The sequence below is a fragment of the Vibrio sp. 1F263 genome (genome assembly GCF_041439035.1).
In the GTDB taxonomy this organism is placed as follows: domain Bacteria; phylum Pseudomonadota; class Gammaproteobacteria; order Enterobacterales; family Vibrionaceae; genus Vibrio; species Vibrio tasmaniensis_A.
In genome coordinates this window covers 173,015-217,707 of the sequence record NZ_JBGONI010000005.1, presented here as the reverse complement: position 1 = coordinate 217,707, position 44,693 = coordinate 173,015, and the positions used below count along the sequence as shown (strand labels likewise).

At 43.1% G+C, this 44,693-nt stretch carries 42 protein-coding genes and 2 pseudogenes; 19 read left to right on the top strand and 25 right to left on the bottom strand.

Annotation, left to right across the window (positions count from 1 at the left end; genetic code table 11):
- Window positions 1-157 precede the first annotated feature (157 nt).
- Entirely contained in the window at window positions 158-859 is a 702-nt protein-coding gene (locus ACED25_RS05610) for a biotin/lipoate A/B protein ligase family protein (protein ID WP_371694837.1), read from the bottom strand.
- A gap of 123 nt (window positions 860-982) precedes the next feature.
- Entirely contained in the window at window positions 983-1,804 is an 822-nt protein-coding gene (locus tag ACED25_RS05605; protein WP_371694836.1) for a DUF2971 domain-containing protein, read from the bottom strand.
- A gap of 123 nt (window positions 1,805-1,927) precedes the next feature.
- On the opposite strand from ACED25_RS05605, the pseudogene ACED25_RS05600 reads away from it, so the two are divergent.
- The 4 genes and pseudogenes from ACED25_RS05600 to ACED25_RS05585 all read left to right on the top strand — a co-directional run.
- Window positions 1,928-2,125: pseudogene (locus tag ACED25_RS05600) on the top strand (IS110 family transposase); the annotation flags it as partial.
- Window positions 2,126-2,261: 136 nt separating this feature from the next.
- On the top strand, window positions 2,262-3,161 hold the full coding sequence (locus ACED25_RS05595) for a homocysteine S-methyltransferase family protein (RefSeq protein WP_371694835.1): 900 nt from the start codon (window positions 2,262-2,264) through the stop codon (window positions 3,159-3,161).
- Between the two features lie 113 nt (window positions 3,162-3,274).
- Window positions 3,275-4,285, top strand: coding sequence for a Gfo/Idh/MocA family protein (locus ACED25_RS05590; RefSeq protein WP_371694834.1), 1,011 nt, complete (start codon window positions 3,275-3,277; stop codon window positions 4,283-4,285).
- 10 nt (window positions 4,286-4,295) lie between these two features.
- Window positions 4,296-5,804: an SgrR family transcriptional regulator gene (locus ACED25_RS05585; protein WP_371694833.1), complete on the top strand. Its 1,509-nt coding sequence runs from the start codon at window positions 4,296-4,298 to the stop codon at window positions 5,802-5,804.
- A gap of 75 nt (window positions 5,805-5,879) precedes the next feature.
- Here the strand turns inward: ACED25_RS05585 and ACED25_RS05580 are convergent, their stop codons facing one another.
- The 4 genes from ACED25_RS05580 to ACED25_RS05565 form a co-directional block, all read right to left on the bottom strand.
- Complete coding sequence (locus tag ACED25_RS05580; RefSeq protein WP_371694832.1) at window positions 5,880-6,935, bottom strand: alcohol dehydrogenase family protein; 1,056 nt, start codon at window positions 6,933-6,935, stop codon at window positions 5,880-5,882.
- Window positions 6,932-7,450, bottom strand: coding sequence for a TetR/AcrR family transcriptional regulator (locus ACED25_RS05575; RefSeq protein ID WP_371694831.1), 519 nt, complete (start codon window positions 7,448-7,450; stop codon window positions 6,932-6,934). The genes ACED25_RS05580 and ACED25_RS05575 overlap by 4 nt, the downstream gene beginning before the upstream one ends.
- A gap of 173 nt (window positions 7,451-7,623) precedes the next feature.
- Window positions 7,624-9,078, bottom strand: coding sequence for a glutathione synthase (locus tag ACED25_RS05570; protein WP_371694830.1), 1,455 nt, complete (start codon window positions 9,076-9,078; stop codon window positions 7,624-7,626).
- A gap of 135 nt (window positions 9,079-9,213) precedes the next feature.
- Window positions 9,214-10,149: a LysR substrate-binding domain-containing protein gene (locus ACED25_RS05565; RefSeq protein WP_371694829.1), complete on the bottom strand. Its 936-nt coding sequence runs from the start codon at window positions 10,147-10,149 to the stop codon at window positions 9,214-9,216.
- A 120-nt stretch (window positions 10,150-10,269) separates the two neighbouring features.
- Between ACED25_RS05565 and add the strand changes: the two genes are divergently transcribed.
- Entirely contained in the window at window positions 10,270-11,268 is a 999-nt protein-coding gene (gene add / locus ACED25_RS05560; RefSeq protein ID WP_371694828.1) for an adenosine deaminase, read from the top strand.
- A 330-nt stretch (window positions 11,269-11,598) separates the two neighbouring features.
- Window positions 11,599-12,174, top strand: a complete 576-nt coding sequence (locus tag ACED25_RS05555) for a sugar O-acetyltransferase (RefSeq protein ID WP_371694827.1) — start codon at window positions 11,599-11,601, stop codon at window positions 12,172-12,174.
- A 99-nt stretch (window positions 12,175-12,273) separates the two neighbouring features.
- On the opposite strand, the gene ACED25_RS05550 is transcribed toward ACED25_RS05555, so the two are convergent.
- The 7 genes from ACED25_RS05550 to ACED25_RS05520 form a co-directional block, all read right to left on the bottom strand.
- Entirely contained in the window at window positions 12,274-13,113 is an 840-nt protein-coding gene (locus ACED25_RS05550) for a hypothetical protein (protein WP_371694826.1), read from the bottom strand.
- A gap of 56 nt (window positions 13,114-13,169) precedes the next feature.
- Window positions 13,170-13,793, bottom strand: coding sequence for an HAD family hydrolase (locus ACED25_RS05545; protein WP_371694825.1), 624 nt, complete (start codon window positions 13,791-13,793; stop codon window positions 13,170-13,172).
- 229 nt (window positions 13,794-14,022) lie between these two features.
- The gene (locus tag ACED25_RS05540) at window positions 14,023-15,447 is read right to left on the bottom strand and encodes an aspartate kinase (protein ID WP_371694824.1); all 1,425 of its coding nucleotides are present in this window, start codon (window positions 15,445-15,447) and stop codon (window positions 14,023-14,025) included.
- A gap of 79 nt (window positions 15,448-15,526) precedes the next feature.
- Window positions 15,527-15,913, bottom strand: a complete 387-nt coding sequence (locus tag ACED25_RS05535) for an ectoine synthase (protein WP_009845969.1) — start codon at window positions 15,911-15,913, stop codon at window positions 15,527-15,529.
- 13 nt (window positions 15,914-15,926) lie between these two features.
- Window positions 15,927-17,192 (bottom strand): diaminobutyrate--2-oxoglutarate transaminase, encoded by a 1,266-nt coding sequence (gene ectB, locus ACED25_RS05530; protein WP_009845970.1) that lies wholly within the window; start codon window positions 17,190-17,192, stop codon window positions 15,927-15,929.
- A 35-nt stretch (window positions 17,193-17,227) separates the two neighbouring features.
- A complete protein-coding gene (gene ectA, locus ACED25_RS05525) occupies window positions 17,228-17,761 on the bottom strand; it encodes a diaminobutyrate acetyltransferase (protein WP_009845971.1) in 534 nt (177 codons plus the stop codon).
- Between the two features lie 468 nt (window positions 17,762-18,229).
- Window positions 18,230-18,490 (bottom strand): DUF5062 family protein, encoded by a 261-nt coding sequence (locus tag ACED25_RS05520; protein WP_009845972.1) that lies wholly within the window; start codon window positions 18,488-18,490, stop codon window positions 18,230-18,232.
- Between the two features lie 383 nt (window positions 18,491-18,873).
- Here ACED25_RS05520 and ACED25_RS05515 point away from each other — a divergent pair, with 383 nt between their 5' ends.
- On the top strand, window positions 18,874-19,089 hold the full coding sequence (locus ACED25_RS05515; protein WP_041473012.1) for a hypothetical protein: 216 nt from the start codon (window positions 18,874-18,876) through the stop codon (window positions 19,087-19,089).
- Between the two features lie 176 nt (window positions 19,090-19,265).
- Here ACED25_RS05515 and ACED25_RS05510 read toward each other — a convergent pair whose 3' ends face one another.
- The 9 genes from ACED25_RS05510 to ACED25_RS05470 form a co-directional block, all read right to left on the bottom strand.
- Entirely contained in the window at window positions 19,266-19,922 is a 657-nt protein-coding gene (locus tag ACED25_RS05510) for a Qnr family pentapeptide repeat protein (protein ID WP_012600074.1), read from the bottom strand.
- 442 nt (window positions 19,923-20,364) lie between these two features.
- Complete coding sequence (locus tag ACED25_RS05505; protein ID WP_009845974.1) at window positions 20,365-20,847, bottom strand: MarR family winged helix-turn-helix transcriptional regulator; 483 nt, start codon at window positions 20,845-20,847, stop codon at window positions 20,365-20,367.
- A gap of 363 nt (window positions 20,848-21,210) precedes the next feature.
- Complete coding sequence (choV, locus tag ACED25_RS05500) at window positions 21,211-22,425, bottom strand: choline ABC transporter ATP-binding protein (RefSeq protein WP_135381153.1); 1,215 nt, start codon at window positions 22,423-22,425, stop codon at window positions 21,211-21,213.
- Window positions 22,426-22,427: 2 nt separating this feature from the next.
- The gene (choW, locus tag ACED25_RS05495; RefSeq protein ID WP_371694823.1) at window positions 22,428-23,270 is read right to left on the bottom strand and encodes a choline ABC transporter permease subunit; all 843 of its coding nucleotides are present in this window, start codon (window positions 23,268-23,270) and stop codon (window positions 22,428-22,430) included.
- A 107-nt stretch (window positions 23,271-23,377) separates the two neighbouring features.
- Window positions 23,378-24,349, bottom strand: a complete 972-nt coding sequence (locus tag ACED25_RS05490) for a choline ABC transporter substrate-binding protein (protein ID WP_371694822.1) — start codon at window positions 24,347-24,349, stop codon at window positions 23,378-23,380.
- 164 nt (window positions 24,350-24,513) lie between these two features.
- Window positions 24,514-26,241, bottom strand: coding sequence for a choline dehydrogenase (gene betA / locus ACED25_RS05485; protein WP_371694821.1), 1,728 nt, complete (start codon window positions 26,239-26,241; stop codon window positions 24,514-24,516).
- A gap of 72 nt (window positions 26,242-26,313) precedes the next feature.
- Window positions 26,314-27,774 carry a betaine-aldehyde dehydrogenase gene (gene betB / locus ACED25_RS05480; RefSeq protein WP_371694820.1) on the bottom strand — a complete coding sequence of 487 codons (1,461 nt, stop codon included), beginning with the start codon at window positions 27,772-27,774 and terminating at the stop codon, window positions 26,314-26,316.
- A gap of 116 nt (window positions 27,775-27,890) precedes the next feature.
- On the bottom strand, window positions 27,891-28,493 hold the full coding sequence (gene betI / locus ACED25_RS05475; RefSeq protein WP_371694819.1) for a transcriptional regulator BetI: 603 nt from the start codon (window positions 28,491-28,493) through the stop codon (window positions 27,891-27,893).
- Between the two features lie 425 nt (window positions 28,494-28,918).
- Window positions 28,919-30,022 carry an alpha/beta hydrolase gene (locus ACED25_RS05470; protein WP_371694818.1) on the bottom strand — a complete coding sequence of 368 codons (1,104 nt, stop codon included), beginning with the start codon at window positions 30,020-30,022 and terminating at the stop codon, window positions 28,919-28,921.
- Window positions 30,023-30,303: 281 nt separating this feature from the next.
- Between ACED25_RS05470 and ACED25_RS05465 the strand changes: the two genes are divergently transcribed.
- The 9 genes and pseudogenes from ACED25_RS05465 (at window position 30,304) to ACED25_RS05425 (ending at window position 38,457) form a co-directional block, all read left to right on the top strand.
- Window positions 30,304-31,008 (top strand): response regulator, encoded by a 705-nt coding sequence (locus ACED25_RS05465; RefSeq protein ID WP_371694817.1) that lies wholly within the window; start codon window positions 30,304-30,306, stop codon window positions 31,006-31,008.
- Window positions 31,009-31,044: 36 nt separating this feature from the next.
- A complete protein-coding gene (locus ACED25_RS05460; RefSeq protein WP_371694816.1) occupies window positions 31,045-32,364 on the top strand; it encodes an ATP-binding protein in 1,320 nt (439 codons plus the stop codon).
- Between the two features lie 123 nt (window positions 32,365-32,487).
- Window positions 32,488-32,784: a Bor family protein gene (locus ACED25_RS05455; RefSeq protein ID WP_017097222.1), complete on the top strand. Its 297-nt coding sequence runs from the start codon at window positions 32,488-32,490 to the stop codon at window positions 32,782-32,784.
- A 618-nt stretch (window positions 32,785-33,402) separates the two neighbouring features.
- The gene (locus ACED25_RS05450; RefSeq protein ID WP_369809720.1) at window positions 33,403-33,972 is read left to right on the top strand and encodes a porin family protein; all 570 of its coding nucleotides are present in this window, start codon (window positions 33,403-33,405) and stop codon (window positions 33,970-33,972) included.
- A gap of 231 nt (window positions 33,973-34,203) precedes the next feature.
- Window positions 34,204-35,826 (top strand): phosphoethanolamine transferase, encoded by a 1,623-nt coding sequence (locus ACED25_RS05445; protein ID WP_009845988.1) that lies wholly within the window; start codon window positions 34,204-34,206, stop codon window positions 35,824-35,826.
- Between the two features lie 326 nt (window positions 35,827-36,152).
- Window positions 36,153-37,088, top strand: a complete 936-nt coding sequence (locus tag ACED25_RS05440; protein WP_371694815.1) for a CorA family divalent cation transporter — start codon at window positions 36,153-36,155, stop codon at window positions 37,086-37,088.
- Window positions 37,088-37,633, top strand: coding sequence for a mechanosensitive ion channel family protein (locus ACED25_RS05435; protein WP_009845990.1), 546 nt, complete (start codon window positions 37,088-37,090; stop codon window positions 37,631-37,633). Before ACED25_RS05440 ends, ACED25_RS05435 begins: the two co-directional genes overlap by 1 nt.
- Window positions 37,627-37,710 (top strand): annotated as a pseudogene (locus tag ACED25_RS05430) (AraC family transcriptional regulator); the annotation flags it as partial. The gene ACED25_RS05435 and the pseudogene ACED25_RS05430, both read left to right, overlap by 7 nt.
- A gap of 114 nt (window positions 37,711-37,824) precedes the next feature.
- Window positions 37,825-38,457: a triacylglycerol lipase gene (locus tag ACED25_RS05425; RefSeq protein WP_009845991.1), complete on the top strand. Its 633-nt coding sequence runs from the start codon at window positions 37,825-37,827 to the stop codon at window positions 38,455-38,457.
- A gap of 150 nt (window positions 38,458-38,607) precedes the next feature.
- On the opposite strand, the gene ACED25_RS05420 is transcribed toward ACED25_RS05425, so the two are convergent.
- On the bottom strand, window positions 38,608-39,582 hold the full coding sequence (locus tag ACED25_RS05420) for an arginine deiminase-related protein (protein ID WP_371694814.1): 975 nt from the start codon (window positions 39,580-39,582) through the stop codon (window positions 38,608-38,610).
- A 566-nt stretch (window positions 39,583-40,148) separates the two neighbouring features.
- Between ACED25_RS05420 and ACED25_RS05415 the strand changes: the two genes are divergently transcribed.
- Together ACED25_RS05415 and ACED25_RS05410 are read left to right on the top strand one after the other, a co-directional pair.
- Complete coding sequence (locus tag ACED25_RS05415; protein WP_017102251.1) at window positions 40,149-41,999, top strand: ABC transporter ATP-binding protein; 1,851 nt, start codon at window positions 40,149-40,151, stop codon at window positions 41,997-41,999.
- Window positions 42,000-42,296: 297 nt separating this feature from the next.
- A complete protein-coding gene (locus tag ACED25_RS05410) occupies window positions 42,297-43,001 on the top strand; it encodes a DUF445 family protein (RefSeq protein WP_371694813.1) in 705 nt (234 codons plus the stop codon).
- Window positions 43,002-43,110: 109 nt separating this feature from the next.
- On the opposite strand, the gene ACED25_RS05405 is transcribed toward ACED25_RS05410, so the two are convergent.
- Entirely contained in the window at window positions 43,111-43,599 is a 489-nt protein-coding gene (locus ACED25_RS05405; protein ID WP_009845995.1) for an Lrp/AsnC family transcriptional regulator, read from the bottom strand.
- 279 nt (window positions 43,600-43,878) lie between these two features.
- Between ACED25_RS05405 and ACED25_RS05400 the strand changes: the two genes are divergently transcribed.
- Window positions 43,879-44,049, top strand: a complete 171-nt coding sequence (locus tag ACED25_RS05400) for a hypothetical protein (RefSeq protein WP_009845996.1) — start codon at window positions 43,879-43,881, stop codon at window positions 44,047-44,049.
- A 62-nt stretch (window positions 44,050-44,111) separates the two neighbouring features.
- Here ACED25_RS05400 and ACED25_RS05395 read toward each other — a convergent pair whose 3' ends face one another.
- Window positions 44,112-44,282: a hypothetical protein gene (locus ACED25_RS05395; RefSeq protein ID WP_017097212.1), complete on the bottom strand. Its 171-nt coding sequence runs from the start codon at window positions 44,280-44,282 to the stop codon at window positions 44,112-44,114.
- Window positions 44,283-44,693: the final 411 nt, after the last annotated feature.

Here is a 44,693-nt window from a genome sequence, read left to right as displayed (position 1 = left end):
TACCTTGGAACTTCAAACACTGACAAGTCGCCCCGTGGGTTCATGGGGCGGATACAGTTGTCAGATGTGGTTACGACAGAACTCCAGCAATTGTTTAGATAGAATTGAAATGGTTCATCCACCCGACAAGTTAACAGGTGTTAGCGAAAGGAAGGCATTACGCATACTTGATGAAAGCTTGGCTTAACCGCTGAAAGAGTGAGTCTACGTTGGGAAGGCTCGTCAAATGCGCGGACAAGGGAGTATGAACCTGCGCATCCACTACGGTTGGATTCCCGCAAACTTGATTATAAAAATGCACTGGCGCAACGATGTTCTCTAAGTCGGCATCTAACAAGATACAAGCTTGCGAAAGTACAATTTGGCCGCCCCCTTTTTTAAGCAATACGCGCTGCGCAGTACCCACTATTTTTTGTTTATTGATATTGAGGTTGTAGTCACCGTCACAATAAGAACCGGGGGTTGCGTGTACATCCACATCGATGCCCAGTTCCTTAAAAAACAGGGTTAATACATCGCATAAATGTCGATACGCTTTTTGGATGTTGTAGGCTTCATCACGAGGCCAATGATAAATGTGCGATAGGTTAATGATCCCCGGTAGTTGAGGAACGGGAGCGCCACCTGTTTTTCGTGAGGTGAGCTGCCAGCCTTGTGCCGTAAGTTGCTTTCTAGACTCTAGTGTCACAGGCCACTTTTTACCCGCAGGCAAAACGAGTGTCGGCGTTTTTGCTTGCCAAAGCATTAAGGCTTGCACAATCTCACCCGCCTGTATTTGCTGCAATAGCTCATCTTCTTTTTCAAACGCACGATCAACATCAATGTGCGGGTAACGTACGAGTTTATTCGTTAACTTCAATGCACTTTTCCTCTACAGATTGTGGTGACCTACCATTTAACGTTCTGCAATGGTTGATGACATATGGGACTATGTGAGATGAAAACAGCGCCAAAAGTTAGTTATTGGCGGCATAGTCGTTTGTTATGCAACATTATCAACAATTTCAATGTTGAAAGTATTCGGAATGAGCCGAGCCGTCTTTATTTTTGCATTTGGATACTTAGACTTAGCAATAGACAACACTAACTCCCTGTGCCGCTTAGACATTTTGTCACCTAATACGATTTCCTCTAACGTTTCCGGTGAGTAACCATATGAATTAACGCTAGAATCCAGCGTCATAATGCGCATTTCATTCTCGTATTTCCATGCACTAGACTTTGTTGCAATTGTTTCTGTCACCGTTTGTATGTAATTTTGTTTATTCTCATTAATCCACATATCAGAACGTAAATATTCAGACACACTAAGTTTATTCGGCTGATCTTGATAAATAATCCTAATGCCTCTCATTCGTTGGTTTGAAGCCTCGTTGATATCTTTTTGTAACCCATCATTATTAAAAACCAAACAGAACCCACGAAGCCCTTGTGCATAATGAGACCACATTAAATTTTCATATATTGGGTCTGTGCTTTGATCTCTTTGAGAAAGACAAAGAAACTTTGATTCATGGACAACTTTAGTCAAAATCCCTAAATCAAACCGCAAACCTTGCAATATCAGTAGTTTCTCATCTGTCATATTTGGGTCTAATCCTAGTACCTCACACAACTCGACAAACTTATTGTCTTTTGGGTCGATTTTCATCGTCCAATTTACGTTAGCTCGCCACAGTTCATAATCAGATTCATCTAAGGATTCGTCTAGAATTAGTGTTCCCTCAAAAGGATCGTTAAAATCCTCTTTCGATGAAAACCATAGCTCCCCATTTGCTAAAGAGGACAAGCTATTTGTATCCACTTCTCGAAACTTATAAAGTCTATATATGCTCAATTTTTACCTCTATTGCATAACGAATAGCATGGATTCCCCCTCCCGAGGATCTGCCACACTTATGTGGTACTTAAATGCATCGGAGGCACCATGTCTGATTATTCTTATTTCTGCAGTATCGACCTAGCTAAAAACCACTTTAGTCTTCATGCCGTAGACCAAAATGGTAAAGTCTTACTTCATAAGTCGGTAACTCGCTCTAAACTGCTGACTACAATAGCAAATATGCCACTCATGCGTATAGATATTGATGCGTGTGGTGGTACACATTATTGGGAAAGGGTAATCTAAATTATGCCGTGGCTATCTCCAAAACAGTCCGACACCTTTTCTCGATAACTCAGGGGCTTGATGGCTTCTGTCTGACAAGGTTGTCTGATATGGTGGCGGCAGAACTTCAGCAATTGTTTAGATAGTATTGAATATGAAAACACTAACCATACTTGATGGCGGCATGGGCCGAGAACTCAAAGAAATTGGCGCGCCATTTTCTCAACCGCTTTGGAGTGCTCAAGCGCTGATTGAAGCACCCGAATTTGTTAGCCAAGCGCATCAAAATTTTGTCGATGCAGGTGCTGAAATCCTGATCACCAATAGCTACGCGTGTGTACCTTTTCACTTGGGTGAAGAGCTCTTTGAACAACGAGGCTTTGAACTCGCAGCACTATCTGGCGAACTGGCTAAAGCAGTTGCTGACAATGCTCCTCACACCGTGAAAGTGGCGGGCGCGATTCCACCGCCATTTGGCAGCTACCGACCAGATTTGTTTAAGGTAGAAGAGGCAGCGCCAATCATTCAAACCCTTTACGATGCGCAAGACCAAAACATCAACCTTTGGATAGCAGAAACCATCTGTAGCCTGCAAGAATTCGAATCCATTCATGCGATTCTTAAGCAGTCAGATAAACCTTGTTACTACGCATTCAGTTTGGAAGACACCAAGGGCGATTGTGCCAATATTCGTTCTGGCGAAAGCGTAACATCCGCGATCAAACTTGCCTGCCAATCAAACGCGACAGGCATAATGTTTAACTGCTCAGTGCCTGAAGTGATGGATCAAGCCATTATCGATGCTAAGAAAGTGATTGGTGAGCTAGGTAGTGATTTAGAAATTGGTGTCTACGCCAATAACTTTGCACCTATCAGCAGCGAACATGAAGCTAATGATATGCTTCAAGAGATACGTGAACTGGATGGCCAAGGTTATTTAGTTTACGCAAAACGCTGGCACGCGCTGGGAGCGAATATTATCGGTGGTTGCTGCGGTATTGGACCAAAACACATTCAAGCCCTAGCCGATTGGAAACGCCACACACAGAGCTGATCCAGATCTTCAACTAGAATAAAATAAATAGAGAACAGGTTGAGAAATCTGTTCTCTATTTGTATGTGGCGTCTCTGAGTACACTGATACAAAACAACGATTTGGAGCAACTGATGAGCGACACGCAACGTAAAATTAAATGGGGTATCGCTGGGCTAGGCAATATCGCCAATCGATTCGCAACAGCTGTAATCGAGCACTGTCTGCATGGTGAATTGTATGCCGTTGCCGCAAGAGATCACTCACGCGCAGCGACGTTCGCCAATAAGTTTGGTTGCGACAAGGCTTATGGGTCTTATGAAGCCATGGCGAATGACCCTAGTGTTGAAGCGGTTTACATCGCTACGGTTCATCCTTATCACAAGCCTTTAGCTGAACTGTTTCTAAGCCATAAAAAACACGTATTGGTCGAGAAGCCCGCTTTCACCAATCTTGATGATTGGCTGGAGATGAAAGCTCTCGCAAATCAAAATGGTGTGATGTTGCTAGAAGCGATGAAAACCGTGGTGTTTCCCGCGTATCGTGAGCTTCAATCATTCTTGGTCTATAACAACATTCAGATAGATTCAATCGAAGCCAGCTTTGGTAACCATCATGACTATGAGCCGGGCTTATTTATCTTCAATCCGGATTTGTCAGGCGGAGCAACGCTTGATGTTGGGGTCTATGGGCTTTGGTTCTTTTACGATCTGTGCAGAACACTGGGGGTGACCCCTTCAGAACCTCAGGTAGAGATGTCGTGTCTGTATGAGGGCGCGAATGTCGATACCGATGCGTGCTTTACATTCTCTGGTGATATGAACGGTAAGATATCGGCATCAACCGTGCAAAATCTTCCCCGGTCAGCACATTTGAGTGGGCCAGATACCAAGATCACCATTCACGAAAAATGGTGGAATCCGGCCTTTATTGAGATTGAACATCAAGGGCAGAAGTCGACCATCAACAAACGAGTGACGGGCAATGGGTTCGAATTTGAAATCGACCATTTTTCAGATTTGGTGCTTCAAGGCAAAACTGAGTCGAATATCCTAAGCTCAGAGATAACCTCTCGAGTTCTCGATACGATGGAAAAAGCACTCATTGACTCTGGCTATCCACATTTAACTCAACCTCGTCGTTAGGAAAAGCAAATTGGGCAACCTTAAGCGCAAGCTTGAACTGTATGAAAAGATATTTCAGGCTTTTGGGCCTGGAGTATCGCATTGTCAGGTCAACCAACTGGCCACACTGCTGCATGTGAGTGAGCGTCATGTTCAGACCTTAATAAAAGCGATGACAGCACAAGGTTGGCTTGAGTGGCAAGCCAGCTCAGGCCGAAGCAAGAAAGCACAACTCACGTGTCTGGTTGAGCCCATTGAGGCGTGTTACCAATACACACAAACCCAAGCCGATGCGGGTAATATAGAACAGGTGTTTAGCACCTTAAGCTTCAATGGCCGCAATGCTGGCGCTGAGTTACAAGCCTTTCTAAGCAATACCAATCCGTCGGCGCAGAATATCGCGTACATCCCCTTTCACCGAGAACTCGAAGCGCTTCACCCTCAACGAGTACTTAGACGCACCGAACGTTTCTTAGTGATGCAAATTTGCCAACGCCTAACCTCTGTTAAGCACGATAAACTCAGCGGCGATCTGGCTTATCATTGGCAGCCTAATGAAGATGCGACACAGTGGCACTTTCAAATACGCAATGGCGTTCGCTTTCATAACGGTCGAACACTCGAACCTCAAGACATAGCGCGCAACCTTAACTCACTCTGCCAAAGCAAAATATGGCGTCGCTGTTATCAGCATATTGATGAGGTCTCTGCCTCGGCAGGTAATATGGTTGTCGTAAAATTGAATCAACCTGATTGGCATTTACCGCGCTTACTTTCCAGAGTTGAAGCCTCCGTATTCGATCCCTCGTCACCGACTGATAGGTTGATTGGTTCTGGCGCGTTCTCATTAAACATATTCTCAAGCAAGATGTTGAGATTAAGCCGCAATAGCGCGTATTCACACAGCACTCCGATTCTCAATCGAGTCGAGTTGTGGGTCTATCCAGAATGGGCACAGAGTAAAGCTTGCGCTCAAAATCAGGTGTGCGTGAAACTGCCCGAAAAGACGACCACCGTGCGTGGCGATTACCATTCTTCTCAACCGGATTCTTGCTCGACGTTTTTCAAGATTCAAAACCCAGCATTAACTAAGTCACTTCGTGAATTTACTGTTGAAGACACCTCTGAATGCCAAACCCTTTTCGAGCAGTTGTCTGCGTCTGGCGACCACAAAACCAGCGTGGAATATGGAAACTACCTAACTACCAAAGACGTGGTGCTATGCAGCATTATTGATGAGAACGACACCTTTTTCTCATGGTTAAGCTTCTTCACTCGCTTCCCCTTTGAGGACTTAGCGCTGTCTACTGAGATGCTAGAGACAATCGAACAAGGCTTAGCCTCGATAAGAAGCCAGCCAAACTTTGAGTTAGCGATGAATGCACTGTTAGCACTCAAGCATTGGTTGAATGACTCTGGAGTTGTGATTGAGCTAAAGCAAGAGGTGTTCAATTTGGAAATTTCTGAAAAGATACACAGCGCGCAAGTCAATGGTTTTGGTTGGTGCGAACTCGACCAATTATGGATCAACCATTTGTAATTTATGGCTAGACAAGTTTGCTAGCCTTTCCTACTTTCACATAATGGAGCGAGTCTAGTGTCGCGTACCGTTACTTTATCTCTGAGCCACTTCCAACACTATCTTGCCGACGTGTTTTTTCTTCAAGAACTCGTCTTGTGCAGTATGGATGTCAGCCAATGGGAAAGACTCCGCGACAATTGCGCCAATCTGCTGTTTCTCAATTCGGTTAACCAAGTTTTGGAATACTTGAGGCTCCAACACTGTACAACCGAAGAAGCTCAAATCTTTCAAATATAAAGTACGTACATCAAGCTCGACCATCGCACCGCCAATCGCGCCAGATACGGCGTAACGACCACGAGGTTTCAGCACTTCAAGAAACTCTGGCCACTTGTCACCGGCAACCAAATCGATAACCACATGCACACTATTTACACCTAATGCTTCCACCAAATTAGCGTCACGAGCAATCACTTCATCAGCACCCAATTCAAGTAACTGTTGGTTCTTGCTTGGGCTAGTAATCGCAATCACGTAAGCACCGCGAGCTTTCGCCAGTTGAATCGCCGCCGAACCCACACCACCCGAAGCGCCAGAGACAAGCACGCGATCACCTTCAACCACATTCGCGCGAGTCAGCATGTTCTCTGCTGTTGAGTAAGAACATGGGAAAGACGCTAGCTCTACATCCGACATAGAACTGTTCACCACATAAGCGTGTTTCGCTGCCACTTTTGTGTACTCAGCAAAACCGCCATCGCACTCAGAGCCAAAATACCATGGCTGTGGTAGATCTCGTCCACACACTTCCGTTAAACAAGGTTCAATAAGAACACGCTCACCAATACGATCAGCAGAGACTTCATTGCCGACTGCCACGATTAAACCACACACGTCAGCACCTTGGATACGAGGGAACTTCAACGCTTCACCCGACCAACTTGCGTCTTCTGAGTCATCACTTTTAGAGTACCAACCGATTCGTGTGTTGATGTCGGTGTTGTTCACGCCTGCAGCCATCACCTTGATCAGCACTTCATTAGGTTCAATTTGAGGAACAGCGATATCTTCACGGTAGCCAAGCATTTCTGCTCCGCCATGACCCAACATCTCTACGCCTTTCATTGTTTTCGGTAGTTCGAATTTCATCGTGTTTCCTTGAGTAATTTTGTCACCATATTCTGTGCTGATACCACCGCTTCTTCGCCTAATACTGGCCACGCGCTTGATACACCTTCATGAAGTAGAAAAAGCTCTGAAGCCAGATAATCTCGTTGACTCTGCTTACCCAGAAGTGCTTTTACTTCTCGTTTATGTTCAGTAACAGCTTGATTAATTATCTCGTTGTCAGGAAAAGCCGCCATCGCATTCATCGACATACAACCGTGTGGCGCATACTCTTCCATCCACTGTTGTAACTTGTCGAAGATATCCAGCATGGATGCCAGGCCATCAACAGGCGCACTCTCTAATAGGAAATTTAGGTAACGGTGATGACGGTGCTCTAAGGCACCCACGATCATCGCTTCTTTCGATGGGTAATGCTTATACAGCGTGCGCAGGCTGACATTACATGCCGTCTTCAGTTGAGCCACACTCGGCTCTGCAAAACCATGTTGGCTAAACGCAACCTCAAGGCTCTCTGCAATTTGTTCTCTTAACATGCGGATCTCTTATTACCTGACCAAAGGTAGAATGATTGTTCTACATACATAGTAGAGCGATCATTCTACCCATGTCAATGAGATCTTTTTGTCGTCCTATAAACGAAAAATCCCGCTACCAAGTAGGAGCGGGATTTCAGTTATCAAAACAACTTACTTAATGCTTAATAAGATTAGGGCTCAATCAACACCAACGAATCTAGAATGCCTTTGCCGCTGTGGATCCCGCCTTCGTTTTCGCTGGCTGGTTTACTGCGGATCAAGTAGCCCGCGTAGCCGTCCAGTTCGGTCACTGGCTTCCCTTGGTAGTAAGCGGTGAATAGGCCGACCTCGCTGACTAAGTCTGTCACCAGCATTTGTTGAGTGTCACGCACTGCAATGGTTGGTACGTCGCGTTCGTGTGGATACAAGCGCTGCATCAATGCCCATGCATCGTACTCTTCTGGCTTAAGTTGGCTCAGTTGTTCGCTAATGTCGTCACCAAAGACACAATGGCCACCGCCCTCGCCTTGGTTTTTCAGCACCCACTCTTGCTTATCAGCTTGTGTGTTAAACCAATCAATCGATTCACTGGTGATTGGCTTCATATCGGCCAAGACACTCTTCACCAATTCCGCTTCTTCTAGCGTTAAACCCCAACGTGCGTATTCAGATGCTGGCATCATGGTCAGCAGCATTTGCATGGTTTTACTGGTCGCTAATTGTTGGCTGATGGTCGCGTTCATTGCAACATGGTGTTGTTCCATAAACACGCGCGTTTGGCTTAGTGTATGACAACAAACCGATTCGTTGAGTTCTGGTGCCCAGTAATCTGAATACTGATAGCCCGCTCTTAGGTACACCACATCGACAGCACCGACACCTTGCAGTAACAAGCGTTGGTTATCACCCGATGAAAGCTGACAGCTCAATTGTTCAAAGGTGCGACGAACCGTACGTACCCCCTGCTTTTGCAGTTCAATTTCGAGTAGGTGTTGGTCGTAAACATTGTCTTCATTCTTTTGCACTACCATCAAGAATGTCGGCTTATCTGAATCATTAAAGTCAGCTCGCACTTTTCTTGCTGAAGTCGCAATACCATAAGCCAACTGCGTTAAGCCTTGGTTTTCAGCAGGTGTGGCAGATTTATCTTCAAGCCAGCTCCGATAAGTCTCAGGCCATTGATTGTGCATGTAATCATGGAACTCTGTGGCCTTTTGCCCGAATGGAGCCATACCTGCAGCAATGCCATTAAACTCGATCACTTTCGCACCATGCTGGCGATCATCCATAAAGTCAGTACGCATTAATAACAACGGTTGGCGAGCAGGATAAAGTCGATGAGACAGCTCGCCATGTGCTTGCTGATGCAGCTCCATCAAACGGCCAAAAAACGGATCAGCTTTGGCCATATCACTCAGTGATGACTGCAAGAAATCATGATCTTCGGAAACATTGCTGATTAACTTGGTGATCAGCGGTGTGACCTTCAACAGGTGTTCATACACTTCACGCTCCATAGTCATAGGAGCAATGCTGAAAGGACAATGCCTAGCGGTATTATCTGACTGGCGAAACGCAACACCGTGCATGATCGCCCACTCACACGCGTCTTCAATAATTTGTTGTGGTAACCGTGGAATTGTCATCTCTCATCTTCCAAATAAAAATAGCACCAGAATAAGACGAAGCTTAATTCCAAAAGACGAAATAAAACTGAATTTTTTATCAAACAATTACGTTTATCTTATCTTTTAAAAGCTTGAATAGATTATACATCTCAACTATCGAGTCTGCTCGATGATCAGATCGCGCAACCATTTGTGGCTCGGTTCTGAATCGAAGTATTTGTGCCACAACAGGAACAAGCCTCCCGGCACCAAATCAACCGGGACAGGCTTCATCACCAACTCTCCACTATCAATGTAATCGCGTACCGAGTTGTATGGGTAACACATAAGTAAATCACTCTGCTTACACAGCTTAATGGCACTGGTGATGTCTGAAACATTAGCGGCTTTGTTGATTTCAAGCTGCTTTGAGTTAAGCACTTCCATCAATAACCAGTCACCCGCTCCACCCGTCACCAACTGTATGTGTCGATACTTCAAGAAAGTGTCGAGGTTCCACTCTTCTTGCAAGGCAGGGTGGTCATTGCGCATCAAACATACAGAATAATCCAAGCACAGTTCCACGTAATCCAACTCGTCAGGGATACACTGGACATGGGTAGAAGCGCGCTCATCTAGCTCAAATATACCGATACCAAAATCCACCTCACGTTTGAGTAAACGCTTGAAGCTGTCGCTGCTCCACGTTGAACTGTTGATGGTGATGTGAGGCGCATCTGCAAGTGCCGTAGGCATAAAATGCGGGTAAATCGCCGTGTACGCGGTTTCGACAAGGTCTATAGTAAAGGTACGCTCACTGTCTTTAGGGTCGAAAACTTCGGGAACAGTCAGCTTTTCGATCTGCAGTAGAATTTGGTGGATCTTAGGCGCTAACGCGAGTGCTTTGGGTGTTGGGAATAGACCCTTTGATTCACGCTCAAACAGCGGATCATCAAACAAAGCTCTGAGCTTAGTGAGCTGTTTACTTACCGCAGACTGGCTCAAAAAGAGTCGATCAGCCGCTTTGCTCACACTTCGTTCTTCAATCAGAACGTGCAAGCAAAGCAGCAAATTCATATCGCATTTAAGTAAGCTTTTAACATCTACCATGATATTCCCTAAATTCAGGTTAATGATGATTAATTGTCACTTTAAATCATATCATTGTCTTGGTAAATTTAGCGCATGTGAGTTAAAACACTCAAAGAATAATAGAATTAAGGAATACTCATGGATTTTCTAGCACTACCAAAGATTGATTTACACTGCCACCTAGACGGAAGTGTTCGCCCAGATACGATTATTGACCTAGCAAAACAGTACAATATCGAACTACCTGAAGATCGCGACGCGGTTGTTCAATCTCTAACTGTGCCAGAAGATTGCAAAAACCTAGATGAGTACCTAGCTTGTTTCAGCCTGCCACTACAAGTAATGCAGACTGAAGAAGCAATTGAACGTATCTCTTTTGAGCTTTACGAAGACGCTGCACTAGAGAACGTTAAATACCTAGAAGTTCGCTTCGCACCAATCCTGCACGTAAACAAAGGCCTGTCTCTTGATACGATCATTGCAAGTGCAGTAAAAGGCATGAAGCGCGCTGAAGAGAAATACGACATCAGAGGCAACTACATCATGTCTGTGCTTCGTATGTTCCCTAAAGATTCGATCAAAGACGTAATCGACGCAGGCCAACCCTACCTAGGTAAAGGTGTTGTGGCGTTTGATATCGCAGGCGGCGAAAAGCCAGGCTTCTGTGCTGAATTCCCTGAATACACACAATACGCTCTTGAAAAAGGCTACCGCATTACCGTGCACGCTGGCGAGCAATGGCATGGTCAAAACGTTTACGATGCAGTGACAATGCTTGACGCTGAACGCATCGGCCACGGTGTTCACATCCAAGGTAACGAAGACGCATACAACATCGTTAAAGAGAAGCAAGTTGCGCTTGAAACTTGCCCAACAAGTAACGTTCAAACTAAATGTATTCACAAATTCAGCGACCACCCAATTGCTGAATTCAAGAAAGACGGCATCGTTGTTACGATCAACACAGACAACCGTACTGTGTCGAACACAACCATGACCAACGAAGTGAAGCGTGTGTGTGAAACATTCGGCCTAACAAAAGAAGACTACGTAGAAATCTACAAATACTCAGTCGACAGCGCTTTTGCTTCAGACGAAGTGAAACAGCACCTAATGGGTTTCGTTGAGCAAATCTAATTTGGCAAAGCGCGCCTTTTGCTGAATAGCAGGGCTCACTTAGCATTAGTGCTTAAAGCACAAAACAGGAAGAGAAAGGCTGACGCTTTTCTCTTTTTTTATGTCTAAAAGTCGCTAATCTTGCAGTATTCGTCATTTATACCAATCACAGTAAGTAAGTGATCATAAATAGCGCAGGAAAAAGGCTTAAGAACAAGGCAGAAATTTTCGATAAGTAGTTATTCTACAATCAAAATTTCTAACGCAGTTATTGAGCGTTTTAACCAGCTAGGATGACCAGTTATTTACTACGATTGGTATTAAACCGAGACTCTCGTAAAGTGGATAAGCATGAGTAATAAAAACAATAAAACTGAACTAGAAAAAATGCTATCTGGACAAGTGTATGATGGTGCAGATCAAGAAATTGATACCATGCGTGCCAATGCCAGAAAGTCGCTAATGGCTTTCAACCACCACCAAGACCCAAACCAGCAACACACATTGCAAGAGCAGCTATTTGGTAAGGTTGGTAATAGCAGCTTAATCCAGCCCCCTTTTCATTGTGAGTTTGGCAAAACCATAGAGATTGGCGACGACACCTTCATTAATATGAACGCAGTAATGCTAGATGGTGCGAACATCAAGATCGGTAACAATGTTTTAATTGGACCAAGTGCCCAATTCTATACGCCATCACACTCCCTTGATTATCGTAGCCGCCGTAAATGGGAAACCTTCTGTTTACCAATAACAATCGAAGATGATGTGTGGGTTGGCGGTAATTCAGTGATCAACCAAGGCGTGACTATTGGGGCTCGTTCAGTGATTGCAGCTAACTCTGTGGTCAACAGCGATGTACCACCAGATTGCCTATACGGCGGCACACCTGCAAAATTGATTCGACATCTGAATACCGAACAATAAAGCTAAATAGAAGAATAAAACGTATCAGTAGAATGAAGCCACTTAGAACAACAAATAGAAAAGAGGCGATGTTCATATGAAACATCACCTCTTTTTTGATTAGTTGGCCGTGTCTCTTCTATCGAATGGATTTCGTTCCATGGCCTTTTCATACTCACTTTTCGGACCACTCAAGTACGTGGTTTTGACGAACTTTTCCCAATCAGAAAACAGCGATTCTATTGGTTGCTCTGTAAGTTGTGATGGATCACCATTGCTTTTAATGAGATAAACAAACGCCTCCTCCCCCCATGAACGTTCAATAAACTCACCGACCGTATAGCCAAGCTCATAAACAGCCGAGCTACTGTTTGGCTTATGGTATAAATCCTGAACTAGCCCATCGAAACGGCGACTGATGGCAGTCCTGTTATTGACGTGAAACCAATAATCTTCAGATTTGTAGATAGCGATCGCTTCCCACAACCAACGCGGATTATTCGCAAAGTTCGGATTCACTTGCAGAGTCAGTAAATGTACGAACTCATGCAGTGCGGTTTTATGGATCTCACCACCAAAATAGAGCAGCCTAATTTCATTGCTTTTAGGGTCAATATACCCCGTAGAGAAAGCATATCGATACCCTATGCTCCGCTCCTGCTCATCCAAATAGGCTTTTTGGTTTCGCCATACTCTCACCGTTATGACAGGTATTGAATCAAGGCCGAAGCTTTTCATCAAAGGAGCCTGTTTGAGCAATAGCTCGTTGTGAATACTTGGAATTATCGAAGGTGAGGTTCCATCGTAAAGGACATACTTAAACTGCCCTTTATCTGATTCATAGCAATTGTGACAGGGTTCTTCACCTTGCATCTGCAGCATTGCTGCCACAATAAGAACCAATCCAGATAAAGCGAGAACCAAAAAAGTGATCATTGATCTTACTGAGTATTTTTTCATCTTGTTAAACCCTTAAAAAGAAGAGTTAAATCGTTAACCCGAAATCATCAAATCCGTTAACGATTCAAATCAATACCCAGTGCAAGCAATTCTCTTTCACACTGAGACACATCACTAAACTGGATACCGGTAATACCTACAGCCTTAGCCCCTTCAACGTTATAGGGCATATCATCAATGAAGACGGTTTCTGAAGCTTCAAGCCCATTATTAGACAGCAGCGCTTGGTAAATCTCAGGCTGCGGTTTAAGCATGCCCAATTCAGCGGATACCGCCGCGCCATCAAACAGCGGCCAAAATTGGTAGGTTGATTTTAGGTATTCAACAATCTCGACTACGTTGTCGGTAAGCGCGTACACACCATAACCAGATCGCTTTACACGCTCGATGAGTTCAACTGAACCGTACAGTAAGATCTGCGTTTGCTTTACGTAGTAGAACAGGCGATCGCACTCTAATGAAGATAAATCTAACTCTTGTTGGTAGCGAAGTTTGGCTTCATTTTCGGTTAAGAACCCTTTGTTCAAATCCAACCAAATCGTACTTTGGAAAATTGAACGCGCTTGGGTTTCCAGATCATCAAGTTCCCCGAAAGTCAGGCGAGTAATTTCTAGCGGTGACCAACGTACAATCACATTGCCGACGTCAAATACCACATTTTTTATTTGATGAGTACTCATACCTTGCTCCTGAATTATTCGCGTGAAATAACAACAACACCGACATTAAATGCCGCACCTTAAAGTTCATAACCTTGTTTTACAAAATAAGGACTGAAATCACAATATGTCATCGAGCAGGTACGAAAAAGGCCATCATAAAAATGGCCTTTACACAGAATTTTTTGCAGTCTCAACCCTACAGATCAAACGTTCAGTTAGTCGATGGGATGGGCTCACCGCTCTTTATTTAAGCAGCATTCACTGATGATGTGACCTTTTGCTTTTGTTCAAAAAACTCTTCATGTAATGCACAAATGGCCTCTTGATACTTATCGTCGCTCACAACAAATTGTACATTCACGTTTCTCATCGACGAATGTAACGCAATGGGCGTAACACTATTGCTCATCAAAGCCAATACGCCATTCGCTAGCGTTTTATTGGTGTCAATTTGAGAGCCGATCGCCGAAATGATAGCGACCATACGTCCCGAAATAGATGCTTTCGGATATCGCTTCTCTGCCTTATAAAACACCTTATTTAAACTTTCTGAACTGCCGCCTAGATAATACGTAATAGAGTTAGCATTCATCTCTTTTCCGATAAGGTTAACTCTTGCATCCGCGATAATTTCCATTAGTTCATAACTGACGTTATCAGCCTTACCGACCATCCCCTGATCAAATACATGCAATGCATATACTTTCTGCTTTCCGGCAATAATCTCGATCTGATTGGTGTCTGGGCGGTAATCTGAAGAAATCAGTGTACCTTCATGCTCTGGCTCAAAAGTGTTCTTTATTTGTAGTTCGATTCCACTCTCGCGCAACCCTGCTGCGGCATTAGAATGAATAGCTTCCATACCAAGGTTTGCTAACTGATCGGCAACATCATAATTAGTCGCTCCAATTGGTTTAACTGAGCTAACCCCAACGACTTTTGGATCGGCCGAACTAAAGTGATACTCCTTATGAATAATAGCTAGTGATGCCTTAGTCATAGTCGCGATACGGCTAAACGTCATCTCACTGTAACCACGATCATAAGTATGCATCAAACCTTCTTTACAATAGGCATAACCCGTCACTATAGGTAGCTCTTCAGCCACATTTATGTCTGAAAAAGCGTCTCTGATGGTATCGTCCAAACTCTGAGGAGTCTTGTTATCCCAACCAGAAAGGTCAACAAAGGTTGAATTAATACCAATATTTTTCAATTTAAGAGCCGTATTGTACGCACTATGTGACTCGCCAATTGAAGAGAGAAACTCGCGGATCTGAGGCAAGTAATGCCTCAATGAAAACTGACCGTATTGACACGTTTCAAGGATATTTGTAATACAGTTCTTCGCTTCTGAAATACGCGACCGGATGAACTTATCAGCACGCGCACGATTCATAGGATCTGCAAAAATATGCTCGTTGATCAACAACATACGGCTTTCAATGTAAGATAACGCTTCTTCCCAAGAATCATCACGCATTGCGATCAATTGATAAACACCTGGCTTGCCTGTTTTTTTGCACTCCAAAAGTGCATCTGTCATCCCGCTATAAGCAGACACAACAAAAATTCGATTGTACGAATTTTTCGGGCGGAGAATAATATTGTCGAGCACAGCATCAAATGCTGTCATGGATGTACCGCCGATTTTTTCTACGGTAAATGTCATAAAAGACCTTAGTTATAGAGAAGCAATAAAGACTAGATAAATGGAAATTGGGGTGAGATTTCACCCCAGAAAAAGTCGGTTAATCAACCAGAGGATAAACGCCGTTTTCATCGTGAACTTCAGCGCCAGTAATTGGCGGATTGAATACACACGCCATAACCATTTCTTTGTTTTTATACGCACGTAAATAGTGTTCATCGTGCTTATCAAGGATATAAAGCGTCCCAGGTTTGATGGGATAAGTCTCCCCCCCAACCACTTCAATTTCGCCTTCACCACTCATGCAATATACTGATTCTAAATGGTTTTGGTAATGAATATGTGTTTCCGTCGCTTCATAAATTGTCGTGATATGAAATGAAAAACCCATGTTGTCATCTTTCAACAACATGCGAGTACTTTCCCAATTATCCGAAACAATACGTCTTTCGCTATTGCGACATTCATCAAGTGTTCTAACAATCATTTTACTGTCCCTATTACGATACTTTCTTGAAATACTTAGTTGCTACAATTTCTACTGAATCTTCGAAGATGGTTAAACCTTGCATCAGTTCCGATTCAGATATCGTCAGTGGGCAAAAGAACTTCACTATTTCATCGTTAGGGCCAGCTGTTTCAATGACCATACCGTTTTCAAAACACGTTTTGGCAATTTCGTCAGCCGTGTTTCCATCTTTACATTCAATGCCAATCATCATTCCACGTCCCTTGCGTTGAACGAATAGCTCTGGGAAACGCTTGATATTGCGTTGAATGACATCATCGACCATGCTTGAGCTACGTTGAATATGATTTTCAAAATCATCATTTGACCAATACATTTCTAACGCTTTCGTAGCGGTAACGAACGCATGGTTATTACCACGGAAGGTGCCGTTGTGTTCTCCCGGCTGCCATTTGTCTAATTCAGGCTTTAATAAAACGACGGCCATCGGTAAGCCATAACCACTTATCGACTTAGACAGAGTGACTATATCTGGCTTGATACCTGAAGGTTCAAAGCTAAAGAACGTACCCGTTCGACCACAACCCGCTTGGATATCATCGACAATGACTAAGATATCGTGAGCTTTACAAATTTTACTCAAACGCTGTAACCACTCATTTGAAGCGACATTCAATCCACCTTCACCTTGAACCGTTTCCAATAAGACGGCTGCTGGCTTATCCATACCGGCAGAATTATCAGCTAACATCGTTTCGAACAATTTTAATCCATCAATGCCAGCGTAACCCTCAAATGGCAAACGCGTAACGTTGTTAAGGTTTGAGCCCGCGCCTTGTCTATGATGTTGGTTACCCGTAGCAGCCAGTGCACCTGCAGTACAACCATGAAAACCATTGGTAAACGCTACAATGCTGCTTCGGCCTTTCACTTTTTTAGCCAATTTAATCGCGGCTTCAACGGCATTGGTTCCTGTTGGGCCTGTAAATTGAACTTTATAATTGAGATCTCTTGGTTCTAGAATTAAGCGAGTAAGCGCTTCTAAGAATTCAGCTTTGGCTTCTGAATGCATATCTAAACCGTGCGTAATCCCATCCATTTCAATGTAATCAAGCAAGGCTTGCTTAAGTATTGGATTGTTGTGACCGTAATTGAGAGATCCTGCTCCAGCAAGAAAATCGATGTAACGATCACCTTGTTTCGTTTCAAGCCAGCAACCTTTTGATTTACTAAAAGTAACTGGAAAACTATTCGAGTATGAACGTACGTTAGATTCCTGCTTTTTAAAAATATCCATGATAATGCCGTTATTTAATTCCTATAAGTGTTTGATTATTTAAGGAGGATTCGATAGAGGTATTCGGTATCGTGCTGCCCGTTAAAGTGAAGATTTTCATCTAAGAAAGTAGTCACTTTCCCGGTGTTACCGTTTTTTTCGTCCAGCTTTTTGAACAATGCCCAAGACGCTTGGTTTGATTCAGTGATAGTCGTTTCTATCGCTTCAATGCTCTTTAGGCCCTCTCGTTTAAGTAAGGTGTTCAGCATCTTGTAGGCTAAAGCATTGCCTCTAAACTTAGGCGCCACCGCCACTTGCCAAATAAAGAGAACATTGGGCTCACTGGGTTTTTGGTAACTAGAAATAAAGCCAGCAAGATCACCTTCATGCTCCACTAAAATACAAGTTTTACTAAAGTGAGTAGACTGCAAGAAATTGCAATATGAAGAGTTAGTATCTAATGGGGGGCACTCTGAAATTAATTGATAAATGTTGTTGCCATCCGAAACTTCTGGCTCACGAAAATTCCATTTTTCAATCATCTTTTCTACAACCTCTGGATACAATATCCAAGGCGCTGACGTAATCATACCGAGACATTTCCTTTGAACTCTAATTAAATTCCTTTTAATTATGAGCATTTCCCATACACAAAGATCAACACATTAGCGCTAAAAATCAAATTTTAGCGACGCAGATCACACTTGCGTAAGTATTATATGTATTAAATAATACTTTGAGTTCTAATGTATTTATTGGGTCGGTATAAATTTGAGAGTCTTGAAGGGAATAGACGAAAGGAAATCGTTAGTGCAATTCATAAAATACAGCGTTCAAGTGCCTGAGTAGGAAGGATAGGAATCAGCAAAAATATCGACGACTCCAATACTGAATAAGGTAAACAGTGACGCTCTAAAAAGAGATGGCTTAGGCTCTAATATTGAAACGCAGATACCTAAAACAAAAAAACCTAGCGTGAGATAGCTAGGTTTTTCAAGTAAACATAAATTGGCAATCAATCAAAAGAAACAAATTCGAATCACTGAGTTAATCGCAAATTACTTCAGGGGATCATTATCAGGCAGAGCCTTGTGGATCCATAGTGCTAAACGCTTCTTAATATTCGCGCCATCAAGCTTACTTTCAGGTAAAGGCGTGATCTGATTAACTCCAACGAGAAACAAGTACACAGCCTTAACTTTTATAGGTTGAGATGAGTGTGGCAAATCAAAGCCTTGTAACTTTGCCATTTTAGAACCGACTTCCAGAGCTTTCTTGAGCAATTTATCTTCATTAATGATCTTCGCGGTTTTCGACATATCATCTCCATCATCTTAATCGAATGAACACTGAGTATATCAAACCGAAAGACTCACAAGATTACTTCGATCTCAGTTTGAGGAGTCGCTTTGATAAATAACATAAAATTAATCGTCACGTAGATATCAATGTTAATTTCAATAACATTGACGAGACAGATAACAATAAGCAATGGAACTCTTATCAATAATCACTCCCTGAAGAGTACGAAATACCACTACAATCAAATACCCAACAACTATCATATAATGCACTGTTATTTAACTAGTTTTATATTAACTTTGCTTTAATCACATTTACCGTACCCTACAATGAAAAGTAATTTACAAAGTGCTCATTAGTAAAATAGAATAAAAAGACTAATATTATACTGGTGTTAAAAATGCGTTATCGTTGGGCCTCATTCTGTCATAAAAATCCAATTATCGGACGAATCGTTCATGTCTTTGTTATGTTGGTAGCGGTAGCTTCTATCGTACTTCCATTGATGTCAAAAGACGCAACAACGATCTTAGTTTCATTGTGTGTTGCACTAGTATGTTTCGTGTTGTTTGTCTTCTTTGCACTGGCCGACAAAATGCGTTCAGGAATGCACTAATCAACTCAATATCCGCCAAGCATTCTCTTTTCTAAACTTCATTATAAAATGCATGCGGCCAAATACGGAAAAGCCCAAAGTTATTAACTTTGGGCTTTTCTTCTAACTGCTGTGGTTAATTACGACCGAGTGATACGACAACCGAGTTTTACAGCGTTATATGCAGAATTAGAAAATCAATCAGGCATCACAACAATACCCATGGTTTCAAGCAACTGCTCTTGTTGCCAAGCGACAATCTTAATCCCTGTCGTATCCACTTTGCGAGGGTCTAACCCTTCTAATTCCGCATGACACAAGTTAGCCCCCTGCATACTGAATTGCCCCCATACATCTTCGGAGAACACGCCTCGGCTGAGATCAGACTCTTTCAGTGACGCACCGCCAAGGTAAGTCCCTATCCAGCGGTTTTCAAACAACTCACACTTTTCCAAGCAGGCCTGCTCCAAGTTGGCGTATGACAGGTTACAGCCCGTAATATACGCAGAGCAAAAGTACATCCTATTACTTACTTGATTGGCAAAGTTAGCACGAGTAAAATTCGCTCCTTTTAAGTCGCATTCACGCAGCTCAATCCCATAGCAATTCGCATTACTAAAGTTCGCCATCGCCAACTGGCAATTCTGGAAACTTGCGTCTCGTAAATCGGCAATATCAAAGTGGCATCCCTCAATATCGCCTTGTTCAATAAACTTACAGTTAATAAACGTTGCATCACGTAAGTTCGAACGTCTGAAATCACAACGGATAAACGTACAGGCCGTAAAGGTAAGCTCTGATAGATCTTGCTGAGCAAAACTGTGCTGATGATAAGTGCTGTTATTGGTATCCATTTAGCCCCCTAAAGAAATCAAGCTAAGACTACCATTGTGATCTTAAGAAAACATCAAATTAAAAACCAACAAAAACAGCAACTTAAAACACCCTATTTTGGCCATTTTAAGGCACCAAACGAGCCATTTAAGGTTGTTATTTTCGTTTTATGGCATGCGCTTATCTTGAAAAAAGTTTTGTCGCTTAGAAGGGGGGGAGATTAGACACAACGAGAAGATCATCATATGTCAGCACAAACTTGATACAATAGCCTATATAGATACCTTCGCTTGATACTTAGTCTTTCGAAAACCTTAGCTTATATCGATAGGCTACAACTAAAAGATGATTTTCATTAGTAAAGTCAGAAAAATGGGGAGGCCAAGATCAAAAAATGGCCGCTTGATGCGACCATTTTATAACTCTTTAAACTTTTTCTTAGCTAGACAATTTAAAACTACGTTAGCTCTTGACGACGTTTGCAATGCCTTCAAGCTGTAGAACTGGAGCTGCGTCGATGTCTTCGGCGTTCATCATTGCAGACACACGTTGCATCGAAGAAAGCAGTAGGCTTTGCTCCCATGCTTCTAAATTTTGGAATTTTTTAACGAAGTTATCTTGTAGCGGTGGTGGCGCATTGTTAAGTAGCTCTTGACCTTTTTCAGTCAGATTTGCGTGTACTTTTCGGCGATCTGACGAACTGCGAACACGTTGTACATAGCCGTTCAATTCCAAGCGATCGATGATCGTCGTTGTCGTCGCTTGACTCACATTAGTTTGATTAGACAATTCTTTGATCGTCACATTACCCATCTCTTGGATTGCGCGCATTAAAATCAATTGAGGGCCCGTCAAACCATACTCTTTACTCAGCTTTTTCGAGTGTAAATCGATAGCGCGAATAATTTGGCGAATAGCGACCAAGATTTCGTCATGTTTATCCAAGATGCAGACCTTTGTACTAATATACTGTGAGTGACTTTACAGTGTCGTGGCGATGAGATTTTCCAAACTGAACAGCTTAGGATCGCTCGAATTACACTGTAAATTGATAATTTACTTCATTGATTTTTCCGCATTGTACTGATGTTAATACTATTCTCAATCTTTTCTATACCACTAAACTTGCGTGGTACGGCACTTTTGCTTAATGAAGGGGGAATCAAAGCTTCAATGAAGGCAAAAATAATGAGTCAGAGAATACAAACTCAAAGAATAATATATTTTAATAATCATAGAGGTAGAGAGATTTAGCCCTCTCTACCTAATAAAAAACCAGCCTCAATAGCTAAGCTTAAAAACGAAATTTTACGCAGCGGTATTCATCTGAAAGTTACCAGTAAGCGCATTATAAAATTCACTGTTATCCAAAATACCGACCAGTTTATTGTCTTCCACCAGCAAAATCGGATGATTACTTAGCTGTTTCAGTTTAATCGCATCGCGCATGCCAATCTCTGGGCTTGCCACTACCACACTCGACGCGCTGATTGCCGTTAAATCGTCAGATTCGTTCCACTCAACAAGCGCTAAAGTTGATTCACCTTTTACAGATAAAGTACCTTCACTCTGCTCAATCCATAAGTCTTTAGAGTCACAGATCTTCCAACTTTCATCTTCTTGTTTCAAAGAATCCAGTGGCTGCATCAACGAACGACCTTTCAATACGTTCAACGGGTTAGTGTGTGCGACAAAATCTTTCACATATTCCGTTTTTGGTGTGAGTACGATCTCTTCAGGCTTACCATGTTGAATCAACTTGCCTGACTCCATGATCGCAATGTTATTACCAATCTTCAGCGCTTCGTCTAAATCATGACTCACGAACAGAATCGTTTTGTTAAGCTTGTTTTGCAATAGAATTAGCTCATCTTGCAACTGCGCACGAATCAGCGGATCAAGCGCTGAAAACGGTTCATCCATAAGAAGAATGTCGGTATCCATCGCAAAAGCACGCGCTAGGCCAACACGTTGCTGCATACCGCCAGAAAGCTCATGCGGATACTTGGTTTCCCACTCAGCCAAACCCACCATTTCAAGTTGTTCACGCGCTTTAGCACGACGAACATCTTTCGCTACACCTTGCATCTCTAGACCAAACGCCACGTTATCTAACACGTTTAACCAAGGCATTAGGGCAAATTTTTGGAACACCATAGAAACGCGGTGAGTACGAAGATGACGCAAGGTCGCTTCGTCGCACTGTTCACCTAAATCAACCAGCTTGTCTCCATCTTTGATCGCCAATGAGCCACGGCTGATCTCATTCAAGCCGTTAACTGCGCGAAGCAAAGATGATTTACCAGAACCAGACAAACCCATCAGCACACAAATCTCGCCTTCTTCAACGGTCAGCGACACATTATCTACGCCAACGACTTGGCCAGTCTCATCAATGATCTCTTGGCGAGTTTTACCTTGGTCGAGTAGCTCAAGCGCTTGTTTCGATTTATTACCAAACACAACATCGAGATTCTTAATGGTAATCGCGTCCATTGTCTTTTTTTCCTGAGAGTTAGACATGATTAAGCTTCCTTCTGGTTTGGTGTTTTGCACAAGCGGTCAAGGATGATTGCGACTAATACAATCGCTAATCCAGCTTCAAAACCTTGTGAGATGTTCACTGTGTTCAATGCGCGAACAACAGGTTTACCAAGTCCGTCAGCACCGACAAGAGCGGCGATAACCACCATCGAAAGCGACAACATAATACATTGGGTTACACCCGCCATGATGCTTGGTAGAGCGGCTGGTAGTTCTACTTTCAATAGTAACTTCATGCGACTCGCACCAAAGGCTTTACCCGCTTCAATCAACTCTTCAGGGACTTTCGTTACCCCTAAGTAGGTTAAACGAATCGGTGCAGCTATCGCGAAAATAATGGTCGAGATTAAGCCAGGAACGATGCCCAAGCCGAATAAAACCAAAGTTGGAATCAGATACACAAACGTTGGAACCGTCTGCATTAAATCAAGGATGGGCCTAAGCACCGTATATAACCAAGGGCGATGCGCGGCCATAATGCCAACTGGAACGCCAATTAATACGGAAATCGTTGTCGCTGCAAACACGAGGACAAAGGTTTCCAGCATTTCTTGCCAGTAGCCAAGGTTTAAAATAGTCAGTAAAGCTACAACCACGAAAATCACAAGCGAGGGTTTACGGTGTAAATACCATGCAATCGCCGCAGTCATCACGATTGGTAAAGCCGGTGGCATCCACTTAAATACATCGACTAAAAACATAATGACGGTTTCTAGAAAAATCGAAATAGCGTCAAAGAATCCTGCTGCATTGATTGTTAGCCAATCAACACCCGCTTCCATCCATTGACCAACAGGGATTTTGTTTTCCGTAATAAAATTCACAATATTGCCTTTTATTATGGGTGGGCTACTTCAAACCAATAGACAATTGGCAAGCCCACCTTTTTTATTTATAGAGCTTTGATAAATAGAACGATAGGTAGGTAAAACTAAGCTTTAACTTGTTTTAGGTATTCAGTAACCGCTCGAGTCGCTGATTCACCTTTATGCGTTTTTACGTTGTCCAACCAAGCTTCAACTTGTTGAGGGTTATTGTTCAACCATTGTTGAGCCGCTTTCTCTGGCTTCACTTTTTGGTTAAGAATCTCTTCCATCAACTGGTTTTCCATCTCTAGAGTGAACTCAAGGTTTTGCAGAAGTTGGCCGACGTTTGCACATTCAGACAGGTAGTTTGAACGAACATTGGTGTAAACATTTGCTCCCCCGTAGTTCGGGCCGAAGAAGTCGTCACCACCTGATAGGTATTCCATCTCAACGTTGCTGTTCATTGGGTGCGGTGCCCAACCAAGGTAAACGATCCACTGGCTACGACGAGCAGCGCGAGATACTTGCGATACCATGCCCGCTTCACTTGATTCCACTAGGCTGAAATCTTTCAAGCCAAACGCGTCAGAATCAATCATTGATTGGATTAAGCGGTTGCCATCGTTACCCGGCTCAATACCGTAGATGCGGTCTTTAAATTTGTCGGCATGTTTTGCTAGATCAGCGAAGCTTTTCACGCCAGAGTCGTATACGTATTTTGGTACGGCTAGTGTGTATTTTGCCCCTTCAAGGTTGGCACGCACGGTCTCAACCGTTCCCGCTTCGCGGTACTTAGCGATGTCGCCTTCCATAGTTGGCATCCAGTTACCTAAGAATACGTCAATATCGCCGTTCGCCATTGAAGAGTAAGTAACCGGTACTGAAAGTAGGTCAGTTTTGGTTTTGTAGCCTAGACCTTTGAGTAGCTCAGAAGTGACAGCGGTTGTTGCGGTAATGTCTGTCCAGCCTACATCAGCGAAGCGAACGTTTTCACATTGCTGTGGTTCAATAGAAGCGTTAGCACCAAATGCAAATGAGCTGATGGCTAGTGCTGTTAACGTTTTTGTCGTCACGTTCTGAATATTTAGAGTCGTCATAATGGTTCCTTTTTATCTTTCCTTTTGCTGCTCGATATCAACACCGATAGAGAGCAGTTCTTCTGACTTTTGACTAATTAGTTTTGTTATTTTTTGCTTGTTGCTTGTTGCTTGTTGTTTTTATTCTTTGCTACTTTTGCTATTTTTTAAACAATAACAGACGCTTACGCTTCTCGTATTGGCTTATTGATTCTTTGTGTTTCTTCCCACTCCGGAGCTATCCATACTGGAACGTTTTGCTCTTTTAGAACGGGCTTGCCCAAAATCAGGTCCGAGGCACGCTCAGCAACCATGATGGTCGGTGCGTTCAAGTTACCGTTTGGAATAACAGGGAAAACAGACGAGTCGACCACGCGCAAATTATCAATGCCGCGAACACGACACTCTTCATCAAGTACCGCCATTGGGTCATCATCAGCGCCCATTTTGCAGCCACAAGAAGGGTGATAAGCACTTTCAACATTCTGCTTAACCCATTCGTCGATCGCTTCATCAGAAGTTACGTTTAGACCCGGCTGAATCTCTTCGCCACGGTAAACATCCATCGCAGGTTGCGACAAAATTTCACGGGTTAAGCGAATGCAATCACGCCAATCTTGGCGGTCTTGCTCAGTCGAGATGTAGTTGAAAATTATCTCTGGCTTGGCATGTGGGTCAGCAGAAGTGATCGCTACCGTACCGCGACTTTCAGGTTTGTTAGGGCCAACATGAACTTGGAAACCATGACCATCAAAGGCCGCTTGTCCGTCGTAACGCATCGCTGCTGGCAGGAAGTGATACTGAATATTCGGCCACTTCAATCCTTTGCGAGAACGAATGAACGCGCACGATTCAAAGTGATTAGTGGCCCCCAAACCTTTGCGAGTCAAAATCCACTCTGCGCCAATCATGCCTTTGCTGACTAAACCAAGCTTGCTGTTGAGCGTGATGGGTTCGTTACAGTGATATTGGAAGTACACTTCCAAGTGGTCTTGTAGGTTTTCACCGACGCCACTGAGTTCGTGTTTAAGCTCAACACCCGCCTTCTCAAGTACCGCTTTCGGGCCGATACCAGAAAGTTGCAGCAGTTGAACCGAGCCAATAGAACCCGCAGAAGAGATCACTTCCTTGTTCGCCACAGCCACTTGAGTATTGCCTGACTTTTCAAACTCAACACCAACCGCTTTCAGGCCTGATTGACCTTCTGATGACTGGTCTTTTGCGACGAATGCTTCAAGTAAGAAACGACGTGCCACGATGCCTTTTTTCAAGGTGAGGTTTGAACGCTTCAATGCACGACGAAGATAAGCGTTAGAGGTTGAGGCTCTAACCCCCTTGTCTACCGTCATGTGCATGGTGCCGAAGCCTTCTTGCTGGTAGCCGTTGTAATCTTGCGTTTCTGGGTAACCTGCGTCTTTACCTGCATCGATGAACGCTTGGTAAAGCGGGTTTAGCGCCATATCGTTGCCGTTACAAGTGCCGACAGGACCATTGTCACCACGGTATTCATCACCGCCTTTGTTCCATGATTCAGCGCGGCGGAAATAAGGCAGACATGCTTGGTAGTTCCAACCCGCAGCGCCCTCTTCTTCCCATTGGTCAAAATCACACGCGTGGCCACGAACATAAACCATGCCGTTAATTGATGAGCTGCCGCCTAAAACTTTGCCACGTGGGCAGTGCAGTTCACGTCCATCAAGGCCCGGTTCTTTCTCTGTTTCAAATTGCCAAGCGTACTTTTCAGTATTCATTGGGTAAGAAAGCGCGGTTGGCATTTGGATAAAAATACTCTTGTCCGTGCCACCAGCTTCCAGTAATAAAACGCTATGTTCACCGCTTTCCGTTAGCCTATCCGCTAACACACAGCCGGCCGAACCCGCGCCGACGATAATATAATCGTAGCGTTGTTCCATGTTTTGATTTCCCTGAGATGAGTCAGTAGGGCTAGCTCTTTTAAGCTAACCCATAAAATTGAGTGTTACGCGTTAGGCATAAGGGCTGGCGTAGTCGCCAAGTTCAATAAGAATGCTCTTAGTCTGCGTATAGTGAAGTAGGGTTTCTGGTCCATTTTCACGGCCAATACCTGAAAGCTTGTAACCACCAACAGGCATTTCTGCCGGTGAGTCGCCCCACGTGTTCACCCAACAAATACCAGCCTGCATTTGATGAATAACACGGTGAGCACGAGAAAGGTTTTGCGTGAACACGCCAGCCGCTAGGCCATATTTGGTGTCGTTAGCGCGGCGAATCACATCGTCTTCGTCCGTAAACTTCAACACTGACATTACAGGGCCGAAGATCTCTTGTTGAACGTGAGGCATGTTGTCTTCGCAATCCACAAACACGGTTGGGATAACAAAGTTGCCGTTCGCTAAGCCGTTGTCTGTCACTCGATAGCCGCCAGTTAGCAGAGTTGCCCCTGACTGTTTTGCCAGCTCAATCGCTTCGAGAACTTTTGAAAGGTGTTCTTTAGAAATCAACGCACCGATCTGAGTATCCATGTCCATTGGATCACCAATGATCAGCTTCTCAGTGCGTGTTTTAAGTTGGTCGATGAATGCGTTGTAGATGTTTTCGTGTACATAAACACGGGTACCGTTAGTACACACTTCGCCTTGGGTGTAGAAGTTAGCCACCATCGAAGCTGAAACTGCATCATCCAATTTCGCATCATCAAAGATGATCATTGGTGATTTACCACCGAGCTCCATCGTTACAGACTTGAGTGTTTTAGCACTGTCTGACATTACCGCTTTGCCCGTACCGGTTTCGCCTGTGAAAGACACTTTAGCGATGTCAGGGTGAGCCGTTAGCATTTGACCCACTCGGTAGTCACCTTGAACTACGTTGAATACGCCATCAGGAAGGCCAGCTTCTGTGAAAATTTCAGCAAGTTTAAGTGCCGTTAGCGGCGTTTCTTCTGAAGGCTTGAAAATCATTGCGTTACCCGCAGCGAGTGCTGGAGCCGATTTCCACATTGCGATTTGGATAGGGTAGTTCCACGCGCCAATGCCAGCACAGATGCCTAGCGGTTCACGGCGTGTGTAGAAAAATTGAGATTCACTAAGAGGTTGTTGATCGCCTTGCAGCGTAGGCGCTAGCCCTGCGAAATACTCAATAACGTCAGCACCCGAAGCCACATCGACTTCGATCGCTTCTTGTAACGGCTTGCCCGTATCGACAACCTCAAGGTTCGCAAGGTCATTATTTCGAGCTCTAAGTATCTCTACCGCCTTTAAAAGAATGCGGCTGCGTTCTACGGCTGTCATTGCTGACCATACCGCAAATCCGCGCTTCGCCGATTCAATCGCATTTTCAACGTCAGCTGAAGAAGCTTGGCCAAGCGTTGCGATAGGTTCGCCGTTTGCAGGGTTAATGCTGACGAAATTTTCGCCTGAGGTAGCGTCAACCGCTTTACCATCGATGTATAACGAGTTCATTTCCATTTGATCTTCTGACTTAATTATTGTTGTTAGACTCTATCGGTCTATGTATTTGTGAATGCATATCGTTGTTGAGAGCGAGCCTTTTGAGCTCACGCACTAGAATTTTTAACGAATCATTAATCGCGCTGACACGAGTAAAACGTAAGCTGCTTGTCTAAGTAGTCATTGATGATTGCACGTGCTTTATCGGCGTTAATACCTTCAGGGTTGAGCGTCCCTCTTAGCCAGATCCCATCAATTAATGATGCAATGCCGTGTGCGATCAATTCCGCTTGCTCAGGTTGAAAAATCGATTTTAATTCAATAAGTAAATGAGAAGTCAAACGCTTTTCATTAACCCTTTGCAGGCGCTTTAGTTGAGCGTCATGCATCGAATAAGACCAAAATGCCAACCACGCCTTCGCGACCTTATTTTCAGCTTGGTAACCTTCGAAGTTACCATCGATGATCGCGTTTATTCTCTGTTGGTGAGCATCAACAGGAAGTGCTTTTAGTGACGTGGTGATGGTATTGGAAAGTTGACGAAGGATTTCACGCATGGTCTCTTCGAGCAGCCCATGCTTTCCACCAAAATAGTGATTAATAATGCCAGTGGAGACTCCCGCTTCTTTGCTGATCAACGCAATACTCGCGGCATGCAAACCCACTCGATCAATCACCGTCATGGTGGCTTGAACAAGCTGTGGTTTACGTATATCAGGCATCCCAACCTTCGGCATTTCTTAGTCCTTTTATTTTATATTGAACGTTCAGTTAAATATAAAATGACAGAAATTTAGTTAGGGTTCAAATGATTATTTAAAACAAACTTGTAACAACACGTCATTCAAAATAAAACAAGTCATTTTAAAACAATGCGTTAAACATCATTTAGACCACTAAATAAAACCATTAAAGATTTGAGGTGTGATGGTTACGGGTCAAAAGTTTTGCTTAGGAAGAGCAAATAATAAATCAGTAGGAATACGTGTAGACACTTTTTTGGGGGAAGTTGAAAGGTAGTATCAATGAGTCTTAATACTGAAATTTAAGACTAGGAAATCTGCACTCAACAAAGTAACGAATCAAGACATGAACAAAAAAAGGCCGATAATGACAGAGCCATCACCAACCTTTGCGGAGTCGTTATTGTTACTTTCTTTGACTACTCAATACGAGTAATAAAACCGTACTTATCAGAGTCTGCTTTGGTCATCCAGTGTTCACCGGAAGCCGGGGCAGAATCTAAAGTGAAGATATAGAAGTCTATCCCTTTTTCTCCCATCGCCTTTTTAAAATAGGTCGCTTGCTGACGATGACTCTCATTGGTGTATGGGAATTCTTTGGCCGTTTTATTCCCTTCAGCCCAACTATGCACACCCACCTGTTTATTCAGTTCAATGACCTTGGTAGTATCAGCGCGTTGCAATATGCGTGGGTTGCCAGCAGCAAATAGATCCGTACCACCCGAAAAAACCGAACCCGTTGGAGTCACAACCGTCGTCATCTTGTTGTTATTGATCATACGCCCGGTGTACATGTTGATTTCGTCATCAGCACTACCGCCAATATGGTTGGTGAACTTCAACGTCATCTCACTGCCTCGGTATAACTTCACGATATCAAAAATCTGAGAATAGGTTGATGCGCCTAGAGTGGAAGTAATCCGTTCAACAGCGCCAGTCTCGTTGAGCACATCGCGGTAAAAAGCGTTGAAGGCAAACGATGTGGTAATGGTGACTTTATTACCATTTTTGGATTTACTCAGAATCGTCGAACCTAGGCTCGTCACGTATTGCGACAACTCGTTTTGGTATTCAAGATTAACGGAGACTTTTTTATCCTTCGTCATTGCTTTTATTGACGTAGTATCACTAGAAGTAAAGCGTTGTGCTGCATCACAATCAAATAGATCCAAGCCCTTGCTCTCTGTATAAATACCACAACTATCAAACCCAGCTTCAGGAAAGTACAGATCAACACTTTGACCTAAGCCATCCAAAAGCCTAATCACTTTTTGCTTATCACTAATGTCTTCAGCAAACTGAATTTTTTCATACAAAATACCATCGTAAGAGAGCTTCATAGCCTCTTCTTGGAGCTCTTGCCTCTCTTGATACAACTCACCAAGTTTAGCTGAAGAAAATACGTAGTCAGCCTTCGGTTCCTTTTGCGAAATGGTGGTTGATTGTCCCGTGTTTGAACTTGAATTACAGCCAGCCAAGAGAGCCAAAGGTAACGCTAGCAACGTATTTCGATAGTACTTCATACCATTATTCCCCAAAATTTTGATTGGAGAAATTCTATTGGTTAACAATTAAATTATCTGTCGTGCGAATGTAATAGAATGTAGATTTTTTTGAACGTTGTTTTTTATTTTTCGATTAAATAAGAAATCGGCATTGAACTAGCATGGAAAGTGTTTAATCATTCGCATCAGGAATTTCTTCTTGACGCATTTGTGATTGATATGCAACAGCAGGAGCCGCCAAAATTAAACGCACTCACGTAATTTCAACAAATTAAACGCACAACAAGGCTGATAACGGAATGACAAAACCTAAAATGATCATCGTTGAAGACGATTTAAAACTTCAGCAAATGCTAAAGGATTACTTTGTAGCACAAGACTTTGAGGTCACCGCGTTAGACGATGGCAGTGATGCAGTGCAAACCATCCTTGACGACCAACCTGATATCGTGCTGTTGGATTTAATGCTTCCTGTAACCGATGGGCTTACAATCTGCCGACAGACACGTACACACTTCAAAGGTAGAATCTTAATGCTCACCGCCAGCGATGACGATTTTGATCACGTTGCTGGTTTAGAGACAGGGGCCGATGATTATGTCACTAAGCCAATAAAACCACGAGTTCTGCTAGCAAGAGTCCGGTCACTATTGCGCCGACAGGAAACCGATACGTCATCAGTCGATGACTCAGGCACCCTTCAATTTGATCAACTCATTCTGAAAAACACCTATAAAAAGTGTGAGCTTTCAGGCGCGGTTTTATCACTGACAGACAGTGAGTTTGATTTACTTTGGCTGTTAGCATCCAACCCTGATACCCCGCTGTCACGTGATTACTTAACTCAAACGCTGCGCGGGATCGAGTACGACGGGATCGATCGGACGATTGACAACAAAGTAGTACGTTTGCGAAAAATACTTGGTGACGACAAAGCACCAGCAGAGAAAATTCAAACCATTCGCGGAAAAGGTTACTTATTTGTTTCGACCGCCTGGCATTAACCGCGCTCAGTACGGGCGCAATGAAAGAGAGCGATTATGCGACGTATCTATTTGGAGTCCCTACTAGGGCTGTTAACTTGCTTTATTGTTGGTCTTCTCGCCTACGAAATTTGTGTCTATCAGCTCAATACCGACTATGAATATATATTGCAAGATTACGAAGCAACGGCCCACCAACAGCTCCTAGAAAACATAGCGAATAATCAGGGCCTCGAAGCCGCTCATCAAGCCATAAATCAGTTTGTTGACACCTCCCGCTATACCCTCGTCACATTCAAATCGAATGATGAAGTACCGACTCCAGTTTCTGAGTTCTTTACTGCTAACCCCAACGTATTTATTTTTCACGACGACTATCGGGAGTTATGGTTTCGCTTAGCTAACAGTAAAAACATCTATCATTACCTGCCCAACGACGACACGCTCGTTCGACAAAAAATAGAGCTCGAAGATGACCTCATTTGGGTATTCTTTATCGCGAGCTTCATCGTATATGGCCTGGGTCATCTGTTGATTATTTTCCGCAGAGTTAAGAAGCTTGAAAATGCCACATTACGCTTCTCTGAAGGCGACCTCTCTTCGCGAGCTGAAACATCAGGCGGCAGTGCAATTGGAACTCTGAATAAATCCTTTAATCTGATGGCCGACCGAATCCATAGCTTAATCGAGAGTAATCGTTCACTTACCAATGCGGTAGCTCATGAACTGCGAACTCCAATATTCAGAATTCAATGGCAGGCTGAAATGCTCAAAGACACGCTACTCAACAAAGAACAGCAAGATACTATCGAGAGCATTGTTGAAGACACAGAAGAGATGGAAAAAATGGTCGATGAGCTACTATATTACGCAAAACTCGACAGTTGTGATCTAGATAACTTACTACAGCCATTAGAGATAAGAGACTTTCTCGATCACGCAATGAGCCGTTGGAACAAAGAGACTGAGTTTAGTATTGATCTATCACTACCAGAACAACCTCATTTGATATTAGTAGATGATACGCTGCTCAATCGCGCGTTAGATAACCTAGTACGTAACGCGATGAAATTCGCACGCTCACAAATTTCGATAGAAGCAAGCGTGCACCACGATATGTTACAAATCGCCGTGCATGACGACGGTGACGGCGTAGCAAAAGAGCACCGTTCTCGCCTATTCGAACCTTTTTATGTTGGAGATACAGCTCGTAACAAAGCCAAGAGTGGCCATGGTCTAGGGCTTTCTATCGTCAAGAAGATCTGTGTTCAACACGGTGCAACAGTACAAGTCGCACAAAGCAATACTTTAAAGGGCGCCGTATTCACTATAGCCTTTCCACTGTGTAACGATTCGACTGACAAACCCATACAGTAACGACCAATCATCTCTGGAATAATGTTCAACATCAACCGAAGGAGGCTAGATACCCCCCTTTAAAACCAACAACACTCGTTCACCCTTACTAACGTGAGCTGAATTTTATCTCTGGAGAAACACATGAAAAAATTAATGATCATCGCGGCACTATCGCTAGTAGCAACAGGTTGCGCTCAACAAACTTTCGTAATGGCCCCTCAAGAGAGCGAAGCAACAGCACCAACAACTGAAAAGTCACACCACTTTTTCATCAACGGTCTAGCGCAGAAAAAGCAAATTGATGCAGCTAAAGTATGTAACGGTATCGACAACGTTGCTAAAGTTGAAGTTCAAGAGACATTCGTGAATGGTTTACTAGCAGCCGTAACTTTTGGTATTTATACACCACGAGAAGCACGCGTTTACTGCAAAGCTTAACTCGTCGTTATTTGTCCACGAACCAACTGACGACACCAAAAGTTTGGTCTTGGAAGCTTCTACCTGACATTCAATACTTTCGCTGGTGCTCAAGGACTGAGCATAGAATACCGTCATATTGACTGTAAATACGGGGACTGGTGCTAGCATCTCCCCGTTTATTCCTCCTAAAATGCAAACATACAATATCTCATCCCACTCAAAGCCTCATCCAAGACCACAACCACCAAACCTGTGTTTGCTCGGTTTAACATCCAACTCTCCTTGTCATGATTAGAATCAGCGTACTGCTTTGCTTTCAACAAACACCGCAACAAATACTACAATAGAGTAAATACAATGTTTGTTATATTTTATTTTTCAATTAGTTAGATAAACCCGATCTCACTTCAACCTTAAAAAACATCGTTTTATTTAGCAAATTTAACCTTTTGTCAATATGTGAATTTTATTTATAAAGAATATAACCAACAAATATGACCTTACCTCTTGATAAATCAAGGGCTACAGATAGTCACTTTATCAATGAAAAAATAGGTTTCATTTGTGAGGGTTTTATAAATCATTCGTCAGCGATACCGTGACTTACATCACAGGATGAGTAAACAAGGTATTATCATGAAAAAATCAGTATTAGCACTTGGCTTAATCGGTTTAGTTTCACTTCCAACTTTTGCAGCAAGCACAGATGGTGGCGCGTATGTAGGTGGTGGACTTAGTGTCTATCAAGACTCCGATACAGATGGTCACGGGAGTTTAGATTCAGATGGTATGGGTTATAACCTATACGGTGGTTACCAATTCAACCGTATTGTTGGCGTAGAGCTTGGCTACAACGATTATGCAGATTACAAAAATGGCGCAGAAAAACTCTCGCCAACCTCTATTTCTGCATCAGCGAATATCGGTTATACGTTTGACAACACTATTCGTCCATTCGTGTTGGCTGGTTTAAGCTCTGTTGACCTTCACGCGAATCAAGCGGCAAACTATGGGGACGACAGCGGTACTGGCTTCCACTTTGGCGTAGGTGTTGAATACACGCCGATTGAACACTTAACACTTCGCCTTATTTCACAAGCTGACGCGGTGAGTGTTGATGACTATTCCTATCAGGGTTCTCTCAAAAACGATGACCACACACTAGCGTTCAACAGTGTTAGCTTCGGTGGTTCATACAACTTCTAATGTGCTCCTCACGGCCACGTTGTAAGTAAATAACTCAAATTCACTTTGCTACTCTGCCCTATGATAAGGCAGCACAGTAAAGTGAATTTTTGTATCTATACACCCTATCGAGTCATTTCACTTTAGCCGGTTATCACTCACCATCACTTCTCGATCTTTATGCGTTGATATTAGAGCTTTCTTGATAGGGAGACTAAAATAAAGAGATAAGATACGCAGGAAAAAAGACCTATGAATCTACCAAGCTTAAACATGTCGATAAACAAACTGCCCTTTGTGTTGGCTGTGTATTATCTGCTTATCATCAACATCCCTCTCTCCCTAGAACTGTTTAGTATTGTTCAGGTATCAAAGTCTGAAAGTGTCGCGTTTCTTATATCCATCCCGTTCTTCTTCCTTGCTGCCTTCAATTTTATCTTCCAAGTCTTTAATTGGCCGATATTCTCCAAGCCGTTTTTCATCTTATTACTGATCACCTCAACCTTAGTCAGCTACAGCATGTTCAATTACGGCATATTCGTCGACTACGGGATGATAGAGAATGTGTTTGAGACCAATAGTGGTGAAGCAGCAAGCTATGTAAGTACCCACTCCATCTTATGGTTACTTGCCATGGGCGGTATTCCATCGTTCATCCTGTTGTTCACCAAACTTGAAAAAGAATCTTGGAAAGATTTCTTTGTCTGGAAATCGATTGGGCTGCTCTCTTCCTTGATCGTCATTGCCATTATTGCCGGGCTTTTCTACAAAGATTACGTATCGATTGGTCGTAATCATTCGCACATCAAAAAGATGATCATCCCGACCGAGTATGTGTCATCAACGGTTAAATATATCAATAACACTTACATAAAACAGCCCATCCCTTATCAAGAGTTAGGATTAGATGCGAAGCAAACAGCACAAGCCAAAGCGGCAACCAAACCAACATTATTAGTGTTTGTTCTTGGTGAAACCGCACGCGTGTACAACTACCAATATCATGGCTATGAGAGAGAAACCAACGCTCATACCAAGCCTTACAACCCGATATTTTTCTCTGATGTTCAGTCGTGCGGAACAGCCACCGCGGTTTCTGTGCCATGTATGTTCTCGAACATGAATCGCAGCAACTACGATCGCGACAAAGCCTACAACCAAGATAACGTGGTCGACATGATGAACCGCGCGGGCATTCACTCTATCTGGCGAGAGCATGATGGGGGAGACAAGGCGGTCGCACATCGAATCAAAGAGATGACGCTCGTCGCCAAAGACAGCGACCCGCTGTGTAATAAAGATGTGTGCTATGACACAGCCATGCTAGAGAACTTCGAACAAGATACTCAAGATCTTAAACAAGATAGCATCATTTTCTATCATATTTCGGGGTCTCACGGCCCAACGTACTTTGAGCGTTATCCAGAAGAACATAAGAAATTTACGCCTGACTGCGCTCGTGCAGACATTGAAAACTGCACCAAAGAGCAAGTGGTTAACACCTACGACAACACCATCTTGTACACGGATTTCTTTCTCTCACAGGCGATTCGGAAACTGGAGAAACTGACCGACAAGTACAATGTCGCACTGATGTATATCTCGGATCACGGAGAGTCTTTAGGGGAGAATGGCGTGTATCTTCACGGCATGCCCTACTCGCTGGCACCAAAAGAACAAACCCACGTACCGATGATCCTATGGATGTCTGATGGTTTTGCTGCGCAGAAAGGGATAAGCGAGACCTGCTTAAGAAAGGCGGGGAAAGAGCAGAGCTTTTCTCACGATAACCTGTTCGACTCCTTGCTTGGCCTGATGGACGTGCAAACTAAAGAATACCGAGCGAGCCAAGATATTTTTGCTGCGTGTCGGTAGTGTTTTTGCTTATGTAAACCATCGGAAAACTCGAGTTGCCTGAATAAGCTCTCCTCAACTTCCCCTAAAAAGAAAAGACCTCGGTCTTTTCTTTTTTTTCGTCGCTAACATGGAGCCAGAGTGCTAATTTATAACGACGAAACAATGAGCTACATTTAATAGAAACAATAATGGAAGAGTCCGTCGTGCTCCAAAGACCAACCTGTCTTATTAGACTTTATCTCACTCACATCGCTCATTGAACTTACCAAGATTAGCTCAGTTCAATACCGCGCCTGAATGGCGCCTAATATCAATGTTTATGTCATATCATTAAGGACAAATGAATGGACGCTTTCATAATTTCAAGCTGGCAATTTTCTGAGGGTGTGGCACATGAACACACCACCAGCCCAGCCTCATTCGAGCAATCAACTTGGTATCACTGCCAAAGAGATGCTGACGGTTTGAGAGAATGGCTCCACAGTAATACGGTTCCAAATGCCATCATCGATTCATTACTCACCGATGACACCCGCCCTCGGTTCGAACAGTTTGGACACGACTGTTTTTTGATGATTCTGCGAGGCATTAATCTAAACGAAGGTGCTAACCCTGACGACATGCTTAGCCTACGCATCTTATGGTACAAAGGCACTTTAATATCGACACGTAAAGTTCCTTCAAAAGCGGTCAGTAATCTGATATCTGATCTCATTCAAAACCAAGGCCCTACATCATTACCTGATGTGTTGTTGGGCATGATCCGTGGAATCAACCACAGTATTTCAACCTTCCTAGCACCCGTCGAACTATTAATTGACGAGTTAGAATCTAAATCCAATATCGACATAAGATCCATTAACGCTCTACATTCAAGGCTACTCAGACTAAGGCGTTATTTGAAGCCACAGAAATACGTTTTTGAAGATTTAATGAGTGACCTACCTGCACCATTGAGTAAGCACAACAGTCATATAAAGAACAGCCTTGATACCATCCTGAGAATTAACGAGTCTGTTGAGTTTTACATCGAACAAATTAATGTATTTTTAGCGAGCCTAAGTCAGCAACAAGCTGAAAAAATGAATAGAAATACGTACCTATTTTCTATCATTGCAGGTATTTTCCTCCCTGCTGGGTTTTTCACCGGTTTACTGGGTGTCAATATCGCTGGGATACCCGGAACAGATAACCCAATAGCATTTCCACTATTTTGCATTGGGCTGCTCGTGGTCGTAGCGGCAGAGGTCGTTATTTTGAAAAAATTGAGGTTTATTTAATGGTTGAGTTTTTGCAATCCAATATGTGGCTTAGACAAGTAGTTTTAGGTTTACTTCTTATCACTGTGTATTGGGTGATCAAACGCTTAGGTAAGAACTGGATAGAAACATTAGCGGAAAATAAGCGTGTCGAATTGAAGCGAAAGCAGTTCGTGATTAAGTGTTTCAATATTGTTCTGTTTCTACTCTTCATCGCTGTGTTTACGATTGTTCTTAACTTGGGTTTTGGTGATATTTCGCTGTTCTTATCATCCATATTTGCGGTGCTGGGTGTCGCTTTATTCGCGCAATGGTCCATTCTAAGTAACCTCACAGCCAGCGTACTAATATTTTTTGTCTTCCCTTATCGCATTGGCGACAGAGTAAGAGTCGCGGAGAAAGACGAAGACATCAGCGGTGTGATCATCGATATCACCATGTTCCACGTTATTCTTCGACACAGTTCGGGTAACATTATCACCTACCCCAACAACCTGATTTTACAAAAAGGCGTGATAAAGGTTTTGGTTGAACCTGAAGCAAAAAGTGAAGCTTCAATAAGGTAACAGGCCTAACACCGAATACCTATGCCAAACAAGGTGGACTAACCATTGATGTGTATGGAGGAGTGAGATCGGAGTAACCACTCTTTATCTATAACGAGCGCTCTGTCTTTTGTGTCCCATTAGCCGCAAGTTTTATTGAGTTTAGATTTGCGACTAAATATACTGGGGGCATCATCAGACGGAGGACAAAAATGAATAATAAAAACAAACATATAGTTTTAATTCATGGTCTATATATGCCTGCGTTGATCATGCAATATCTGGATAGAAACTTCAAAAAACGCGGCTTTACAACGCACAAGTTTGCCTACAACTCGCTGCGTTTCCCTTCTGCAGCCAAACGTCTCAATCGTTTCGTGAATGCTCGTTTTAATGAGTATGATGAGGTCTATTTTTTCGGTCACTCACTGGGTGGCTTGCTGATTCGTCATTACTTTAAATTCTACCAACCACACTTCGCCGACACCTGCATTATTACCGCAGGCACACCGCACAATGGCGCGACTATCGCTAAAACACTGTCTAATCATGGGCTTGGATTTATATTTGGTTCAAGCAAAATGATCTTAAGCGATGGCTTGGGTGACTACGACATTGATGTGCCGATTGGTGTCATTACCGGCACTTACGACGCCGGAGTTGGACGAATTGTTCTGGGAAGAAATCCTGGCGATGGTACAGTAACACTCGAAGACGCCAACCTGAGAGGAGCCACTGATACTTACGCCCTCAAACTCAACCACACAGCGCTTGTCTACTCCAAGGAAGTCGTAACACTGTCAGCTCAGTTCATTGAACACAGAGCTTTTAAGGACGCTTCATAGCTTATTCGAGTTAGCTTTTGCGCGTTGACTCCTGTATCGAGCTCTGTTCTCTTATTTGTGATAGACAAAAACAAAAATACCACTCTGCAATAAGAGTGGTATTCAAAGATTCATTGCTAAAGTGAGTGCTTGTTATACTTTCTATACTTGTTACAAGCGATTCACTCGCGTTGGTAGGAACACCTCACCCAACATGCATCGCACCGAACCACCGCCGATGTCTTCGATCGTTCTCACGTTAAATGGTAGTAGCTTACCGTGCGTCGAAAGCTGAGCTAACTGAGCTGGAGAAAACGCATCGTAAGCCGATTGAGACATCGCGATCACCTTGTCGCCATTCACAGTTTCAAGCTGAAGGATGTTGCCACAAAAACGATTCATCTGATCGATTGAGATAGAGATAACTTGCTTGTCTTTGGCAAGAGACTTCACAACAAAGCGGCGCTCAAACTCTGGGATCACTTCATCACAGATCACGCAGAAATTATCGCCAATCGCCATCATCACATTGGTATGGTAAATCGGTTGACCAGACGGTAATGCCGTTTGGAACGAGACCACGCGAGAATAGCCAATGCGCTTAGCGTAATCTTCCAATACTTCGCGGTCACAACGTTGTGAAAGCGCAGCATAAATGGTCTTGTTGATATGGTCGATCACCATCACGCCTGTGCTCTCTAGATAAGAACCTTGAGCAACGTACGACTCCATAGACTCACTGTGATTAACAATGCGACCAGACGCTTCCAACGCTTCAATAAGTGCATTCGGCTTAACTTCATTTTGACGGTTTTCACACGCCATAGGGAAAGTGAATAGGCTTCCATCACTACAAGTACTGAACCAGTTGTTTGGGAACACTGCGTCAGGGGTTTCAACACCCAGTTCCGGATAATCAAACTCTACAACTTGCACACCTTCTTTACGTAGCGAAACCACCATAGCCTTAAACTCGGCCATCGTTTCTAGCTTTACCTCAGCTTCAGTCAGATCGACTCTGTGCTGAAACTCGTTATCACGGGCTGTTTCTTCGTTAAATTTAAATTCTTTTGGCGGCACCATAACAACGCAATTTGCGTTTTGAACATTAGTAATATGCAGTGATTTTTTGTGTAGGTTTAACATTTTAACCGTCCCTATCTTTTATTTACCTCAGAATTGTAAACAACTTGTTACGACAAAATTCACTGAAAATCACAATGATTTGAATATTTATCCCAAGTAATTACTGCAGATTTTAGATTAATCGGTAATTTTTACTGCAAGATAACAGCACATCAGAAAGAACCAACTGTATGCATATTCGTTAAAGAATTTTCTGGATAAATATTCTCATTTCATTTTTCAGCTCCACACGAGTTTTGATTACAATTTAATCCATTTAACGTTAGGATTATCACCGTTGCATAACCATCAATTACGTTTGAAATAAGCTTAACTTTTCCTGCCTAATTCAATCTAAAATTAGCTTCATGAAAGACACTCTTTGGAAGTGTTCTGTGTCGCTTAAACCAAGTACTTACATAAGAACTAAACAAAACTCTATCGAATGGCTTAATACTTATAAGAACGCGTTGGCACTTATATAATTTCAAACTAAAACTGAAAAATTCAAATCAAGACTATAAAAACAAAGCTGCACATCACGATGCTCTAGCATCAAAGATGCAGTAGCTTATAAAGGGAAAACTATGTACAAGAAATTTGAAGGCTTTACTGAAGCCTTTCCAAAGGGAGAGCCGATACAACCTCCTACTGGAATACTGGCATTCTGCCGCCATTACACACGAGGTTTTGAAAAGCCGTTGATCTTGCTCGGATTGATGAGCATGACCATCGCGATCATCGAAGTTGCGCTGTTCGGTTACATGGGTCAACTGGTTGACTGGCTATCAACCAGCAACCCGGACACTTTCTTGGCAGACAACGAGTCGACACTGATGGGGCTCGGCGTTCTGCTGTTGGTCGTGATGCCAATCTTGATCAGTGTTTATTCGCTATTGCTTCACCAAACTTTGCTAGGCAACTATCCAATGTCGATTCGTTGGTTAGCTCACCGCTACCTTTTGAAGCAAAGTTTGTCGTTCTATCAAGATGACTTTGCCGGGCGTGTCGCGACCAAAGTGATGCAAACCTCGCTCGCGGTACGTGAAACCGTGACCAAAATGGTCGATGTGTTTGTTTACGTGACGGTTTACTTTACAGCGATGCTGTTCATGCTCGCTGAATCGGATTGGCGCTTAATGGCTCCAATGTTGATTTGGTTGTTCATTTACGTTGGCATTCAACTGCACTTCGTACCAAAGCTGAAAGATGTGTCTTCAGAACAAGCGGATGCTCGCTCGTTGATGACGGGTCGCATTGTGGATAGCTACACCAACATCGCTACGGTCAAACTTTTCTCTCATAGTAAAAGAGAAACCGAGTACGCAGAAGAAGGCATGGAAGGCTTCCTAGACACAGTCCATCGCCAAATGCGCTTGGTTACTGGCTTCAACATCTGCGTTGAATTCGCTAACTACTTGTTGGTGTTCAGCATTGCCGGTATCTCTATCTACCTATGGCTAGATAACGCGATCACCGTAGGTGCAATTGCGATTGCGGTCAGCTTAGCTCTGCGTATTAACGGCATGTCGAAATGGATCATGTGGGAAATAGGTGGTCTGTTTGAAAACCTAGGTACCGTGATTGATGGTATTAAAACACTGTCTAAGCCCATTGCTATCGAAGACAAAAAAGATGCGAAACCTTTGGACGTTCCACAAGGCGGTATCAACTTCGACAACGTGAGCTTTAACTACGGTGAGAATAAGGGTGTGATTAACAACCTAAACCTCAACATCAAACCGGGTGAAAAAGTCGGCTTGGTTGGCCGTTCAGGTGCAGGTAAATCGACCCTAGTTAACTTACTGCTGCGTTTCCACGATGTAGAAAGTGGTCGCATCCTGATTGATGACCAAGAGATCTCGAGCGTTACTCAAGATTCTCTGCGTAGCAACATAGGTATGGTGACTCAAGATACCTCACTGCTGCACCGTTCGATCAAAGACAACATTCTTTACGGTCGTCCTGAGGCAACAGATGAAGAAGTGTATGCCGCAACCAAACAGGCACACGCTCATGAGTTTATCGAAACGCTAACTGACCCGTTTGGTAACGTTGGCTACGATGCTCAAGTAGGTGAACGTGGCGTTAAGCTTTCTGGTGGGCAGCGTCAACGTGTCGCTATCTCACGTGTACTTCTGAAGAATGCTCCGCTGTTGGTTCTAGATGAAGCAACATCAGCTCTCGATTCAGAGGTTGAAGCTGCGATACAAGAGAGCTTGATTGAACTAATGGAAGGCAAAACGGTTATAGCGATTGCACACCGTCTATCGACGATTGCAGCAATGGACCGTTTGATCGTACTCGACCAAGGTAATATCGTCGAAGAAGGCACGCACCAAGAGCTGATTACACAAAATGGCATCTATGCTCAATTGTGGAATCACCAGACTGGTGGGTTTATTGGTGATGATCTTGAACAGACAACGAGCGCTTAATTTATATTCCATTTTAAAAGTGCGGCGTAATTCACACCAAAATGTTAATTGGCGGTAAATTACACATGGCAGAATGTTATGTCGTAATCATATAATGACATTAACAGCAATGACGCTTCGCTTGCGCGTTCTGGAATAAGGCTAGACTTCGGGGGGAGGCTAGCCTTTTTTATGCCTGTTATTCTCTGCCCCTTTCTCATCTGTTTTCATTGGTTCTATAAACTTCATCGATCCTTTTGTTTTTTTCTTGGCGTTTTTTTCTTAAAATGCGCGCAGTATTCTTTCTAGAGATCAACCATGAACAAAAGTATCTTAACTAACGTTATTGCGTTAGCACTGCTTGCTGGCGGCTATGCGACAGCAAACCAATACTTGCTTTATGCAGGCCTATTCGCCTTTTCTGGTGCCATCACCAACTGGCTTGCGATTCACATGTTGTTCGAAAAAGTACCCGGCCTATATGGTTCTGGTGTTATTCCAGCACGCTTTGAAGAGTTCAAGGCTGCAATCAAGCAACTAATGATGGAACAGTTCTTTACTGAAAGTAACATCGACCGCTTCCTTAGCAGTGAGATGACCGGAAAATCGCTCAATCTAGAGCCCGTAATTAAAAAGATCGACTTTAACCCAGCATTCGATTCACTGGTTCATGTTATCGAAAACTCACAGTTTGGTGGCATGTTGGCGATGGTTGGTGGCACAGAAGCACTGCAGCCAATGAAGGCGCCATTTGTTGAGAAGATGCAAGAGTCTGTGATTGAAATCAGCAAGAGCGATTCGGTAAAAAATGCTATCAAGGATGAACTTGAATCGCCTGCAATGATGGATGAAATTAAAGAGAACATTGAGGCGATCATCGATCAGCGCTTGAATGAACTGACTCCAAAACTGGTTAAAGAGATGGTTCAGACCATGATCAAAAAACACCTTGGTTGGTTGGTCGTTTGGGGTGGGGTATTCGGCGGTGTGATTGGTTTAATCTCTGCCGCAATTACGCTGTAAGGCGGAGAAGTTTATCCGATTGATCTTTATCTGACGTTCAACAAAAAATGGAAGCTTATTGGCTTCCATTTTTTATATCTAAATAACCTTGGTAAGGCAAAGCCGGTCACTATTTTATGGTGGCCAACAGCTCAGGGTTAACACCAAAGCCCTTCTTGTGTTCTTCAATCACCACTTCGCTGCGTGTTTGAATTACACCTGGCAGGGTGCCCAACTTAGTTGCCATAAATGCTTGATACGCCTTCATGTCTTTTACTCGAACCTTGATCATGGTGTCAAAATCCCCCGACAGCGAATAGCACTCTTCTACTTCAGGCATCGTTTCAACCGCTTGGGCAAATTTATCAAAAATTGAAAAACTGGTTTGATCGAGGCGAATATGGATAAACACTTGGACATCGAGCCCCAACTTTTCTGAACAAAGCTCAGCATGATAGCCTGTGATGTAGCCCACTTTTTCCAATCGCTTCAACCTATCAGAGCAAGGTGAAGTTGTTAGGTTGACCTGTTTCGCTAGTTCAACAACGGGCAAACGGCCTTTCATATGCAGAATTCTTAGTATCTCTTTATCGATACGATCGAGTTGATGCTGAGACATAATATTCCTTAAACATTCTAGATTGCGCTCAGTATATTCCATACTAAGAGCAATCGAAGAAAACCTTGCTCACACATTTAGAAAACTAAATAGACCATTCCTATTCACGTTAAATATAAAACCGAACGGAGCGATAACAACCCTTATAAATCAAACTCCAGTTATTAACAAATTATTATAGAAATGACCCGATTAACAAATAAGTTGAGCCAGAAACGAAAGAAAGGATATAGGCCAAAGTGAATAATAGAATTCTCAAAGAGAAAGGATGACTCTATTATGAAAACGCAAGAACTCGCATATAAACCTTACGGAATCGGTTCATGGACACACGTAACGGTATCAAAAGATGTTGCCCAAGCACTCGCAAGTGAATACTCAAACTATGGCTGGGAAGTTAAGATTGATGGCAATGTCGTCGAGGCAGAACCTTCACTAAAAGCGGCATAAAAAACGAAAAAACCTCCATCAGGGAGGTTTTTAAATCTAAGTTAGTAAGCACTTACTACAATCTAAGCCAGACCAACTTGGGGAACTGCAGTTCCTGTTTCACAACGACAGTTACACGTTCGACAGAAGTGTTGAGTTTCCATGTCGTAGTACAGGTTTCCACTAAATAGCTTTGACGTCCATTGCATCATACGGCCAGAGGTTGTCTCAGGCTCAGATTCACAACGTTTCATTATAGACTTATGTAGTGTTGTTTTTTTACATCCTTTGCAATAGAGATCAGGCATACCTTTGTCCTATAGGTCTTTAGTGGTTACTGATAATTGACACATGATGTCCAATTCAGTGTAATAATTCACCGAGCTAATAACAAAAGTGAGCGCCAAGTTCAAAAAATAGCCATTTTATCGGTTATTTTTTGACATCAAGCGCTATGAAAAGCCTTTATCTTCTATTTATTTCCCTTCTATCATTTGGTTTCGATTTACATTGTAAACCTCATAACAGCCGTGCTTCTTCTGTATCCTACTGGTTTTTTATAAGACAAAGGTAGTGCCCACATAAAAAAATAGAGCCACCGAAGTGACTCTATTACTTTTATTTTTCAATTTCTTTTTACAATTGCTTTTTAGCTAATGTTCTTT

What these genes read in the sequence shown, in the direction of transcription:
- ACED25_RS05510 (WP_012600074.1), bottom strand. Translation starts at nt 19,922, where the DNA reads ATGGATACCAATAACAGCACTTATCATCAGCACAGTTTTGCTCAGCAA.
- ACED25_RS05580 (WP_371694832.1), bottom strand. Translation starts at nt 6,935, where the DNA reads ATGAAATTCGAACTACCGAAAACAATGAAAGGCGTAGAGATGTTGGGT.
- ACED25_RS05460 (WP_371694816.1), top strand. Translation starts at nt 31,045, where the DNA reads ATGCGACGTATCTATTTGGAGTCCCTACTAGGGCTGTTAACTTGCTTT.
- ACED25_RS05435 (WP_009845990.1), top strand. Translation starts at nt 37,088, where the DNA reads ATGGTTGAGTTTTTGCAATCCAATATGTGGCTTAGACAAGTAGTTTTA.
- choV (WP_135381153.1), bottom strand. Translation starts at nt 22,425, where the DNA reads ATGTCTAACTCTCAGGAAAAAAAGACAATGGACGCGATTACCATTAAG.
- ACED25_RS05470 (WP_371694818.1), bottom strand. Translation starts at nt 30,022, where the DNA reads ATGAAGTACTATCGAAATACGTTGCTAGCGTTACCTTTGGCTCTCTTG.
- ACED25_RS05465 (WP_371694817.1), top strand. Translation starts at nt 30,304, where the DNA reads ATGACAAAACCTAAAATGATCATCGTTGAAGACGATTTAAAACTTCAG.
- ACED25_RS05440 (WP_371694815.1), top strand. Translation starts at nt 36,153, where the DNA reads ATGGACGCTTTCATAATTTCAAGCTGGCAATTTTCTGAGGGTGTGGCA.
- ACED25_RS05395 (WP_017097212.1), bottom strand. Translation starts at nt 44,282, where the DNA reads ATGAAACGTTGTGAATCTGAGCCTGAGACAACCTCTGGCCGTATGATG.
- ACED25_RS05550 (WP_371694826.1), bottom strand. Translation starts at nt 13,113, where the DNA reads ATGAAAAAATACTCAGTAAGATCAATGATCACTTTTTTGGTTCTCGCT.
- ectA (WP_009845971.1), bottom strand. Translation starts at nt 17,761, where the DNA reads ATGATTACGTCAGCGCCTTGGATATTGTATCCAGAGGTTGTAGAAAAG.
- ACED25_RS05555 (WP_371694827.1), top strand. Translation starts at nt 11,599, where the DNA reads ATGAGTAATAAAAACAATAAAACTGAACTAGAAAAAATGCTATCTGGA.
- ACED25_RS05405 (WP_009845995.1), bottom strand. Translation starts at nt 43,599, where the DNA reads ATGTCTCAGCATCAACTCGATCGTATCGATAAAGAGATACTAAGAATT.
- betI (WP_371694819.1), bottom strand. Translation starts at nt 28,493, where the DNA reads ATGCCGAAGGTTGGGATGCCTGATATACGTAAACCACAGCTTGTTCAA.
- ACED25_RS05490 (WP_371694822.1), bottom strand. Translation starts at nt 24,349, where the DNA reads ATGACGACTCTAAATATTCAGAACGTGACGACAAAAACGTTAACAGCA.
- ACED25_RS05535 (WP_009845969.1), bottom strand. Translation starts at nt 15,913, where the DNA reads ATGATTGTTAGAACACTTGATGAATGTCGCAATAGCGAAAGACGTATT.
- betB (WP_371694820.1), bottom strand. Translation starts at nt 27,774, where the DNA reads ATGGAAATGAACTCGTTATACATCGATGGTAAAGCGGTTGACGCTACC.
- ACED25_RS05590 (WP_371694834.1), top strand. Translation starts at nt 3,275, where the DNA reads ATGAGCGACACGCAACGTAAAATTAAATGGGGTATCGCTGGGCTAGGC.
- ACED25_RS05415 (WP_017102251.1), top strand. Translation starts at nt 40,149, where the DNA reads ATGTACAAGAAATTTGAAGGCTTTACTGAAGCCTTTCCAAAGGGAGAG.
- ACED25_RS05425 (WP_009845991.1), top strand. Translation starts at nt 37,825, where the DNA reads ATGAATAATAAAAACAAACATATAGTTTTAATTCATGGTCTATATATG.
- ACED25_RS05455 (WP_017097222.1), top strand. Translation starts at nt 32,488, where the DNA reads ATGAAAAAATTAATGATCATCGCGGCACTATCGCTAGTAGCAACAGGT.
- ectB (WP_009845970.1), bottom strand. Translation starts at nt 17,192, where the DNA reads ATGGATATTTTTAAAAAGCAGGAATCTAACGTACGTTCATACTCGAAT.
- ACED25_RS05545 (WP_371694825.1), bottom strand. Translation starts at nt 13,793, where the DNA reads ATGAGTACTCATCAAATAAAAAATGTGGTATTTGACGTCGGCAATGTG.
- ACED25_RS05520 (WP_009845972.1), bottom strand. Translation starts at nt 18,490, where the DNA reads ATGTCGAAAACCGCGAAGATCATTAATGAAGATAAATTGCTCAAGAAA.
- add (WP_371694828.1), top strand. Translation starts at nt 10,270, where the DNA reads ATGGATTTTCTAGCACTACCAAAGATTGATTTACACTGCCACCTAGAC.
- ACED25_RS05565 (WP_371694829.1), bottom strand. Translation starts at nt 10,149, where the DNA reads ATGGTAGATGTTAAAAGCTTACTTAAATGCGATATGAATTTGCTGCTT.
- ACED25_RS05575 (WP_371694831.1), bottom strand. Translation starts at nt 7,450, where the DNA reads ATGTTAAGAGAACAAATTGCAGAGAGCCTTGAGGTTGCGTTTAGCCAA.
- ACED25_RS05445 (WP_009845988.1), top strand. Translation starts at nt 34,204, where the DNA reads ATGAATCTACCAAGCTTAAACATGTCGATAAACAAACTGCCCTTTGTG.
- ACED25_RS05410 (WP_371694813.1), top strand. Translation starts at nt 42,297, where the DNA reads ATGAACAAAAGTATCTTAACTAACGTTATTGCGTTAGCACTGCTTGCT.
- ACED25_RS05400 (WP_009845996.1), top strand. Translation starts at nt 43,879, where the DNA reads ATGAAAACGCAAGAACTCGCATATAAACCTTACGGAATCGGTTCATGG.
- ACED25_RS05420 (WP_371694814.1), bottom strand. Translation starts at nt 39,582, where the DNA reads ATGTTAAACCTACACAAAAAATCACTGCATATTACTAATGTTCAAAAC.
- ACED25_RS05595 (WP_371694835.1), top strand. Translation starts at nt 2,262, where the DNA reads ATGAAAACACTAACCATACTTGATGGCGGCATGGGCCGAGAACTCAAA.
- ACED25_RS05570 (WP_371694830.1), bottom strand. Translation starts at nt 9,078, where the DNA reads ATGACAATTCCACGGTTACCACAACAAATTATTGAAGACGCGTGTGAG.
- betA (WP_371694821.1), bottom strand. Translation starts at nt 26,241, where the DNA reads ATGGAACAACGCTACGATTATATTATCGTCGGCGCGGGTTCGGCCGGC.
- ACED25_RS05540 (WP_371694824.1), bottom strand. Translation starts at nt 15,447, where the DNA reads ATGACATTTACCGTAGAAAAAATCGGCGGTACATCCATGACAGCATTT.
- ACED25_RS05450 (WP_369809720.1), top strand. Translation starts at nt 33,403, where the DNA reads ATGAAAAAATCAGTATTAGCACTTGGCTTAATCGGTTTAGTTTCACTT.
- ACED25_RS05515 (WP_041473012.1), top strand. Translation starts at nt 18,874, where the DNA reads ATGCGTTATCGTTGGGCCTCATTCTGTCATAAAAATCCAATTATCGGA.